The organism is Streptomyces abikoensis (genome assembly GCF_014648775.1).
Lineage (GTDB): Bacteria > Actinomycetota > Actinomycetes > Streptomycetales > Streptomycetaceae > Streptomyces > Streptomyces abikoensis.
Map to the genome: position 1 here is coordinate 1 of NZ_BMRT01000017.1, position 44,816 is coordinate 44,816.

The 44,816-nt window shown below is 69.2% G+C and carries 33 protein-coding genes, 1 tRNA gene and 6 pseudogenes; 17 read left to right on the forward strand and 23 right to left on the reverse strand.

Annotated elements, in window-relative coordinates; genetic code table 11:
* Window positions 1-558: 558 nt before the first annotated feature.
* Window positions 559-3,099 carry a DEAD/DEAH box helicase gene (locus tag IE096_RS30555; RefSeq protein WP_189457265.1) on the forward strand — a complete coding sequence of 847 codons (2,541 nt, stop codon included), beginning with the start codon at window positions 559-561 and terminating at the stop codon, window positions 3,097-3,099.
* Between the two features lie 109 nt (window positions 3,100-3,208).
* The gene (locus IE096_RS30560) at window positions 3,209-4,330 is read left to right on the forward strand and encodes a serine hydrolase domain-containing protein (protein ID WP_189457266.1); all 1,122 of its coding nucleotides are present in this window, start codon (window positions 3,209-3,211) and stop codon (window positions 4,328-4,330) included.
* Window positions 4,331-4,475: 145 nt separating this feature from the next.
* On the opposite strand, the gene IE096_RS30565 is transcribed toward IE096_RS30560, so the two are convergent.
* The 5 genes and pseudogenes from IE096_RS30565 to IE096_RS30585 form a co-directional block, all read right to left on the reverse strand.
* Window positions 4,476-4,549 (reverse strand) — tRNA-Met (locus IE096_RS30565).
* 23 nt (window positions 4,550-4,572) lie between these two features.
* Window positions 4,573-4,805: pseudogene (locus tag IE096_RS30570) on the reverse strand (transposase); the annotation flags it as partial.
* Between the two features lie 745 nt (window positions 4,806-5,550).
* Window positions 5,551-6,072 carry a hypothetical protein gene (locus IE096_RS30575; protein ID WP_308430401.1) on the reverse strand — a complete coding sequence of 174 codons (522 nt, stop codon included), beginning with the start codon at window positions 6,070-6,072 and terminating at the stop codon, window positions 5,551-5,553.
* A 294-nt stretch (window positions 6,073-6,366) separates the two neighbouring features.
* Window positions 6,367-6,804, reverse strand: a complete 438-nt coding sequence (locus IE096_RS30580; protein WP_189457270.1) for a nucleoside deaminase — start codon at window positions 6,802-6,804, stop codon at window positions 6,367-6,369.
* A pseudogene (locus tag IE096_RS30585) lies at window positions 6,801-7,635 on the reverse strand (LLM class flavin-dependent oxidoreductase). The gene IE096_RS30580 and the pseudogene IE096_RS30585 overlap by 4 nt, the downstream one beginning before the upstream one ends.
* Window positions 7,636-7,728: 93 nt before the next feature.
* Between IE096_RS30585 and IE096_RS30590 the strand changes: the two are divergent.
* Complete coding sequence (locus IE096_RS30590; RefSeq protein WP_189457272.1) at window positions 7,729-8,193, forward strand: Lrp/AsnC family transcriptional regulator; 465 nt, start codon at window positions 7,729-7,731, stop codon at window positions 8,191-8,193.
* Window positions 8,194-8,932: 739 nt separating this feature from the next.
* Here IE096_RS30590 and IE096_RS30595 read toward each other — a convergent pair.
* Entirely contained in the window at window positions 8,933-9,646 is a 714-nt protein-coding gene (locus IE096_RS30595; protein WP_189457274.1) for a TetR/AcrR family transcriptional regulator, read from the reverse strand.
* A 160-nt stretch (window positions 9,647-9,806) separates the two neighbouring features.
* Here IE096_RS30595 and IE096_RS30600 point away from each other — a divergent pair, with 160 nt between their 5' ends.
* The 3 genes from IE096_RS30600 to IE096_RS30610 all read left to right on the forward strand — a co-directional run bounded on the left by IE096_RS30600 (window position 9,807) and on the right by IE096_RS30610 (window position 13,874).
* Complete coding sequence (locus tag IE096_RS30600) at window positions 9,807-10,736, forward strand: NAD-dependent epimerase/dehydratase family protein (protein ID WP_189457317.1); 930 nt, start codon at window positions 9,807-9,809, stop codon at window positions 10,734-10,736.
* 1,682 nt (window positions 10,737-12,418) lie between these two features.
* Window positions 12,419-12,982: a papain-like cysteine protease family protein gene (locus IE096_RS30605; protein WP_189457276.1), complete on the forward strand. Its 564-nt coding sequence runs from the start codon at window positions 12,419-12,421 to the stop codon at window positions 12,980-12,982.
* Window positions 12,983-12,992: 10 nt separating this feature from the next.
* Window positions 12,993-13,874 carry a hypothetical protein gene (locus IE096_RS30610; protein WP_189457278.1) on the forward strand — a complete coding sequence of 294 codons (882 nt, stop codon included), beginning with the start codon at window positions 12,993-12,995 and terminating at the stop codon, window positions 13,872-13,874.
* 326 nt (window positions 13,875-14,200) lie between these two features.
* Here IE096_RS30610 and IE096_RS30615 read toward each other — a convergent pair whose 3' ends face one another.
* Window positions 14,201-14,725 carry a hypothetical protein gene (locus IE096_RS30615; protein ID WP_189457280.1) on the reverse strand — a complete coding sequence of 175 codons (525 nt, stop codon included), beginning with the start codon at window positions 14,723-14,725 and terminating at the stop codon, window positions 14,201-14,203.
* A 308-nt stretch (window positions 14,726-15,033) separates the two neighbouring features.
* On the opposite strand from IE096_RS30615, the gene IE096_RS30620 reads away from it, so the two are divergent.
* The gene (locus tag IE096_RS30620; RefSeq protein ID WP_189457282.1) at window positions 15,034-15,363 is read left to right on the forward strand and encodes a hypothetical protein; all 330 of its coding nucleotides are present in this window, start codon (window positions 15,034-15,036) and stop codon (window positions 15,361-15,363) included.
* A gap of 134 nt (window positions 15,364-15,497) precedes the next feature.
* On the forward strand, window positions 15,498-15,740 hold the full coding sequence (locus tag IE096_RS30625; RefSeq protein WP_189457284.1) for a hypothetical protein: 243 nt from the start codon (window positions 15,498-15,500) through the stop codon (window positions 15,738-15,740).
* Window positions 15,741-16,571: 831 nt separating this feature from the next.
* On the opposite strand, the gene IE096_RS30630 is transcribed toward IE096_RS30625, so the two are convergent.
* Together IE096_RS30630 and IE096_RS31710 are read right to left on the reverse strand one after the other, a co-directional pair.
* Window positions 16,572-16,766 carry a hypothetical protein gene (locus IE096_RS30630; protein WP_189457286.1) on the reverse strand — a complete coding sequence of 65 codons (195 nt, stop codon included), beginning with the start codon at window positions 16,764-16,766 and terminating at the stop codon, window positions 16,572-16,574.
* 2 nt (window positions 16,767-16,768) lie between these two features.
* Entirely contained in the window at window positions 16,769-17,347 is a 579-nt protein-coding gene (locus tag IE096_RS31710; protein WP_308430402.1) for a DUF6192 family protein, read from the reverse strand.
* 199 nt (window positions 17,348-17,546) lie between these two features.
* Between IE096_RS31710 and IE096_RS31715 the strand changes: the two genes are divergently transcribed.
* Window positions 17,547-17,711, forward strand: coding sequence for a hypothetical protein (locus IE096_RS31715; RefSeq protein ID WP_229820742.1), 165 nt, complete (start codon window positions 17,547-17,549; stop codon window positions 17,709-17,711).
* Between the two features lie 1,011 nt (window positions 17,712-18,722).
* The gene (locus tag IE096_RS30640) at window positions 18,723-19,709 is read left to right on the forward strand and encodes a hypothetical protein (RefSeq protein ID WP_229820744.1); all 987 of its coding nucleotides are present in this window, start codon (window positions 18,723-18,725) and stop codon (window positions 19,707-19,709) included.
* Between the two features lie 127 nt (window positions 19,710-19,836).
* Here IE096_RS30640 and IE096_RS30645 read toward each other — a convergent pair whose 3' ends face one another.
* Complete coding sequence (locus tag IE096_RS30645) at window positions 19,837-20,007, reverse strand: hypothetical protein (RefSeq protein ID WP_189457287.1); 171 nt, start codon at window positions 20,005-20,007, stop codon at window positions 19,837-19,839.
* 215 nt (window positions 20,008-20,222) lie between these two features.
* Window positions 20,223-20,522, reverse strand: coding sequence for a hypothetical protein (locus IE096_RS30650; RefSeq protein ID WP_189457289.1), 300 nt, complete (start codon window positions 20,520-20,522; stop codon window positions 20,223-20,225).
* A 152-nt stretch (window positions 20,523-20,674) separates the two neighbouring features.
* On the opposite strand from IE096_RS30650, the gene IE096_RS30655 reads away from it, so the two are divergent.
* A complete protein-coding gene (locus tag IE096_RS30655) occupies window positions 20,675-21,220 on the forward strand; it encodes a hypothetical protein (protein WP_189457290.1) in 546 nt (181 codons plus the stop codon).
* Window positions 21,221-21,618: 398 nt separating this feature from the next.
* Here IE096_RS30655 and IE096_RS30660 read toward each other — a convergent pair whose 3' ends face one another.
* The 6 genes from IE096_RS30660 to IE096_RS30685 all read right to left on the reverse strand — a co-directional run bounded on the left by IE096_RS30660 (window position 21,619) and on the right by IE096_RS30685 (window position 28,924).
* Window positions 21,619-22,536 (reverse strand): NADP-dependent oxidoreductase, encoded by a 918-nt coding sequence (locus IE096_RS30660; RefSeq protein ID WP_189457292.1) that lies wholly within the window; start codon window positions 22,534-22,536, stop codon window positions 21,619-21,621.
* Window positions 22,537-22,806: 270 nt separating this feature from the next.
* Window positions 22,807-23,379, reverse strand: coding sequence for a transcriptional regulator (locus IE096_RS30665; RefSeq protein WP_189457294.1), 573 nt, complete (start codon window positions 23,377-23,379; stop codon window positions 22,807-22,809).
* Entirely contained in the window at window positions 23,379-25,238 is a 1,860-nt protein-coding gene (locus IE096_RS30670) for a helix-turn-helix transcriptional regulator (RefSeq protein ID WP_189457296.1), read from the reverse strand. Before IE096_RS30670 ends, IE096_RS30665 begins: the two co-directional genes overlap by 1 nt.
* On the reverse strand, window positions 25,235-25,525 hold the full coding sequence (locus IE096_RS30675) for a helix-turn-helix domain-containing protein (protein WP_189457298.1): 291 nt from the start codon (window positions 25,523-25,525) through the stop codon (window positions 25,235-25,237). The genes IE096_RS30670 and IE096_RS30675 overlap by 4 nt, the downstream gene beginning before the upstream one ends.
* 761 nt (window positions 25,526-26,286) lie before the next feature.
* Window positions 26,287-26,772 (reverse strand): WapI family immunity protein, encoded by a 486-nt coding sequence (locus IE096_RS30680; RefSeq protein WP_189457299.1) that lies wholly within the window; start codon window positions 26,770-26,772, stop codon window positions 26,287-26,289.
* 1,219 nt (window positions 26,773-27,991) lie between these two features.
* The gene (locus tag IE096_RS30685; protein ID WP_189457301.1) at window positions 27,992-28,924 is read right to left on the reverse strand and encodes a DUF6615 family protein; all 933 of its coding nucleotides are present in this window, start codon (window positions 28,922-28,924) and stop codon (window positions 27,992-27,994) included.
* A gap of 1,103 nt (window positions 28,925-30,027) precedes the next feature.
* Here IE096_RS30685 and IE096_RS30690 point away from each other — a divergent pair.
* On the forward strand, window positions 30,028-30,318 hold the full coding sequence (locus IE096_RS30690) for a hypothetical protein (protein ID WP_189457302.1): 291 nt from the start codon (window positions 30,028-30,030) through the stop codon (window positions 30,316-30,318).
* A 37-nt stretch (window positions 30,319-30,355) separates the two neighbouring features.
* On the opposite strand, the gene IE096_RS30695 is transcribed toward IE096_RS30690, so the two are convergent.
* The 3 genes and pseudogenes from IE096_RS30695 to IE096_RS30705 all read right to left on the reverse strand — a co-directional run bounded on the left by IE096_RS30695 (window position 30,356) and on the right by IE096_RS30705 (window position 32,821).
* Complete coding sequence (locus IE096_RS30695; protein ID WP_308430404.1) at window positions 30,356-30,694, reverse strand: ATP-binding protein; 339 nt, start codon at window positions 30,692-30,694, stop codon at window positions 30,356-30,358.
* A 1,364-nt stretch (window positions 30,695-32,058) separates the two neighbouring features.
* Window positions 32,059-32,462 (reverse strand): annotated as a pseudogene (locus IE096_RS30700) (nucleotidyl transferase AbiEii/AbiGii toxin family protein); the annotation flags it as partial.
* 44 nt (window positions 32,463-32,506) lie between these two features.
* Window positions 32,507-32,821 (reverse strand): hypothetical protein, encoded by a 315-nt coding sequence (locus tag IE096_RS30705; RefSeq protein WP_189457307.1) that lies wholly within the window; start codon window positions 32,819-32,821, stop codon window positions 32,507-32,509.
* A 2,298-nt stretch (window positions 32,822-35,119) separates the two neighbouring features.
* On the opposite strand from IE096_RS30705, the gene IE096_RS30710 reads away from it, so the two are divergent.
* Window positions 35,120-36,718: an ISL3 family transposase gene (locus IE096_RS30710; protein ID WP_229820748.1), complete on the forward strand. Its 1,599-nt coding sequence runs from the start codon at window positions 35,120-35,122 to the stop codon at window positions 36,716-36,718.
* Between the two features lie 8 nt (window positions 36,719-36,726).
* Here IE096_RS30710 and IE096_RS30715 read toward each other — a convergent pair whose 3' ends face one another.
* The 3 genes and pseudogenes from IE096_RS30715 to IE096_RS32225 form a co-directional block, all read right to left on the reverse strand.
* Complete coding sequence (locus tag IE096_RS30715) at window positions 36,727-37,224, reverse strand: hypothetical protein (protein ID WP_189457308.1); 498 nt, start codon at window positions 37,222-37,224, stop codon at window positions 36,727-36,729.
* A 213-nt stretch (window positions 37,225-37,437) separates the two neighbouring features.
* Window positions 37,438-38,067 carry an SMI1/KNR4 family protein gene (locus tag IE096_RS30720; RefSeq protein ID WP_189457311.1) on the reverse strand — a complete coding sequence of 210 codons (630 nt, stop codon included), beginning with the start codon at window positions 38,065-38,067 and terminating at the stop codon, window positions 37,438-37,440.
* A 240-nt stretch (window positions 38,068-38,307) separates the two neighbouring features.
* Window positions 38,308-38,484, reverse strand: a pseudogene (locus tag IE096_RS32225) (hypothetical protein); the annotation flags it as partial.
* A 2,199-nt stretch (window positions 38,485-40,683) separates the two neighbouring features.
* On the opposite strand from IE096_RS32225, the pseudogene IE096_RS30730 reads away from it, so the two are divergent.
* From IE096_RS30730 to IE096_RS30745, 4 genes and pseudogenes are all read left to right on the forward strand, one after another.
* Window positions 40,684-41,685: pseudogene (locus IE096_RS30730) on the forward strand (DUF6192 family protein).
* A gap of 2 nt (window positions 41,686-41,687) precedes the next feature.
* Window positions 41,688-42,107, forward strand: coding sequence for a RacP protein (locus tag IE096_RS30735; RefSeq protein ID WP_189457313.1), 420 nt, complete (start codon window positions 41,688-41,690; stop codon window positions 42,105-42,107).
* Between the two features lie 72 nt (window positions 42,108-42,179).
* A pseudogene (locus tag IE096_RS30740) lies at window positions 42,180-42,938 on the forward strand (IS5 family transposase); the annotation flags it as partial.
* 676 nt (window positions 42,939-43,614) lie between these two features.
* On the forward strand, window positions 43,615-44,816 hold a 1,202-nt coding region (locus IE096_RS30745; protein ID WP_189457315.1), incomplete at its 3' end, for an IS110 family RNA-guided transposase.

A 44,816-nucleotide genomic window follows, 5' to 3' on the forward strand; every position in this document is an offset into this window, starting at 1 on the left:
GCGCGCGGTCTGCTCCGCAGACACGACGCGCCGCCGCTACGCGGCGGGAGCAGCACCCCACTCCGTGGGGTGCTCCGGGACTCCGTCCCGGAGATCCGGGCCACTCCGTGGCCCGGGAGGCCAACTCCGTTGGCCTCGGGCTCGGATCGCTCCGCGATCCGGCCTGAGGGAACGCGCTCCGCGCGTTCCTGGGCTAGCAGGACCAGTGCGCGGGCGTGGATGACGATGCGTCAGAAGGTTTGTTTCATCGTCTGGTTAGAACGGGGTCGGGTGGAGTGGTAGGCGACCCCGTCATGGCGGTCCTGGGTGGAGGAGATGGATGGACCGGGAGGCTTCAGAAGGGCGGGTGTGCGTCATTCTAGCTGGCCCGCTACCTTATGGAGAGAGCAGCGGTCCCCGTCACGGATTCGGCGCGACCGGGTGGGGCATCCCGACTCGATCGGAATCCCGTTCTTGAGGAGCTGAAAAATCCGGGTTATTGGCTCTCGTAGTTTTTGTCATAAATGAATTCCAGTGGAACCGAAAAGGCGTCAGACGCGGACGGTAAAGGGAAAAGGCATGTCGAGGAAAGAACTGTTCCCGCATCAGGTGGAGGCGGTCGATGCCGTCCTCCGCGCTCTGCAGACCCCCGTCAGCGGGCACATGCCGGCCGGGGGATTGCGGACCCAGGTCATCGCCGCGACCGGCTCGGGCAAAACCTTGATCGCCGCCGAGGCCGCCCGGAAACTGGGGGCGCAGCGGGTGCTGGTCCTGGTGCCGACCCTGGATCTGCTGGCACAGACCGTGGCCGCTTGGAGAGAGGACGGCCGTACCGGGGCGGTGATCGGGGTCTGCTCGCTACGGGCCGAGGACTCCGATGGCGTACCTTGCACGACGGATCCGGCCGAGCTCGTGGCGTGGGTGCAGGGGCTGGGGCGGGTGACGGTGTTCGCCACCTACGCCTCCGTCGGCCTGGGCATCCTGCAACGCGCCCACGCCCAGGGGCTGGGTGTGTGGGACCTGATGGTCGTGGACGAAGCGCACCGGACCAGCGGGGACGCGGGGAAGCCCTGGGCAGCCGTACACGACCAGACCAGGATCCCGGCGGTCCGTCGGCTCTACACGACCGCCACCGCCCGCGTCTGGGAAGCCGCCGGGGGCGGCCGGGGCGAGGAGCCGCGCCTGATCGCGAGTATGGACCCGGACTCCCCCGTCTTCGGGCCTGTGGCGTTCAAGCTGACGCTGTCCGAGGCCGTCAGCCGCGGGCTGGTCGCGCCGTACCAGGTCGTGTGCGTCGACATCACCGACCCTGAGCTGCACGAGGCGCATCAAGTCGCCGGCCCCGGTTCGGACGTGGTGCGCGGGGCGCGGCTGGCGGCGTTGCAGGCCGGGGTTCTGACGGCGGTGGCGCAGGAGGGGTTGCGGAAGGTTCTGGCCTTTCACAGCAAGGTCACCGAGGCGGAGGCCATGGCCGCCGGCGTCGCTGGCGCCGCGCGCCGGCTGTGGGAGGACGATCCGCGCCGGTTCCCGCGGCCGGAGCGGGTGTGGGCCGCCTGGTTGTGCGGTGAGCACCCCCCGGGGCACCGGCGGGCGGTGCTGGAGGAGTTCGCTTCCGACGTCCTCGTGAGCGGGGGCGAGCTGCGGCCGGCCGCGCTGCGCGTGCTCAACTCCGTGAAAGTGCTGGGCGAAGGGGTCGATACAGCGAATTGTGATTCCGTTGCATTCTGTGATGCGCGAGGGTCGATGGTCGATATCGTGCAGATGGTCGGCCGCGCACTCCGTATGAAGCCCGGTGAAGGAAAGATCGCTTCGCTAATCGTTCCCGTATTCCTCGCGCCGGGTGAAAGTCCGGACGAAATGCTGACCTCCCCGGCCTACCGAACCCTGGCGAAGATCCTCGAAGCGCTCCGCGCACACGACACCGACGCCATCGAAGCCCTCGCCGACCCCCGTGTGCGCAGCGGCCGTTACGAACCCGAGGAGGAGGAAGCCGGGGCCGGTGAAGGCGACCAGGAGCGGCTGGAGGGTGAACGGGGGCCGAGTGTGCCCGCGCGGGAGCTGCTGAAGTTCAGCACGCCCCGGGACCCGGCACTGCTGGCGCGGTTCGTGAAGCTGCGGGTGATCGAGCCGGAGAACGCCTTCTGGCGGCGTGGGATCGAGGCGTGCGTGCGGTATGTGAAGGAGACCGGCGCGGTGCAGTTGCGGGTGCCGTACGGCTTCGTCACCCCGCCGGAGTGGTCGCCCGCGGGGTTTCCGCTGGGGACGTGGCTGGCCGATCAGCGGCGTTTCAACAAGGCCGGACGCCTGGCCCCGGCCCGCGTCGCAGAGCTGGACCGGCTGGGGATGGTCTGGTCGCATCAGGACGTCGCGTTCGAGGAAGGGCTTGCCGCCGCTCGTGCCTGGGCTGCCGTGCACGGGCACTTCCTGCCGCCGGCGACCGCCGTCTGGGACGGGTATCCGGTGGGGATCTGGGCCAAGAACATGCGCACCGCCGCCCGGCTCGCGGACGCCATCGCCGAACGCCGCGAGGCCGGCCTCCCCGTCGCATCCAGCACGAAGGCACTCACCGAGGCGCGGCGGGAGGCGCTGGACGAGATCGACCCGGGCTGGTGCCCGGCGTGGGACACCGGGTGGCAGCGCTGCTTCCGCCTCACCCAGGCCCACGTCGAAGGCGGCGGGGCGGTGCCGGTGGTTGCGGGTGAGGTGATCGTGCAGGGCGAAGACCTCGGCCGCTGGGTGATGGCCTGCCGCCTCGACTGGGACGACTTGCTGCCGGTCCAGCAGTGGTTGATCGAGAACGTCCTCGGACTCACCCCAGCCGAAGAACACGAACGACCCATGAAACGCACGCAGGAAGACAAGTGGGCGCTCAATCTCCGCGCGGCTCGGCAGTTCCACGCCCGCGAAGGACACCTCAACGTCCCCAGGAAGCACATCGAGCACCTCGAGCCGGAAGGCCGGCCGACAGGCCCTCAGAGCGGCGCTGAGGAGCTTGTGGGGGTGAAGCTCGGCATGGTGCTCGACAACATCCGCAAACGCGCCGGCAAGCTCACCGAGCAGCGCCGCGCAGACCTCGACGCCCTCGGCATCCGCTGGACCAGCAAGCGCGACGCAAAGTGATACGGCGAAGGCTGCCATCAGCCGTTGGTCAGTCGCGCAGCGGTGGATAGTCGCCATCTGCCTTGGCTGCCTGGTGACGAAGCGCTGGAGATCGAGTTCCCTGTTCGACATGGAAATTCAAGGCAACTGCAGCGACCAGTTCAGCGCAGTACGGGAAGTGTTCGCCGACTCGCTGCGCAGCGGGGCGGATGTCGGTGCCTCGGTGGCGATCTACGTCGACGGCGAGCCTGTGGTCGATCTGTGGGGAGGTTACGCCGACCAGGAATGTATGCAACCGTGGCAACGCGACACCATCACCAACGTGTGGTCCATCACGAAGACGATGACTGCGGTGTGTGCTCTCGTCCTCGCTGATCGCGGCGAGCTCGACCTGTCCGCACCGGTCGCGAAATACTGGCCGGAGTTCGGCATCGCAGGGAAAGACCGCGTGGAGATCCGGCACTTGCTCGGCCACACCGCTGGTCTCCCCGATTGGGATCAGCCCATGACCCTCGATGATCTGTGCGATTGGGAGAAGGTCACCACCCTGCTGGCCCGCCAGTCGCCCCGGTGGGAACCCGGCACGGAGTCTGGCTACCATCGGTTCACCCATGGCTTTCTGCTCGGCGAGGTCGTCCGCCGCGTCTGCCGGCAGTCGATCGGTGCTTTCTTCGCCGACCAGATCGCCGGCCCGCTGGACGTTGATTTCCATATCGGTCTCGCGGCCGAACACGATCACCGAGTCTCCGACGGCATCCCCGCAACCGGCCCCGCGCCCGCAGCCAGCCCTCGTGTGGCCATCCCGGTCGGCGCCTACGTGACCGTCCAGGACACCTGGAGCACCCGGTGGCGCCGCGCCGAAATCCCTGCGGCAGCTGGCTACGGAAACGCACGATCCGTGGCTGCTCTCCAATCGGTCCTCGCCTCTGGAGGCCAGACACCCACGTCACGCCTTCTCTCCGAAGCGACCTGTCGTGCGGTATTCGACGAGCAGTCCCACGGCACCGACCTCGTGCTCGGCATCCCCCTACGCTTCGGCATGGGCTACGCCCTGAACGCCGACGACGCACCGGTCAGCACGACCAACCCTCAGACCTGTTACTGGGGCGGAAGAGGCGGATCGCTGATCGTCAACGACCTCGACGCGCGCATGACCATCGCCTATGTGATGAACCAGATGTCCAACCTCGGCCTCACCGACCCACGCGGCCAGAGGATCCTCCAGGCCGCATACAAGTCGCTGACACGCTGACGGAGCAGACGCCCCACGTGGCACGTGGTCGGACACGCTCGGCGCTCCCTGGAGCGGCAACCGCCATTGGCCAGTGCCGTCGGTAGGGACGGTCAGCAGAGCGAAAGGGCCCGGATCCGTATGGATCCGGGCCCTGCCGAAGCAGTAGCGGGGACAGGATTTGAACCTGCGACCTCTGGGTTATGAGCCCAGCGAGCTACCGAGCTGCTCCACCCCGCGTCGGTAGCCCCCACCGTACGCCATCACAGCGGGTGCCCATGACCACTTTCCGCCAGGACCGGTCTGATACCGAAGGCGTTCAAGGTGGTTTTCCCGCGCGTGGTCCAGCGTGCCTGGCCCTTGCCGGTGGGGTCCAGGGACATGATCGTCATGTAGACGCGTTTCATGGCGGCGCTCTCGTTCGGGACGTGTCGGCGGGCTTTGGCCGCCCGGCGGGTCCGGGTGTTCACGGCTCGATCGCGTTCGTCGTGCGCACGCCGCCCTGCTGGGCGGGTGTGCAGGGTGGTGCGGCGGGCGCCGAGGGAGTCGGTGGTGATCGGGTCCACGGTCACGCCAGATCGCCAGATCGTCCGGGCGCAGCGGGGTGTCGTGCGGGCAGCGGGGTGTCGTGCGGGCAGCGGGGTGTCGTGCGGCGCGACAGCCGCCTTGCCGGCTGCCGGCCCGTGCAACGTGTCTCCGGGGCGCGTTCCTGGTGCTGGAGTAGCCTTCGCGGTCCACCGATCAGGGTGCGCAGGCCAGCGAAGGCCGGGCAGTGCTGGTTGGGGACGGGAGCGTGGTGCCTCGGCGATGGCGGAGGCCGCGGGCGTGGGCGGTTCTTCGGGTAGGGCGGCGTGCCGTATTTCATGGCTGGTCCGGGGTGGGGCTGTGGTCGTGGGCGAACTTCCTGGCGGAGGGGGCGGGCGCGTGGCAGTGCGTCGCGAGCTGGGTGCGGTGACTGTTCCGGGCGTTCAGGAGCTGATCCCTGCCCCCGCATGTGAGGGGCCAAGCGGCTACGTCCCGCCGGCCTCGACGTGGCCGCCCGCGCGGCCGGCACCAGCCGGACGTGAGGGAAGAGGAAGCCCGCTGCAGGCGTAGGAGGCCTGGTACCCGAACCGCCTCTGTCCCAGTCCCGGGTGGGGGTTCAGCCTGTGCATGGTGCTGTTGTTCGCGCGAACGTGCATGGGGCGCCGCATGCCGGGGTGGCTGCTCGGGCGGCGGCCTGAGTGGCCGTGCCGGACTGGTCAGGCTCCTGCGGCGCGGCGCCGGCGGCGGTAGTCGAGGGTGACGGCGGCCAGGAGTGGTCCCCAGGCGACGAGGGGCAGGTAGAGGAATCCGGCGAGGGTGTTGCCGAGAGGGGTCATGTTCGGGTGGGGGAAGGCCCACCAGAGGGCGAACTGGGTGAGGCCCAGGGTCAGCGCCCCGGCGCCGAGGGCCGCCACCACGGTGACCGTGCGCGGGTTCGGCCGGCGTCCGCCGAGGAGAGGGATCCACCGCGGCAGCAGCTCGCCCCATGGCCGGACCAGTCCGAGCGTGAGCAGCGCCAGCAACTCCCCGGCCATGCTGAGCCCGACCACGTACACCGCACCCCAGCCGGTGAAGCCCATCGCCTCGTACCCGGTCTCGGTGTACCCGGCGGTGAAACCGGCTGCCAGCAGCAGGCGCCAGATCCCGGACGGCAGGGTGACCAGCGCGGCGGCATGGGCGGCGCGGACGGCCCAGCGGGGCGGGGGCGGAAGGCTGGGGAGGAGTCGGGTGGTAGTCATGCGCACCATCGTTCCGGCGTTTCGTCGCCCCAGCGTCGTCCCTGAGGACCGGCCTGGAGCCGGCCTCGGGAGGAGATCCGTACCGCTGCCTTCCCCCGCGCGGGGGAAGGCAGTCCTCCCCCGTCGTTCACGGGTACTTCGGTGAGGGTGTGTGCTCGTTGTGGGCCTGGCGTCGCCCGTGGAGCGTGGGCTCGGGCGGCTTCTGGTCGGCGAGCGCCGGGTCGTCATGGCGCAGGCGTATGCGGGACGGTTCCCGGTGTCCGGTGGGCTTCGGTGCGGGGTGGGGTGGGCGTGTCAGTGCGGCTGGTAGTAGGCGTCGATGGGGGTGCGCGCCTCGTCGAACAGGGCGGGGCCGTCCTGCGTCACGGTCGGCCATTGACCCGACGGCGGGTTGAGTTCGATGAGTTGCTCGGTGGAGAGCGCGTATACGACCCGGCCGAGACCGGAGCGGACGATGCCGCCGGCGCACATGATGCAGGGCTCGCAGCTGGTGTACAGGGTCGTGTGTGCGGCGGTCTCCGGGGCGAGTTCGCGGGCTGCCCAGCGGGCGAGTTTCAGTTCCGGGTGGGCGGTGATGTCGTTGTCGCGTCGCACTGTGTTGTGGGCTTCGGCGAGAATCGTGCCGTCCGGGCCGGCCAGGAGGGAGCCGTAGGGGGCGTCGCCCAAGGTGATGGCGTGGGCGGCGATGCCGATCGCGCGACGCAGGAGCTTGTGGTCGGCGGGGGTGATCACGAGGGTGTCCTCCAGTGTGTGGCCACGGTGGTGAGTGCTTGCCAGGCCGCGTGGGGCCGGCGGGTTTCCCGCGGGTCCCCGTGGTAAGGGTCGAGTACGACGATGTCGGCGCCGAGCAGGCGGAGCTGGTCGAGATCGTCGAGATCGTCGGGGATCTGCTCGATGGTGCCGGCACCGGCCGGTCGTTCGGGCTCGTCGACCGCAATGGTGGTCAGCCGCAGGGCGATGCGGGGCGCGAACGCCGGCAACGCGTGGTTCGTCAGGGCCGAGCGCATCCGGGCCAGGGGAAGCCGCAGCGGGTGCCAGGCGTCGCCGAACCTGATGGGACGCCGGATCCCCGCCCCGCTGTTGCCGCCGACCCGGACGGGTACCAGGGCGGTGACCTCCTCGGGCTGCCCGTGCCGGGCGTTGCGCAGGGTGCCCAGGTATGCGTCGGTCAGGCTGCCGCGTGCGGTGAACGGTATGCCGAGTGCGTCGAATTCCTGGCGCGCCCAGCCGGCACCGGCTCCGAGGACGAACCGGCCGCCGCTGAGCCGGCTGAGGTTGGCGGCCATGCGCGCCACCGGCAGCGGATGCCGGTAGGGAAGGACGAGCACCGTCGTGCCCAGCCGCAGGCCGGTGGTCATGCCGGCCAGCCAGGACAGCGTGGTGAACGGCTCGTAGAACGGCTCGGGGTACCGCTCGGCCACGTCCCGGGGTGATGGCCACGTGGTCCGACACCATGAGGAAGTCGAAGCCGAAGCCGAGCCCCTCCGCGGTCCGCGCCCATTCGCGTAGCAGGCCAGGGTCGGTCCCCGGCCCGAAGTTCGGTACGTGGACGCCAAGTTGCATGGCCCGAGGCTATCGCGGCGATCACGGCACATGGAACCGATGTTTCCCGGCGGTGGCGGCGTTCTTCCGTGGTTCTGCCGGTAGAGTCGCGGTATGGCCGTGAATCTTGACGAAGCCGTGAATCTTGACGACATCGACTGGGCGATCATCGGGCAGCTGCAACAGGAGGCCCGCATCTCCCTCAGCGAGTTGGGGCGGCGCGTCAAACTCAGCTCGTCGGCGACAACCGAACGGGTACGGAATCTGGAATCGCTGGGCGTCATCACCGGCTATCACGCCGTGGTGGACCTGGCCAAGGTCGGCTACCCCGTGCTGGCCATCGTCCGGTTGAAGTACCCGGGCAACCGGCACCAGCCGTTGCGCCGGCTGCTCGCCGAACGGCAGGAGATCCTGGAGTGCCTGCGCACCACCGGCGACGACTGCTACACCCTGAAGGTGGCCGCGAGGTCCATGGAGCATCTGGAGACACTCGTGGACGAGCTGGCCGGCTTCGGCAGCACGACCACCAACGTCGTCTACAGCCAGACGCTGGCCTATCGCGGACCCGGCCACCCCTGACGCCACAGCTGCCCGGCCGCAGCGGCGGCCAACGGCCCGTGTCAATCGCCCCCCTGCCGACGCCCCGTTCCGGCGGAACCCGGCGCGCCGGAGGCCCGGACCGACCCCTTTGCGCATCGCGCCGCGCACCCTGCTGTCCGTGCGCTGGTCACGCCCCGTCATCCGATCCCGCATCGCGTGGGGATGCGGGATGACTGCGTGATGGCGCGGGGCGGCCGGGGGCTTTTTCGCTCACGCAGCGCCGACTTTCGCGAAGCCTCCCAGTGCGACGCGAGTTCTTCGAGCACGTAGCCGAAGCGCGTGCGAGACCCTGGGGAGGGCAGGAGGGGAGCAGGCCACACAGGTCCGCAGGCCCAGGTAAGCGTCGCATCGTGGCCAGCCCGCGCGGCCGAGCACGTGCCCTGCACCGCGGCCATTGCCGACGTCGCCTCCCGTCGGGCAGCGCAGGGCGCGGACCGTGCCTCCCGCACGAAGCGGATCACCGGCCGGGCGAACGTGGTGGTGGCGGGAACGAGCGGCCCGCAGGTCCGGGTGTGGTTCACCCGTCCGGGCCGCATGCGCTCGGCGGTGACGGAGCTCAGGGACCGGCGTGCCGAGGAGCCCTGCGGACGAGGTGCGGGTGAGCACCCTGCCGCCCAGCGGTTTGGGGCACGGGCTGGTGGTCCTGGCCGCGGAACCGGTGAGCCCGCAGTTCTTCGCCGGGTGCCGGAGTGTGCCTGGCGGGGGGGGCGGGGGTGGGTCAGGAGAGGTGAAAGGCGGTGGCCAGCATGGCCATCTGGGCTCTCAGGAGCGTTCGGGCGTGGTGGCCCATGCCCGTGTACTGGCCGGACACTTCCAGGTGGGCGGTGCCGTGCAGGTGGGACCAGGCGAGCACGGGGCCGGCGAGGGCGCAGCCTGCGTTCGGGTCGTCGGGGGTGAGGCCGGTGTACTCGTGCAGCCAGTCGGCGGCCGTTTCGTCCTGGTGCAGCCAGGTGGTCATTTCGTCGACGACTGGCTGGACGGCGTGGGTGGGGCGGCCATTGGCGAAGATTTTCACGAAGGGTCCCATGGCGGCGCGGGCGCGGCGGATCGTGTCGGGTGGGGCGGCGTAGCCGGGGATGGGGTTGCCCTGGATCAGTAGGTAGCGGTGGGGTTCGGTGGTGGCCCAGTCGAGGTAGGCGTCGGTCAGGCGGTGGAGGGCGGCGGTGGGGCTGTCGGGCAGGTCGGTGGCCGTGTGGCGGATCGTGGTGGCGATGTCGTCGTAGGCGTCGCGGACCAGGGCGTGGAGGAGGTCGTCGCGGTTGGCGAAGTACCGGTACAGGGCCGGGCCGGACAGTCCGATCTCTTTGGCGATGCGGGTGAGGGCCACGGCGGAGGGTCCGCCTTCGGCCAGTTGGGCGAGGGCGGTCTCCTTGATCTGGGTGCGGGTCTGTTCGCGGTAGCGGGCCCGGGGGCTGGTTGCCGCGGCGGCCATGGCGTTCCTCCTGTGCTGTGCGGTGTCCCGGGGGGTCTTCGGTGGGTCTTGCCTGGATCACACCCGAGAGAGTTATAGTGTCTAACAGAGGTGATTCATCGTAACTCATGGGCTGGCGCGCGTGGATGACAGCCCGTCCGAAGAGCTGGAGGACATCCTCATGAACGCCGCCGATCTCCACGTCGTCCTGGGTGCGGGCCCCGCGGGCACCGCCGTCGCCGCCGAACTGGCCCGCCGGGGCCACCGGGTCCGTCTCGTCGACCGCTCGGGCACCGGTGCGCCCGTCGACGGAGTCGAGCGCCGCAAGGGCGATGTGAGCACCGTCGAGGGAGCGCTGACGGCGATCGAGGGCGCCGGTGTGGTCCACCACTGCGTGAATGCCGCCTATCACCTGCAGGTCGAGGTCATGCCCGGCATCCAGGACGCGATCCTCGGCGCGGTGGAGACCACCGGGGCACGCCTCGTCGTCCTCGACACCCTCTACCCCTACGGCGAGACACACGGCCGGGTCATGACCGAGGACACCCCGTGGAACGCGACCGGCGCCAAGGGCAGGATGCGGGCCGTCCTCGACGAGAAGTACCTGGCCGCGCACCGTGACGGCCGGGCCCGTGTCGTGCTCGGCCGCTCGGCGGACTTCGTCGGCCCCGGCGTGCTCAACTCCACCCTGGGCGGTGCCGTCTTCCCCGGTGCCCTGACCGGAGGCGAGGTGCTGGGCCTGGGCGACATCGACCTGCCCCACAGCTACACCGACATCCGCGATGTCGCCGCCGGCCTGGCCACCCTGGGCGAACGCCCCGACGGCGACGGCCGCGTCTGGCACCTGCCCACCGGCCCCGCCCGGACCACCCGCGAGATCTTCCAGCAGATCGAACGGAAGACCGGACAGCCCCTGAAGATCACCATCATGAGCGAGCCGCGCCCCTTCGGGCCGTTCGACGAGGTGTTCATAGACTCCTACGCCGAGCTGTTCTACCAGCACACCGAACCACAGGTGATGGACTCCACCGCGATCCAGGAGACCTTCGGCATCAGGCCGACCGCCCTCGAGACCACCCTGGACGACACCCTCGCCCGGGCCCGGCACTGACCACCGACCGCGGACAACGGACAGCGGACGCCGGGCCACGGACGCGGGACCGCGGATGCCGGCGCCCCCCTGAACGCGGCGTCCGTCACGGACGATGAGCCGCGGCGGGCCTCCCCCGCGGCGCCGCAACGCCTCCGCAAGCGGGGAAATCCCCGTCCAGCGGCCGGCCCTCCCGGTGACGCCGCCGGCCCGACGCCACCAGGCAAGGAGCAGGTCACCGCGCCCACCACAGCACCGGGCCCGCCGGGCCACAACCAGCCTCCTGACGGTCACGGCCCCGGAACCGCCTTCCTCACCAGGCCCCTCTCCCCCAATCCGCCGGCGCCATACGGCTCGTGAAGCCGGAGAACGCCCCCTCCGCCACCGGCGCACCCTGCGGGAGCGCACGCCCATGAGCACGCGCCGGCTTCACCAGACGACGATCCCGCCATTCCCGGCCTGGCCCCTTGTGCGGCGGCGACGATGTCCCCGAAGCACCCGGTGACACAGCCGGCGTCGCAGCGCCCCGTTCGGCAAGCCGGCCGAGGCGGCAACGGACCGTCTCGCACCCGGTGAGGACAACACCGATCCCGTCCCGCTCCACGCAGAGCTCGCCGGCCTCGAGCAGGGGGAAGAACCGGGAATCCCGGGCCCGGACCGCCCCGCAGCCCTACAGGCGGGTACGGCTACTCTCCAACCCGGCCAACGTGGCACCGCCCCCAGGACCCCCAGGACGGTCGTGGCCGCCGTCGGCGTCGTGGACAAAGGTATGCACACTCAGGCTCAGGCCCGACTGCGCACACACCGCAACCCTCCCGTCGAACGCAGTCCGGCCGAAGGAGCCGGACGCACCGCCGCTGCCGGACGCACCGCCGCTGGGGGGCGCACCGTTTGGGGGGCTGCGGTTTGTGCACAGTCGGGCCATACCGTGCCGCGTCGTCGTGCCGCGAAACCCGGCTGGGGTGCAGTGCTCGGGGCTCTCTCACCGGGGTGCCGCAGTCCTGGAACGCCTCGGCAGCCCACGTGTTGCCCGGGCTGTGGGCAGCGGGTTCCCGCTCGCACCGGCTCTCCCGGCTCGTCCGTGGGCAGCTCCTGCCCTCCACCGCGCTCCGGCGAAACAAAGGAAAGATCGCCGAATTGCCTTAGGGTCGAAGACGCGGGGGCGCGGCAGCGCCTTCACATCGTCAGAACACCGGCGAGCGTAGCGGCAGTCACGGAGCAGTCGGGGGCGTCAGCGCCGCCGTAGAGCAGTGGGGAACCCTGCGGGGCCGGCCGGTCATCGTTGTGCCGGGCCGAGATCGCTGTGCTCGCCCGTACGGTCACAGGCCCGCAGGGCGGAGCGGCCGGAGCGGCCGGTGCGGCCGATGTGTCCTCGTCCGGGCGCCTGGAGATCATGCGGTCAGGGGCGGCAGCCTGTACCGCTCGGCGATCGTCGCCCGGCTCACCGAGGCCGCCCGCCGCATCGGGGACGGCGTCCCCTCCTCCCTGAGAGGGTGTCGGCAAACCCGGATCAGTTCCACCGCCCAGCTGATCGAACATCTCTCCCCGACGGGGCCACCGCCCGAGCCATGTGATTAACCGACAAATAATCAATAGGGGTTAAATTGCCGCAAGGCCCTGTATGACATCAACATAGTGCGCTGTCATATCCGTGCCAGATCGCCCCGCTCGTCTCGTCGCACCCATCAGGGGAAGGCAGGAACATGGGCAGATTCAGGTACGGAACCGCGGCATCGGCCATCGTGCTGGCCGCCTCGGGATTGCTTGCGGCCGCGGGAGGCACGGCTCACGCGGAAGCGGGTTACGACAACATCGGCATGTACAAGCAGGAGAAGACCCAGTGGTGCTGGGTTGCCTCCGGGCTGACCATCGCCAAGTTCCAGGGCTTCGGCTCCACGCAGACGGACTTCTGCAACCGGGCTCAGCCCTACTACGGCTGCGACAACCAGCCCGCCACGCTCGACGACATGGCCAGGGCCTGGAGCAGCCTCGGCATGACCCGCCCCGGCTCGGGTCTCAACAGCGCGGCCACGTTCAACCAGGTGTACACCGACGTCAAGGCGGCCCGGCCGATCGGTGCCCGCATCGGGTGGACGTCCGGTGGTGGCCACATGAACGTGGTCTACGGCTTCGACACGTCGAACAACACGATCGCCGTGGGCGACCCGTGGCCGGACACGGCCACGTACACGTGGTGGAACTACAACGACTACGTGAGCAACAGCTCGTTCAAGTGGACCCATTCCCGCGTCGGCATCTCCCGCTAAGGCAGGCGACATGCGCGTGACCAGCTGTACCAGAACGTCCGGCAAGCAGGCGGGCTCTCGCTTCTCCCGCTGCTCCATCGTCATCGCACTGAGCGCATCCGCACTGCTGTCCGTCCTCGGCCCGGCCCACGCGGCCCCGGCCAAGGACCCGCTCCCGGCCGACATCCCCGGCTATCAGGCCGCCCTCGACGCGGTGAAGTCCACGGCCGTCCGCAACGCCGTCTGCCGCTTCCTGAACACTCCGGTGCCCACCGGCGGCGCCGGCGGACCGGTGCAGACGATCCCCGAAACCGCCGAGCCGTGCCAGGGCCTCCCGGCCTTCACGATCAAGGACCCGGTGGCACTGAACGAGATCACCCCGGGGTTTGTCGCGGGCACCGCCCAGCCACTGCCCGCCGAGGCAGTCAAGCTGACGTACTTGGTCTCCTCGCTGAGCGCCACCGTCAACGATCGCAACGCCACCGTCGTGCTCGCCCCCACCCAGGGCGGCGGCTGGCATCTGGCGGCCGTGCGCGACGGCGACAGCGACGCCACGTACGCCGGCAAGGCCACCGTGGGAACGCTGGTCTTCACCGAGCCGCAAATCCGCGGCTGGTACCAACTCAGGCTCAACACCGTCGAGCCGCTCAACGACCAGGCCCGGCAAGGACTGGGCGGCCAGGCGTCGGTGTCGCTCAGCGACTACCAGAAGCTGGTCAAGGCCCGCTACGCCGACAAGCTGCCCGGCTCGGAGTACGACACCAAGGGCTACTCCAGCGGCTACAGCCCCCAGCACAAGGCGGACGACTCCTCGTCCCCCACCCCGCTGATCGCCGGCGGTTCCGGCGCGGCACTCGCCCTCGCGGGCGGGGCCCTCGCGCTCCGCCGGCGCCGGCGCGCAAGCACCGCCTGATCCCGACCCCGTACGCCCCCTCGCCCCGCCCGCGGCAGCCAGCCGAGGGCGGGGCGAAGCCCTGTCCTGGACCACGCCCCCACAACAGGCCGACCCTCGCAGAGGGGAGACGGGGAGCCGAGAGCGTATCGGAGAACCCTTGGTCGAGGGGTTCACCGTGCTGGGTTCCCAGGTCCCGTGGCGTGGGGTGGGGCCGGCCGGCCGCCGTACTGTCTGCCGCCCCCGGCTTGGCACATCCGGCTTGGCACATCCGCACATCGTCAGGGCCTGTCCGATGGGTCCCGGACGTTGCGCTCGTTTTCGCGACGCAACGTCCGGGCTTGTGGCTACGGCCTCTGGAACGACACGCTGTAGGGACCGGTCTCGTGGGTCAGTCCTTCGGGCCGGAGGCACTGCTGCATGTTCCGCTGGGTGTCGTCGAGGATGGTCTCGACGGCGTCTCCCAGGAACTCACCGGCCGTCACTCTGCCTCGGAAGACGCTGAGCACGTTGCCGCCGGTCGAGTCCGCGACGTACTTTCCGTCGGCCGTGCTGGTCCGGCCGTTGTTCCAGTGGAACATCAGGGTGACGGGACCGGTGAAGAGCGGCGTCAGGCAGGACATGACGAAGTCACCCTCGAATATCTCTGTCCTGCTGGTCAGTGTGGGGTCGGTGGACGTGCAGCTCATCTGCTGTTCCCCGTGGAAGTGCACGAGCTGGGGCTTCAGTGTCAGGCCGGGGGTGTAGGTCCCGTCTTCTGTGCCCTTGCACAGGACGTCGACGGTGACGGCGTGCGCGGTGGTCGCCGGCCCCGCCAGCGGGAAGGCAACGGCGAGCAACAGCGCCGCCGCTGAGGCACGTGCGGTTCTCATGGTCTTCAGCGTGCGCATGGCAGACCTCTTCCGTCCGGTGCGGGGTGCGATGGCCCCGTCGAATACCGGCCATGGTCGGCCCGCCCGGCCCCCATCGATATGCCCGTACAGGGGCGCACAGGCGCCACCCGGAGCGCACAAAACACACCGAGCACCCCACCGGGCTTGGCAGTCCCCGAGATCTCGGAGCACGCTGCACGACCCGCCGGACACGCCTTAACCCAGACAGGTGAATTACACGGACACCAGTACATGACGTTGACGCTTCCTGCTGTCCTGAGCACACGGTTCGACGCACAGGAGGCGTTATGTCCTGGAAGACCGGAACCGCTGTCCGCAGATCCCCTGTCATCGCTGCGTTGAGCGCGGGCGCGGTTGCGCTGCTCTTCGGCTTCTCCCCCGCGGCCCAGGCAGCGTCGGGCACCTTCGCCTACTACACCACCTCATGGCAGACGATCAGCGATCCCGCCAACAGCGTGTGCTACTCCTTCAACGGCACTGCCACGGCCGTCCGGAACAACACCGACACCACGGCAGTGGTCTACAGCGATTCCCACTGCAGCACCCCAGTCGCGACCGTGGGACCGAGCGTTCAGACCCAACTACAAAGTGCCGGAAGTGCCAGATTCGGGCAGTGATCCCGGCACGCCTGCACCAGAAACAGCGGCACAGGTCACCCGCTCGCATGCTGCATCCTGCCCCAGTGGCCGGTCCGCGGCCTGTCGCCGCGTGCCAGGCGCCGTGCCATGAGGGTGATCAAGGACCAGGCCAGATGAACCTCCGCACATTCGAGCAAACACTCATAGCCCCGGACATTTCGGCGGGCTTTCATCAGCCATCCCAGCATGCGCCCGGCCTTCCAGCAGCGAGGGATGACGACGAAGCCCTTCGCGTTCCCGGGCCGGAAGACGGCACGAAGGCGCAGGTCGAGGAAGTCCTCGGCCCAGCCGACGAGCCGGCCGGCGAAGGCGCGGCCGGCGAAGACCTGGACGAGCCGGGGACGGGCCAGTCGTAAGCGCCAGAGCAGTCCGCGGCCGGCGTCGCGGTCGCGCTCATGTCCGCGGGCGTCACCAGGACCATCACCGGCAGGCCGTGGGTGTCGACCGCGATGTGTCCCCTTCCTCCCGTTGATTTTCTTTCCCGCGCCGTAGCCGCGCATCGCCCTGCCGACCATCTCGGCAGCCTTCCTCGGCGGCCTTCACCGACCGGGAGCCGACGATCAGGATGACGGGGCAGGCGCAGCGTCCGCCGCCGGTACGGATCCGGCGGCGGAGCTGGTCCCGGATGCAGGCCACGACACCCGTGCGGACTGCGAGCCGAAGGGCGGCAGGTCGACCCACCTGCGGAACGCGTAGCAGACCGTGGACCATGGCGGGAAGCCGGAGGGCAAAGCACGCTATTTCGCCCCGTTGCCGACCAGATTCCTGATCGCGTCAACGACGTCGTGACGATGCCACTTCTCCGGCCGGCCGCCGGTCTTGGTCCGGCATGCCCCCACCGGTAGAAGCGGCCCGATCAGCGCCCACTCCGCGACGGTGGTCCCGGAGGGGGAGCGACGACGGCAGGAGGGTGCGGGCATGCCGGGCTGCCCAGGCTTTGGCGAGCTGGTCCAGGGTCGCGCGGACCCCGGCGAGCTGGGCGACGGCGAGGTCGGCCCACTCGTCCCCGGGGTGGCGGGCCAGGCGCGGGCCGAGCGTCCCCGTGATCACCCGGGTCAGCCGGCCGAAGACGATCCGGAACTGCTTCTACTCGTACCCGGTCCAGTCCGCCGGCTCATCCGAGAACATGCAGCCGTCCCGGCGGCACCAGATGACCGGGGTCAGGTGCTCGGCGCCAGATGCTCGGGTCAGGTGCTCGGGGTCAGGTGCTCGGCGGCGCCGATGTCGCGCAGGTGCCCGATGCCGCGGGCGACCTTCGACGGCGTCAGCCTTGTGGCGGCGACGAGCCGGCTGGTGCGCAGGCCGGCGGGACGGGCCTCCAGCAACGCCGCCCGGACCAGGTCGCCGCAGCGCTCGGCGACAGGCCGCGGCTCGCCGGCCATGGTCACCCGCCCCTGAGGAGCTGGACCAGCTGCCCGTCCAGGATGAAGTCCCCCCGGCCCATCGCGGCCTCCAACCAGCCGGCCGCGGTGCGGACCTTGGTGACGCCGCGGCGAACGTGCTCACGCTCGTCGTCGCTGAACTCCTGCCCGCGCAGCCTGGGCACGAGCCGGCCGAGGGTGGCGACGAACTGGTGGCAGGAGCCGACCAGGTCCAGGTACTCGACGGTGTGCTCGATCTTACGGACGGCAGGGATGCGGTCGCGGACGCGTTCGCGGGCGGCTTCAGAGTTGCCGAACCAGGCGCGGTTGACGACCATCCGCGCGGTGTCGTCGCGCATCGCCTCCCGGGCCACCGACGGCCGCCGCAGCAGATCCCGGGTCACCTCCTGGGCGACCGTCTCGTCGCGGGTGAGTTCGGCGACCGCCCGCAGCTTCTGCTCCGGGGCGACCTGCTGGGCCACGGTGGGGCGTCGTAGCAGGTCGGTGGCCACCAGCGCGGCGACCTCCTCGTCCCGGGTCAGGTCGCTGACGGCGGCGACCTTCTCCTCCACCGTCACCGGACGGTCCACCCGCTGCCCCACCAGCCGCTTCGCCGCGCCCGGCGTCGTCCGGGATCGTGGCCAGGACGCGGCGGACGGCGAAGGAGACGTCCTCGCGGCGTTTACCGGCCGGCCACCGGTTGGCGGTGTAACGCCAGTCCTCCACCGTCCCCAAAGCTACCCCGACTTCGTCCGCGAACCAGCCCAGCGACTCCACGATGGTAAACAGGTCATCGATGCCGTGGGGCATCGCCCCGCCCACCGGCCGCACCGGCTCGATCTCCAGCGCGATGTCGCCCAGATCGAACTGGGCCCGGGCGACCTGCCTGACCAGATCCTTCGCCTTCGCGACGAGCTCCTCGAAACGCTCCACCGTCACGTTCCCGACCCGCTCCGCCACGAGTGATCACCACCTCGCCCCGGACACCGGGCCCACCACCGGCCGAGGTGGGTAAATCGGATTACCCGGCACCGGTTCCCGGCCAGAGTGAACCCCGCGCGCCACCGTGAGCCAGAAGTGCAACACCCGCGCTCGAACCACCCCACGGGCGCCCACAAACCACATGCAAAACGGACGAGACGCACGCGGCCGCCGCGGCGTTCGCCTACGGCGTCTCCGCAACGCTCTTCCGCGACGCCGCCCGCGCACGACAGGCCCGCACCCGGCACCGCGGCGAACAGTAGACCGCCGACCGGCCCCGCTCCACCCCCACCGTCCAGCACCGCCCGCACACCGGGCACTCTGCTCACCCAGCTTCAACGCGATCACCCGCCCACCAGCACGCCGCAACCTCCACCACCGCCGCGACCTGCACCTCGACGAACAGAACAACGCCGACTGCGCCATCCCCGACAGCAGCGGATCAGAGCACTCCCGGCAATACCACGCCCCAGCCCCGCCCGACACCACGACCAACAGCATCCACCACCATCAGCCCGCCGACCACGAGTTCTCCAACACATACTGAAAGCCTGAGCGTCCGGCGCGGCCGCCGGTCTGGCGGCGCCGGCCGGCGGGGCAGCCACGACAGCGGCCGGTACACCACCGTCCATGTGTATCGGGCTGGTGCGCAGAAAACCGCACAGGACGGGGAGCGGAATTCCACGGGGGGGGAAGGCGCACCGGGCATCAGGGGCGAGAGCGTCCTGTGGCAGCTCGCGTATGCGCCGGTACGCGCACACTGGTGCGAACCTCCTCTCGGCAGGCCCCTGGGCCAGCCGTCACACATACCCCGCACGCCTCAGCCACCGCCTCACCGCACGGCGACGAAGCCGCTCCCCGGCCTGCCCAGCCGTAAAGCCCGGAAGGTGCCCGCATCCCTTGATGGACGCTCTTATTTTTCACTGAGATCGTTCCCTTAGCGTCTCGTTCATGATGACGCAACGTGGTGCAGCCGGATCTGTTGTCCTCACGGCCATGGCCCTGACGGCCACCGTCGGGGTGGCCGCCGCGGCCCCCGCCCCCGGCAAGACCGCCACCGCCCCCGTGTCCCACGGCAAGGTGACGGACAACCTGTACATGTCGCTCGGCGCGTTCGAGGACGCCACATCCGGCGAGGACCCGAAGGTCAAAGCCATGATCGACCGTACGGACATCGGCGGCGTACAGGTGGTAGTGCCCTGGAAGGCCCTCGAGAAGCAGAAGGGCGAGTACACGTGGTCACGGCTGGACAATGCCCTGAAGTATCTCCAGGAACGCCACAAGAAACTGTTCGTCCAGGTCCAGGACCGGTTCTTCGACGTAGCCATGAAGGACGCCAACCTTCCCCAGTACGTGAAGGACGCGGGCGGCATCGCGCCGACGATCGATGAGAACCCTGACAACCCCACCACCCACGGGGCCATGGCCGCGCAGTGGAACAACGAGGTGCGAGCGGACTTCCAGGCCATGCTCAAGGCGATGGCCAAGAAGTTCGACGGCAAGCTCGCCGGGGTGAACCTCCCCGAGACCGCGGTTGAGGTGGACACCAAGAACGACCGGACCAAGTACACCTCGAAGTCCTACATCGACGCCGAGATCGACAACATGCGCTACGGCAGGAAAGTCTTCACCAAGACACAGTTCATCCAGTACATCAACTTCCTGCCCGATGACGACGACCACCAGCGCATGAAGGAGATGTTCGACCTCGCCCGGGACAAGAAGATCGGCATCGGAGGACCGGACACCCTGCCGGACCGCAAGTACCAGATGGAAAACTCCTACAAGTTCCTCCACGCATACAAGGACACCCTCCCCCTCGTCGCGATGGCCGTCCAGGAACCCGACATCAACGCCAAGGACCCCCAGACCGGCAAGCCCTACACCCGGACACGGTTCACGGACTTCGCCCACGACTACCTCGGAGCGCGCCAGATGTTCTGGACCACCGAAGCAGACTGGCTGCACAAGCCCGCCGCATGACATGACACGTGCACGGGCCCGGCTGCTCGATCCCGTGTGAGTGACCGAGTGCCCCCGGGATGGCACAGCCCCACGATGTGAGCACCACAGGGCCAACGGGAAGTGCGCAGCAGGAGCGATCCGGGACTCACAGCAGCAGGCCCTGGCTGTTCTCCTTCGCGGAGAGCGGCCGGGGCCTGCTGGTGGTACGGGGCCGGCGACGGGCCGGCACCCGGGGTTCCGGCGGGCGGGCGCCTCGCTGTATACGGCGGGGCGTGGCGGCGCAGCGGTGTCCGGTCAGCAGGCTCTCACCGGCCATGTCATCCGCCGACGCCACAACCAGGGCTGATCTGATCCAGAGTTCTCAGACCGCGTCACCGGCGAGGACCTCTCACGCCCCGTGCCAGGCCCCCACCCCGGCACCCAGCCCCAAAGCCGCGACGCGGCGTCGGGCGGGGGCCGTCCTGTGAGCGGAGCAGCGTGCGCCGGGACCATGGCATGCGATTTTCTCTGGTCGGCGTGTGGTCGAGAGCCTTAAGCGAGCTCGCACGCGTGGCGCAGGTTGGTGGGCAGGTGGGTGGCGGCCGCGTCCTGCTGCCACACCACCCGTAGCGCACGGCTGTTGCCCGGTACCGGGGCAAGGGCGACCCCGGTCTCCTCGCCGTCCGCTGCCGCTTCGGAGTTGTACGGCGGCAGGCCCGCCAGGAGCACGGCCTCGAGCACCGCCCGTGCCGGTTCCGTCTGCCGCCCGGTGAGGGCCTCGCCGTCAGCACCGCGAGGGGGAGCGAAGTAGCGCGCCTGCAACCGGTAGTCCCCACCTCTCGGGTCCATCACGGGCACGTGCTCCCTTCTGGCCACGAACGCGTGATCCGGGGCAGCCGCCGCCTGTATGCCCGCGCCCGTACTGATCAATATGGCGGAGTGCGCGGCTCGTCTCGCCGGATTCGCCAGGCGATCGCTCCAGCGTGCGGTCATGGAACGCATCCATGCCTGAATCGCTGCGCCACGCAGTCCAGCATCTCGTGGCCGAAGCGGTCTCGAACTGCCAGGAAGTACTGCGTTACATGGAACCCGACCGCGTCCGCTCCTGGGAGCGGATGACCCTCTACCGGGCTACAGACGCGGCCGACACACTCGACTCCACTTCGCTGCTGGTCGCCGCGTACCTGGAACACACCGGCGCCAGCACCGAGACGCCGCACCGGTACCTGCAGTGCCATCAGCAGCTGAGCCGTGCAGCCGGCCCCCAAGACGACGACCGGCCTACCCGGCCGGGCTGCCCGGCGGACCCGCGCCGCAAAACGGAGACCACCTCAGCAAGCGGCAGTATTTCATCAGGCAATTCCATGCCGAAGCTGTCCAAGATTCCGAGGAGAACCTCCAGCAGCTGCGGGCCCAGGCATGCCTCCCTGGGGCCCCACGCACGCCTGTGCGACGACATGGAGGCTCTGGAACATCTCCCGCCGCATCTGAAGACAGCAGCACGCAAGGACACCGACCCCCTCGAAGTGCCACAGCCAGCCCCCCTGTGAGGCTGCGACCGCGGCAACGCCCGAGCACGCCGCCGCCGGCAGGCCAGCCCCCGGGACACGGTGAGCACACCTCCAGGACTCCGGCTCGCACAGCCGCAGGCCCCGCCGGGACCTGGGCCAAGAACATGCGCACCGCAGCCCTGCTCGCGGATGCCCTCGCCGAACACCGTGAGGCCGGCCTCCCCGGGCCCGGATCCAAATTGGATCCGGGCCCTTCCAGGACTCTGTAAAGTCTCCCCGCGTCCCGCATGTCGATCTCTTTTGCGACCTGGGCTTTCTTGGTTGTCTCACGGCCGTGTCACCATGATCAGTCTCAAGTCCGCGGCATTTTCTCGTCCGACACCGGGCAGGCCAGCGTTCGTCCGGCCCACCACCTCTGTTGGCCCGTTCCAGGGCGCTCAGGGGCGCACGCGAATGACGGTCTTGCCCTTGCGCCGCTCAGCCGGGTTAAGCGCAGGGACGGCGCCTTCGAGGGTCGCGACGGTTCCGATGTGCGTGCGAAGGCGCCCGTCCCGCACCCGGTCGACGATCTCCACCAGCTGACTCGGAACGGACTCGACGACGAAGTCGACCGCCAGGCCGTCGGCAGGGCGAGCCTCAACAGGCCCGACCACCGACACCAGCGTCCCGCCAGGCCGAATGATTCTCGCCGAGCGCCTTTGGATGTCAGCGCCGATGACATCGAAGACCACGTCAACCCCGCCGATGTCGTCGAGATCCTCGGTGGCGAGGTCGAGAAACTCATTCGCGCCGAAGTCGAGCGCCGCCCGGCGGTCCGCTGCCCGCCCGGTACCGATGACGTAGGCCCCGAACTCCCGGGCGAGCTGCGTAACCACAGACCCGACCGCGCCAGCGGCGCCGTGTGCGAGGACGCTCTGCCCCGCCTGAAGACGACCGTGCCGGAACAGGCCTTGCCACGCGGTCAGGCCCGAGATCGGCAGGCTCGCACCCACCGTAAAATCGACGTTCCCCGGCAGCGGCGCCAGATTGCGTGCCTCCACGGCCGCATACTCCGCCAGGGTTCCATCGCGGTGCCAGTCCGTGATCCCGAACACCCGCTGTCCCAGCGAGAGCCCCGTCGTGCCATAACCGAGAGAGGCGACCACGCCGGCGAACTCGTGGCCAATGATCGCCTGGGCCCGATCGCGACCGGCGCGATCGACCCACGTCGAGGGCCACTCCCACTCCGCGGGAACGAAGCCCGACGCATGGACTTCAACGACGACATCGTTGATCGCCGGCGTCGGCTCAGGCCGCTCCGCGAGTGTAATCCCACCTGCTTCCGCGGCCGGATCCATCGCGACAATTGCCTTCACCGGTACCTCCGTATATCTCGTACTCACCGGCTCTGCGCACCGCCCAAGCCATGGAACGGGCTGACTACCAGAGAGGAACGGCAACAAGATCCGTCACCACAGACGGATAGACCACTGAAACACATCGAGCCCCACCAGAACTCGACAAACACCACACACCCAAGGCAGCAACACCCACCACGCACTAGTCTCACGGCGATGTCGTATACGACCTCGGTACGACACGGCTCGTGCGATTACGGCATCAGCCGTAAGACCCAACAGGCTCTTCTACGCGGCGAAGCCGACGTTGGTGACGTACTCGTACTGGCCCCACTGCGAGCCCAGGTCCACGATCGTGTCATCCCAGGCAGCATCGAGACCCTGGTAGTCGCCAACCGCCCAGGAGCCGACGATCCTGTCCCAGCGGCGCACGTTCAGCGTCCGGTACTCCACCACCCGCTGCAACGGCCGCGGCACCTGCGACTGGTCCAGGGGATGGATCTCCACCCGGGTCCCGCGACCCTCACGGTTCAAGCGCTTGAGGAGGTGGCGGGCGACGTTCTGCCTGCGCACCGCCCGGTAGGCGGCCTCGATCCGGGCCAGGTTCACCTTCGACGGGCTCCGTTTGCCCTCCAGCCACGCCTTGAGCGTCCGGTCGGTGACCGTCAGCCCGGCCTCCTGCGCGGCCGCACGCGCATGCCCGGTGCGGGTGAGGTAGTGCAGACGCGCTATCCAGCCACGCTTGACCGTCACCGGGGTAGCGATGCCGCCCGCGAGCTCGTCGAGCTTGCGCGCCACCGCGTCGCTGCCCTTGATGCCCCGGGCACCGAACTTCCCGAAATCGAGGTTCTTCTCCGGCACTACTCCCCCTCCCCTTCCGTCTCCACGTACTCGGTGGCATCCGTTCCGGCGGTGTACGTGTCCTTGACCTTCACCTCGGTAACGCCCCGTCCTTCGGGGAAGACACTGCGCCAGTCACCGATGACATGGAGCTCGTCGGTGCCCATCGCACGGACGACCGTCAGTCCCTCGTCGTGGGCCTTCAGTGCTTTGAGCCACAGGTTCGAGAACGCCTGGGAGCGGATGATGTGCATCCAGTCCGGACGATACAGCTCACGGTTGTAATTCGACTCCCCCATCGTCGACACGAACTTGCTGTACATCGCCTTCACGTACTCCAGGGTGACCTCGTCGCCTTGCTCGATCGCGGTGTCGCGGGCGTCCTTGAGGGCGATGCGGAACTTCTCCAGCAGGTTCTCGGTGGCACCGGAGGTGTAGGACTCGTGGATCACCGGGGGCGCACACAGCCCGTACTTCGGGCCGGACAGGCGCAGCAGGAGGCGCAGCGTCGGCTCAGTCACCCACAGGGGGCCAGGCTCGTCCCGCTGGCCGATCGGGTTCGGCAGCACATCCTCGTGCTCCCATACGGGCGGGGTGATCAGGTGGACACCGGCACGACGGCGGTCGTGAGGGAGGCCGATGGAGTGCTCGAGCTGGCCGAGGGGGAGGTGGGTCTTGAGCGCGGAGAGGTAGGCGCCGTTGATGTCGAGAGCGGTCACCTCATGACGACCGGGAGGGAGCTCGTGCCGGGTCCATTTGGGGCGGGCCTCCCAGATCTGGTCCGCACCGCGGGACGTCTGCTTCCTGAGGATGTCGGGGATCCAGGGGTGGGCGATCACGTCGTAGCGCGCGCCCTTGCGGGTCTCGTCCAGCAGGCGCATCGCGTCCGGGATCGCCCGCTTGAGCAACGCGGCTGTGGCTGTTTCGACGTCACCGTGATGCTCGGCGAGCGCGGCCTTCACCGCCTGGCCGATCAGGTCCCCGGGGCCGGACGGCTCCTGGAACGCACGACGAGCCGGCCCCTGGGAACGCCCGGAAGGACGCGGCGTCGTACGCGACGTGCGCGCCGTCACCGCCGGCTTGCCAGCCGGAACGGTGCCTGGCTGTACGGGCGCCATGGCGGGCTGCGGCGTGGCAGCGGGCGCAGCTACCGCGGGCGGCACAGCGGGCGCGGTGACGGCGGGCGGCGCAGCAGGCGCGGCAGCAGCGGGCGCGGTGACGGCGGGCACAGCTACAGGCGCGGTGACGGCGGGCTGGCAGTCGGCCGGATCGAGATGCTGGGCGAACCCCGCCACCCGGGTCCCGGCCGGACGCCCGCACAGCACACACGGCTCGGGCGCGGAGAGGACCTCCACCTCATCACCCTCACCGCCCTCGTCGGGCGCCGGCGAGGCCGGAGCAACGTCGGTTGTGGCAGGGGCCTGAGCCACGGCCGGCCCGGCAACAGGCACAGGAGCGTCCTCCGCAGCTGGGGCTTGAACCGTGGCCCCTTCGGCAGCGAACGGTGTCACCGCGACAGCGCCGGTGACGAGAACGGCGGCGGGCAGGGGGGGCGGCGGTCCGGGCGACCCGGCCGCGGGTCCCGCCGCCCCCGGCCGAGAAACGGCCGGCGGTGCGATTCCCCCGGCTTCGGCCCCACCGGCGAACTTCGCAGCAAGACCGTCCAGCAGGTAGGCGTATTTAGTGCGGGTCTCGCCGACCGGGTCCCTGTCCTTCTCCCAGGCGGCGACCGTGGACGGGCTCACCCCGAGCGCCCTCGCCACCTGCGCCTTCGACAACCGGGCTTGTTCCCGCAACTCCCGGCGGACCCCGGGGGCGGGAAGCCCGGCTTCCGGGCCGACGGCGGCAAGCAGCGAGTCGATCGCATCGAAGTCACTCACCGGGCCACCCCCTTCCCGGCAGCGGCGTGGGCGGTGCGGTGCCGGGCGGCGGGCAGTGTCTCGCAGGCCCGGGTCGGGCCCGCCAGCAGGTCCAGCGCGGCGATCTCGTAGTGCCCGGCCAGGACGTCGACGTCGCGCAAGGTCCACGAAGTGGCGCCGGTCTGCCGGCGCGAGATCTGCGTCTGCGTCAAACCCAGCACCGCAGCCAGCACCCGCTGCGACTCCCCCGTCGCCTGCATCAACGCCGCCACCGACAACCGGAGTGACTCCTCCAAACCCAAACCCATAGCACCAATCATAGCCCGAACATGATGCAAAAAACGCATCGAGCGTAGGTATTAGTGCTCAAGGATGCGCCTTGCCCCTGACTCCCGGACCAGGGAGACACAAAGCCCTGCCCCCGCCCCCTAACCCGCCCCGGCCCGGCCCGGCCCGACGGCAGCGGTCCGGGAACCGCCCACGCACCAGCCGGCACGCCGCACATCCCGCACCGCCGCTCCGGCTGGCGCGCATCCCACTCCACCCGGTCAGCCACACACCCCGGACACACCAGACCCACCACCTGGCGCCACAGAGCCCGGCGCAGCCGGACCGGCACTGACGGCAGCAGAGCGCCGCGGGCATGACGGGGCACCACACGCGCACAACACCAACCCCACCCCACCCAAAAACCACTAACTCGCTGATCAGCCAGCCCGGTCAAGGCGGAGCTGGACCAGGGCCCAGCCCCGCACACGCAGGGAACAGATCGGCGGCGTCCCGCTCTCCCTGGGCAAAGGACCATCCCCGCATGGACAGGGAACAGGAGCCGCTTCGAAGATCAGTTCAGAACGCGCCGGGACCATCCCCACGCCCACGGGGAACAGCTTGATTGTCTGGCCCATCTGGAACGCCACCTCGGGGTCATCCCCGCGTGCGCGGGGAGCAGGGGCACCCCGCGCCGGGGTGCTCGTGGAGGGGGGGTCCATCCCCGCGTGCGCGGGGAGCAGGAGGCCAGGGACCTGGGCCGGGGACCTGCACGTGGGTCCGTCGCCGCCGTTCGTGGTGATCAGCGGGACGGGAAGGGAGCCAGAGAGAGGTCCCACTGGTCAGCCGCGTGAAGCAGCGCCGCGGCGTCCATCCTGACCTCCACGGCGTACTGGCAGACGTCGGCCCCGTCGTCACCCTGGCGCCACGGGGGAGCCGCCTCCAAGGACAGATGAACGCGAATCACCGCCGTCCCACCCTCGCTCCGGCCGACGAGGCTGAAAGCCACGACCGGCTCGATGAACGACATGCCCGGCGACAGCTCACCATCGGCATCGGGCTCGGTGACGGCCACCGTCCCCGCCGCCACCGCGCGCAGCCACCCGGACACCTGACGGGCCTCATCAGTGAGCAGACACGGCTCGGCGAAAGACCAGCCGCCCTCAGGAGTCATCACCGCGCCATCAACGACCAGCCAGTTGTCGTCGTACGAGTCACCCCGGACACAGGCAAACTGATAACGAACCGGGCGAAGGCCGACACTGCTAGACAGATCGTTCAGGAACACCGGGCCAGGATGCCACGCGCCAGCAGGACGGACCGCGCCTCCCAGCCCGCATCGCGCGGAAAACAGCGGGTAGAGCGGGCTCCGCGACGCGAGAACGGGGACACCCCCGCGCGCGGGGACCAGCGGAGATCCACCTCACCGTCGCGCGGATCCCAGGGCCCATCCCCACGAGCACGGGGAGCAGACGGCGGTGACGATGGCGTACAGGTCGCCTCTGGGACCATCCCCGCATGCGCGGGGAGCAGACAAAGTCCGTGAAGCCCCATACAACGAGGGCGGGTTCATCCTCGCGCGGGCGGGGAGCAGCAGCTCGGGAACTTCAACTCGTACTCGGTGCCGGGTCCATCCCCACCCGCGGGGAGCAGCGCCGGAGGAGGCGGCCGGTGATCTCCTGCCCGGGACCATCCCCGCGTGGCGCGGGGAGCAGCAGGGCAAACTCAAGCCCGCCCTGGACCAGGTGGATCCATCCCCGCACGCGCGGGGAGCAGCGACCGGCCGTACGGCCGTCGATAGCTCGGGGTGGTCCATCCCCGCGTGCGCGGGGAGCAGCGGGCACCGCTCCGCCGGCCGGCCTTCCGTCGGGGTCCATCCCCGCACGAACGGGGAGCAGTGCACATGCTCACGGAAGCTGGCCCGAAGGGCGGGTCCATCCCCGCACGCGCGGGGAGCAGGCGAGTACGGTGCTCCAGCCGACGCGCCACATGGGTCCATCCCCGCACGAACGGGCAGCAGCGCCGTCCAGACCGGCCAGGGTAAGCCGCATGGGGCCCATCCCGCGCGTGCGGGGAGCAGCGGCCTGCTCGCCGCGCTGCTGGTCCTGCGCAAGGGTTCATCCCCGCGTGCGCGGGGAGCAGCTCATGGGCCAGAACGCCGACGTCATAGGAGCGGGGTCCATCCCCGCACGCGCGGGGAGCAGACATGGTGCAACGCCACCGCGCGGAGCTGCGCGGGTCCATCCCCGCACGCGCGGGGAGCAGTAGACCAGCAGCCACGCCTCACCGCGGGCTTCGGGACCATCCCTGCGTATGCAGGGAGCAGGACTGTTCGTCGTCGCGACCGCGCAGACCGACGGGACCCCATCCCCGCGCGCGCGAGCAGTCCGGCACCCTGCACGCGCGGGGAACAGATGAGCGGGTTCGAATCCCGCCGACTCACCACGGGACCATCCCCACGTGTGCGGGGAGCAGCAGGAGAGTTTTTGTCGTAGACGGCAACGCTTTTACTTCCGCTTCCGTGCCCGCTTCGGCTTCCGCTCAACGATCACCGTCTGAGGCGCGGCAGGCGCCTCGTCCTCAGAAGCCGGCTCAAAGCGTCCCGGGGTGCTCCTGCGCATCGCCTCGACGTACGACGGAAGCTCGAAGGTCCGCTGATCCCGATCGATCGGGATCTCTCCGAGGTGCCCTGAGGCGTCCCGGGCCCCGCGGGCGCCACCTCGCCGGGTGAGCACCTCGAGCGTGCCGTGGACGCGGTCGACCCAGTCACCGCGGTCCAGTTTGGGGTGCCAGCGCTCCCCCTCTCGCTTGGGGTCCCAGGGCGGGAAGCCAAAGGCGTACGACCAGGGAACGGCCGCTGACAGGTACTTCTGCACACGAAATCTCCCAGCGGCGGGTGCGGTGATATCGCTGTCGCTGAGCTTCTTGACGTCGGAGGAAGAGATAATGGCGCAGCCGTAGTGGCGAGGCTCGGCGTGCTTGCAGTCCTTGTACGAACTCAGCCCTGGGCAGGCGTTCCACTGAGCCGGGGGCGCCCAGTACGTACCTTCCTCGAAGGTGCCCTCAGGCCAGCCGTTGTAAAAGACGTGAAACGCGTAGCGGGCCTGGTCGGGGTTACAGCCCTTGATCAACGTGTCGTACTGGAAGGCGTCCTCGCCTGCTCCACGGTGCTTCAGCATCCGGTAAGTGTTGTCCTCGTAGACGCGCTTGGCCTGGATGCGAAGGCAGAGCCACCCCGCCTGGTCGTCTCCGATCCACCACTCCCAGTCAGCTCCTGAATCCCGCTCTTGCACCTGGCTGCTCTGGTAAGTCAGCAGTCCAGGCACTTGGTTCTGGAGCGTGAAGAGCAAATTGTCCGTGACAGAGGCCTCGTCGAACCTGCGCCCGGGAAGACGCCCGAATTCGATGCGCCCCCAGGTGTCTATCGCTGCCGTGTCCATGGCCGTACACAGGTCTCGGAGTCTTTCTATCGCCACAGCCTCACTCTTTCATGCCGGAGCGACCAGCACCGGGCGTTGCGTGAGTTGGACAGCGGGGGCCACGGGCAGAACGAGGGAGTGGGACCATACCCACGCACGGAGAACAGCGTTTACCAGGAATGGCCTGTGCGGTCGGAACCGTCCCACGCAGCGGGGAAGCAGCTGCAGCCGGCGAGCACGCCGAGTCGGCGCACAGGTCCATCCCCCGCACGCACGGGGAGCGGGCCTTCCTTCTCGGTGTTGTAGTGGACGACCTTGGGTTCATCCCCGCGCGTGCGGGGAGCAGTGGGCGGAAGCGCCCAACCTCATCGCCGCCCCGGGTCCATCCCCGCGTGCGCGGGGAGCAGCAGCTGGCGGACCTCGACGGCCTGACGCGGGAGGGTCCATCCCCGCGTGCGCGGGGAGCAGTCCGCCGCGTGGCGCCGTCCCTGGCGGGCTGCAGGTCCATCCCCGCGTGCGCGGGGAGCAGGTCTGCGTCTTCTCTCCCCTGGCCAGGATCCCGGGTCCATCCCCGCGTGCACGGGAAGCAGCCTCCGGGAAAGCCCGGCAGGCATGCCTCTGTGGGTTCATCCCCGCGTGCGCGGGGAGCAGCCGATCGGCCCTTGGGGCCGGTCCTCGTGGTCGGAACCACCCCCGCGCGTGCGGGGAGCAGACTCCGCGTCCTGGGGGTTTACGCGAGGCAGAGCCATTCTCAAGCACTTTCACCGACTGGACATACAGAACATATCCACCCACTGCTTACCCTGAAGAGCCGACAGGCAGCAGCACAGCCAACCCGGCATGGCAGGCACCCAAGCTGCTGGCTGACCTCTGGGAGGCAACAGCTGACACCTGCGACACCCACCCTGCCCACCGGTCCGAGGCCATCCCGGCGCGTGCGGGGAGCAGAAGTCCCCGTCACCTACCGGCCCATGATCCGGGGGGCCATCCCCGCGTGCGCGGGGAGCAGAGGATGTGCCCGAGTTCGTGGAGGATGATGTGGGACCATCCCCGCGTGCGCGGGGAGCAGCTCCTCGTTGTCTCCGCGCTTGATGCGGCCGTGCTTGGCAGCTGATTATTCGCGGATGGGACCCGAAGTTCAGTCGTTCGTCGTTGATGGCCCTCTGCCTGACCGGAATGCCGGCGAGGAGGAGATCGAGCGGAGAGTGAAGCAGCTCGAAGCCATCCCCTCACCTGTCACGACGGAGGAGGCGCATGCACTGGCCGGCTGCTTCGGTCCGGACGACTGCTACGGCGTCGCGTGGTCGCTGGTGCACTTGATCGAGACCACTTCGGGCCCGTTGCCCTCAGTAAGCCGTCCCGGTCCCGACACCAACGAGTGGCAGCAAACCCTCTGGAGCCGATGGGGAACCTGAACGCTCCCCGACAACGGCCGCAAGACCGGTGGGATCATCAGGGTTTGCACCGTTCCGCTTCGGTGACGCGGAAACGGCACGACTCGGTGCCCGTCTGGATGAGGGTGCAGCGGAACGTGACCCGGCCGGCCACAGCCACGCAGAGACGGGGGCCACCGAAGGGCTTGTCCCACTCGGCGAACAGGGAATCCGTGGCGACCGCGGTCGCCTTGCATTCCTCACGCTCAGTGAAAATCCGGAACAGCAACCTCGCACCCTTCTTGTCCAGGTTCATAAACCCCAACTCGCCCAGGCAGAGAAGACCGACCTTGCACACGCGGGGAGCAGCACGATGCCGGGCACGTGCCCCTCGGTGAGGTGGGGTCACCCCGCACACGCGGGGAACAGCTCACCCCCCACGACGCCCAGCGGGCCCTGTGGGGACCATACCCGCATGCGCGGAGAGCAGACCTCGAGAATCGAGTCGACAATGTCCGGATGAGGTCCATCCCCACATGCACGGGGAGCAGCTGGAAAGACCCCGGGGCCGCTGAAGCAGGAGGGACCATCCCCGTGTGCGCGGGGAGCAGACTGGTGTGGTGGTCTTGGTCGTGAGGTGCCGGGGGCCATCCCCGCGTGCGCGAGGAGCAGCACGTGCCAGTTGACCGGCGGCGTTCCCCGCGCACGCGGGGAGCAGCGACTCACCGTCAGAGCCCGAGACGTCGGGGTACGTCCATCCCCGCACGTGCGGGGAGCAGAACGAGAGCATGTTCATGCCGCCGAAGTAGACGGGGCCATCCCCGCGCGTGCGGGGAGCAGATTGCCGCAAGTTTCTTCCGCTCAATTTTTTAGGGACCATCCCCGCGCGTGCGGGGAGCAGCCCTCGACCTGCTCACGCGTGTAGAGGCGCCGGGGACCATCCCCGCGCGTGCGGGGGGCAGACTCCGTGACCTGCACCTTTACAGCCGGGCGAAGCCGTTCTTGAGCACTTTCACCGACTCGGACATATGGAACACATACACCCCCTTGCTTGCCACGAAGAGCCGACAGGCAGCAGCACAACAGACTCGGCATCACAGACACAACCACATGCCGGCCGATCCCTGGGAGACAACAGCCGACACCCGGACACCCACCCCACCCACCAGTTCGAGGCCATCCCCGCGCGCACGAGGGGCAGTGCTTCTGGCTCCGGCCGGTCCCTGACTGCATGGGACCATCCCCGCGTGGGCGGGGAGCAGCACGTGCACGATGCAGTGCCCTCCCACCTTGGCGGGACCATCCCCGCGTACGCAGGGAGCAGAGGCCGCTGCCGCGGTCGAGGGGCACTTCGGTGGGTCCATCCCCGCGCGTGCGGGAAGCGGGGCCCCCTGCCCCCGCTACCGCGGGCCGCTGGGTGCCCATCCCCGCATGCACGGGGAGCAGCCTTCTATGCCTTACCAGGGTCGTGAGGGGCGGGTCCATGCCCGCGTGCGCGGAGAGCAGGCATCGGTGCTTCCCACATTTACCGGCTGCGTGGGCCCATCCCCGAGTGCGGGGAGCAGGGGGAGCTCTGCGGCGCGCTGTTCGCGGGCCCGGGTCCATCCCCGCGCGCAAGGGAGCAGTCGAGGCCCGGGGCGGAGCCGAGGGGTCCATCCCCGCACGGTGCAGGGATCAGCAGTCGGTGGTGCTGTTTCGCGGGGCCCAGTTGGGACCATCCCCGCGCGTACGCAGGGAGCAGAAGCCCGGCGATGCGTCCTGCGATACGGCCTCGGGGTCCATCCCGCGGTCGGCCAGGGCGCGGACTTTGGTGCCGATGACATCGTCGAGCGCGAGGACCGGGCCGTACTCGGTGGTGCGGGGCGGAGCCCAGAACGCTTCCTTGAGAATGTCGACCTCGCAGTGGGCACCGGTAGCGGGGTCGGTAGCGATGAGGCGCCCGGACAGGGGGTCGGAGCGCACCTGGGCCACGGCCCAGCCACGCTGGATGAGGCCATCGCTGAGAGTGCGGACAATCTCGTCCATGGGAGCGGGGTTCTCGGTGGCCACATCGAGGTCCTGGCTGACGCGGTCGACCAGCCCGTGGGCCTGGATGGCGTAGCCGCCGGTAATGAGACCAGAGGGTAGGGCGTGCCGATGGCAAGGACGTCGGCCAGCAGACGGCGATGCAGATCATCCAGCTTCATGCGGCAGCCGCGGCCCGGCCGGTGAGTTCGGGGAAACGGGCTTCTCACACTTCACGGATCGGCCGGCTGACCAGGGTCCGCAGCACCGGCCACTGGTCAAGCAGCAGGTCACGGTTGAGGTAAGTGACCACGTCCTCGCGCAGTCCCTCGGCGAGGACCGTGCGGTACAGGCTCATCCGCAGCCGGGGCCTGTCCAGATCGAAAGAACGCACCCCCGACCACACCACATGCAATGGCAGATCAACCCTGCCCCGCACAGGACCGGCCAGATCATCCAGACTCGCCGGCAGCTGACCGGCATACCGGGCACGCAGCACCTCAAGCGCGGACACCGCATCAAACGCAGACGAGGGAGCCATACCCGATTATCACGCACCACACAGGGAACAGCGAAGAACCGAGCACGGCAAACCCATCCGCCCCGCACCCCTCCCCACGCGCACGCGGAGCAGGGCGGCTGGACAGTCTTCAAGAGCGCGGGACTGGGTCCATCCCCGCGAGCACGGGGAACAGGCCGGAGTTGCCGGTAGCCCAGTGGTGCGTCTCGGGTCCATCCATCCCCGCACGCACGGGGAACAGGTCGACGCGAGCGAGGGTTCGAGGCCAGCCAGATCCTAGCCACGCGTACGGAGGGAGCAGGCTACGTCGATGCAGCCCTTACGCAGGATGCCGGAACCATCCCCGCGCGTGCGGGGCAGTGGGCACCAGCCATGTGGGGGTTCGCCCCGTAGGAACCATTCCCGCCACGCACGGGAAGCAGCGGTTTGCCGCCAAGCTTTTCCCGGCCTCGCCGGGAGTATCCCCGCATGCACGGGCAACAGCGACGACGTCACGGGCTTCACGGGCGCGAGCGCGGGTTCATCCCCGCGTGCGCGGGGAGCAGAGCCACACCACCACAGCGGTGGTCACGGTCGACGGGCCCCCGCGCGGGGAACAGACAACACTGAGCACGCCAGCGCCCATCTCGCCGGAGCCATCCCCGCACGCACGAGGAGCAGTCATCGGCGGCACAGGACGCAGGCCCCCTCACGGACAAGGAGTCCATCCCCGCGTGCGCGGGGCGCAGACCGCCACGACCTGGATGCCGGCGTCGCGGACGGGTTCATCCCCGCGTGCGCGGGGAACAGGTCGACCTCTCCCACGTCGACCTCGCGCACGTGGGGCCATCCCCGCGTGCACGGGGAACAGCCAGCCTGGACGGCCGTCCTTGGTGAAGCCCTCGGGCCAATCCCCGCGTGCGCGAGGAGCGGTCGCCCCGTTTGACGGCGCCAGCCATCTCGAAGGGACCATCCCCGCATGCGCGGGAGCAGGAGACCGCGCTCGGTAACCGCTTCACCATCGCCGGTCCATCCCCGCCTGCGCGGGGAGCAGGCGGCCGGCCACGACTGGGCCGGGATGCCTCTGGGACCATCCCCGCGTGCGCGGGGAGCAGATCCACTGCCGCCCCGATTTCGGCGAGACGTCGGGTCCAGCCCCGCGTCCGCGGAGAGCAGCAGGACAGCTCGGCGAACTCCTCTTCGCGCGCGGGTCCATCCCCGCATGCGCGGGGAACAGGTCTGTACGCCCTCTTGCTTGCAGAACCCCGGGGGGCCATCCCCGCACGCGCCGGGAGCAGTGATCCTCTTTCGTTGGTGTGAGAGGTGATCCGGGTCCATCCCCGCGCGTGCGGGGAGCAGCCCCTGCTGGAGGGTCACGAGCAGGACGGGCAGGGACCATCCCCGCACATGCGGGGAGCAGTGGATCACCGTCTCGGCCTGGCCACTGGACTCGGGACCATCAGCATGCTTTTCGTCGGGTCCACCCCCACGCGTGCGGGGAGCAGGCGCGGGCGTGCCGGTGCAGGTCCATGCCGCCGGGTCCATCCCCGCGCGTGCGGGGAGCAGCCCCGAACACGTCGGAAGCCCCGGTCATCACGGGTCCATCCCCGCCTGCGCGGGGAACAGAGCGGGCCGAGCAGCCGGTCGAGCGCGGCACGGGGACCATCCCCGCGTACGCGGGGATGGTCGCATACGCCTTGGTGACCGACGAGGACGGGGGGTTCATCCCCGCGTGCGCGGGGAGCAGACCTTGCGACCTGCACCTTTACAACCGAGCGGAGCTGTTTTTGAGCACTTTCACCGACTCAGGCAAACAGAACATACCCACCCCCGCTCGCTACGGACAGCCGACGGACGACAGCACAGCCAACTCAGCATCGCAGGCACCGCCACTTGCTGGCTGATCCCTGCAGGACAACAGCCGACACCTGCGACGCCCCGCCCACCAGATCGAGACCACCCCCGCGTGCGGGGAGCAGCGACCGAACGCCTCCTCGCTCAGGCGGCGCGGGGGGTCATCCCCGCGGGCGCGGGGAGCAGCCGCACCCGTCGGCGACCGTCTTGGTGATGGCGGGGTCATCCCCCGCGTCCGCAGGGAGCAGCTCAAGCTGCCCCGGGTACACGGGAGGGGTCATCCCTGCGTACGCGGGGAGCAGGCACGCTGCGAAGCCGCCCACAGACCGGCCCCGGGGTCATCCCTGCGTGCACGGGGAGCAGGACCTCACGCTGCTGGCTTCGTAGGTGAGTTGTGGTTCTGATCCACTTCTGTGGTGTGACTGCCTCCCGAGACCGTCTGGAAACGGCCGGTGGCGGCGGCGTTCGGGCTGATGGTTCTGGGCTGTGCGCGAGGTACTGCTCCGGCTGGAAGAGCTGCTCTTCCTGTCGGCTCCGGAGATCAGGGTGGTGTCGGTGCAGGACGACGGCGAAGTGGTCCGGGTCGGTGTCAGATCCCGTCCAACCAAGGCGTGCTGCCCGGGCTGCGGGAGCTGGTCGGAGCGGGTGCACGGCTCCTACCTGCGGTTTCCCGCCGATCTTCCCGTGGCAGGACGGCGGGTGGTACTGCGGCTGCGGGTCCGGCGCTTCACGTGCGACGACGCCTCATGCGAGCGGCAGACGTTCGTCGAGCAGGTCACGGGCCTGACCCGCCGACACACCCAGCGGACCGAACGAATGCGGTCAGCGCTGGCCGAGGTCGGCCTCGCCCTGGCCGGCCGAGCCGGTGCCCGGCTGGCCGACGCCTTCGGGGCGAGAGCCAGCCGTAACACGGTCCTACGGCTGGTCGATGCGCTCCCGGAGCCTCAGCAGCCGCCCCCGCGGGTAGTCGGCGTCGACGAGTACGCGATGCGCAAGGGACGTGTCTACGGGACCGTCCTGGTCGACGTCGAGACCCGCCGACCGATTGACCTGCTGCCGGATCGCGAGGCGGCCACGGTCGCGGCCTGGCTGGCCGAACGCCCGGGGATCGAGGTCGTCTGCCGTGACCGCGCTCCGTTCTTCGCAGAAGGCGCCAGTACCGGGGCACCCACCGCCGTCCAGGTTGCCGACCGTTTCCACCTCTGGCGCAACCTCGGCGAAGCCGCCGAACGGTGCATCTCCCGTCATCGTTCCTGCCTGCGCGCGACCACCGCCAAGGCGGCCCCGCAGAAGTCAGAGGCCCAGACACCGGCGGACGGCGGCTCGCCATGGCCCACCGGACACCGCTTCGCCGACCGCACCCGCGCTAAGCACGCCACCGTCCACGCGCTGCTGGCCGCCGGCCACAGCCGACGCTCGATCCAACGTCAGCTCGGCATGACCTACCGCACCGTCCAACGGCTGGCGGACGCCGCGAGGCCGGAAGACCTGTTCCAGGGACAGTGGCAGAACCGCAAGACCAAGCTCGACGACTTCAAGCCGTACCTGAACGACCGGTGGGCCGAAGGCTGCACGAACGCCTGGACCCTCTGGGAAGAGATCAAGACGCACGGCTACCACGGCGGCTACGGAGCCGTCCGCGCCTACCTCCAGCCGTTCCGCACCACCCCGACCTCACCGGCCGCCCGACCACCATCGCCGCGGACCGTCGCCGGGTGGATCCTGACCCACCCCGACACCCTGCCGGAGAGCGAGCGACTCAAGCTGAAGTCAGTGCTCGCGCACTGCCCTGAACTGGACGCGCTCACCGGTCACGTCCGCACGTTCGGGAGGGTGATCACCGAACTCCAGGGCGACCGGCTCCCGCAGTGGATCAAGGCGGTCCGCGCCGACGACTTGCCCAGCCTCCACACCTTCGCCAACGGCCTGGAACGCGATCTCGCCGCCGTCACCGCGGGCCTGACACTGCCGTGGAGCTCCGGCGTCGTCGAAGGTCACGTCAACCGGATCAAAATGATCAAGCGCCAGATGTACGGCCGGGCTGGCTTCGGCCTCCTGCGGAAACGAGTCCTGCTGGCATCCTGACCAGACAGTCACGAGCTCTGCTGGAGTCGCTCCGCAGCCTGAGCAGGGGTGTCGTAGTAGCCAGGCCGTGCCAGCAGGACCGAGCCGAAGTAGTAGCCCTGCTCTTCCTCTGGCTCGTCGTCGGCTGCGAACGGGCGCCAGAAGCTCAGGAGCAGGCCAGAGGCGACGAAAGACGCTGGATCGTCGGGGTCTGCCTCGATCGAGGTGTGCTCGCCCATGCGTTGCACCAGCTCGCGGGCCGGTATCGCGAACACGTCCAGGCCCCGGAAGACGACTCGGTCTGTCTGAGTCGACGGCCTCCCGAGCTCGATGGCTTCGAGCATGTCTCGCGTGCAGTGGATGCTGATCATCAGTCCACTGGGACGGAAGATGTGCTGCCCCGGCCGGTCGGACGTCGAGACCGCGGAGAGATCGCGGAGCGAGTCCAGTGCCACGTTGGCCGATTGCCGATTCATACCGATCCGCAACGGGCCAACGCCGTTTGGTGGGGCGAGGTCGAAGTCCATGCGGGCATGATCCCAAACAGGTCTGTCAACGAGCCGCGAAGGGCCCTCCAACCCCGAGAAGTTACAGAGCGTGACTGCTCCACAGAAGTTGGACCAGAACCTGAGTTGTGAAAGCGGTTGTTGGTGACTTTGGAGAGCGCGAGGCCCTGAGTTCGTCGCTCGGTGTGGGTGAGAAGTAAGAGCGGTTGGCTGGGTTCGAGTCCGTGCTGGCCGTCAGGACAGTCCAACCGGGGCCGGCCTCAGCCGCTGACCGTTCAGCTCGTGGGAGTCCTCCTCGTCCCACCACAGATCGTCCTGCTCGGTGAGGTAGGAGTGCAGACCGCGGACGCCTCCACCGTCACGAAGCGCTTGCGCAACGGCGTGAAGGAAATGTGCCAGGCCGGGCCAGGATTCGATGAAGTCGCCGCCGCTGTGGCCGGCCCAACCGAGACGCCCCACGTCTGGGCCGGGACGCTGGTCGATCACCTGTGCCATGCCGTCGGCGCTCTCGGCCCAGGGCACCCAGAGCGGGTGCCACCAGGGCTCGTCGTCCCAGGGGCCGGTGGTCAGGCCCTCGCTCTCGGTCGCGACGTCCATGCAGGTCTGCCATCGGTCCACGAGTCCGCTCACCGACAGGGGGGCCTGCTCGGGCAGGAGGGTCGCCCAGGTGCTCAGCCCGTTGTGGCATCGTAGGGACTCGGCGAGATCACCGGGCAACGGGATGCCGAGGAACCATTCCGCGCTCCCAATCTCCTCCGGTGTCGCCGGCGGGTTGAGCACTGCAAGGCCGGAAGCTGAGTGCACCGCCAGCCAGGCATCGATCCGGCGCCATGACTCCGACCGGGACAAGGTCTGCTGAGTCATGACGCCATCCTGCCGCACGTGTCCGACACGGCGAACCGAGGACCAGGCAGGGCACCGGGCGGGGCCAGCCGGCCATCTGCTGCTGTTCGGCTCGGGCGCGGGTAGTGGCGAAGCGGCAGGAGCCGGTACCGGTCCCCGATGATGTCGCCGCCGAAGGCGAGTCGGCCGACGATGGCAGCGCAGAGAGGGGTCAGTGAAGGTCCTGGCCCAGCCGCCCAAGCTCTCGTTGGCAGCGATGACAACGCTGTTCTTCTCCTCGCGCCCGGCCAGGACCCGGAAGAGGAGTTCAGCGCCCCTGCAGTCGAACTCCATGTATTGGGCCGGGGACAGGACGCCACGCACCCCCTCGGGTGCCGGTCTTCCCATTCCCCGCCCGCCGAACCGGAAGGGCGCGGGGAGCAGATGCTCACGTCCCATGAGGCACCCCAGACACCCAGCGCATCCCCGCCCACGCGAGGAACAGCCGACCAGGCCCCCTCTGGGGGCCTGATCGCGGGACCATCCCCACAAGCGCGGGGAACAGTTACCCCCACCTTCCCGGCCTCATGGATGGAGGGGACCATCCCCACGAGCGCTGGGAACAGGGGGTCGCCGGCCTTGGCGTGGGAGTCCCAGAGGGGTCCATCCCCGCCTGCGCGGGGAGCAGTTTCCCGATTCGTGGTTGGAGATCGTCTGGAAGGGACCATCCCCGCGTGCGCGGGGAGCAGCCGTTCCTGTCCTACCAGGGGCGGCCGTCATCTGGTCCATCCCCGCGTGCGCGGGGAGCAGGTCAAGAGCGACTTACCGACCCCGCCCTTGCGAGGTCCATCCCCGCGTGCGCGGGGAGCAGACTCCGCGACCTGCACCTTTACAACCAGGCGAAGCTGTTTTTGAGCACTTTCACCGACTCAGGCATACCAGACATACGGAGCATGTCCATCCTCGCTTGTTGTTGGAGAGCCGACGCATGGCAGCACGACAGACTCAGCATCGCAGACCCCGCCGCTTGCCGGCTGACACCCGTGAGGCAACCGACGGAGCAGCACAAGTCACTCCAGCCATGCCCTCTTTCACAGCCCCCCCACGCAGGCGGGAAGCAGTCCACCTTCGCCGACGAGCCCGGAACCCCACCGGGACCGTCCCCGCGAGCACAGGGGCCATCCCCGCGAGCGCGGGAAGCAGTGACGCAGCCATTCGGGCTCTGCGTCACCCTTGGGTTCATCCCCGCATGCGCGGGAAGCAGTGCTGGCCGACTACGTCCGCCGTGAGCTGATCCGGACCACCCCCGAGCGCGCGGGGAGCAGGCGATGCATGCAGCCGGCATGTCCGGCCCCCGAGGAGCATCCCCGCGTGCACGGGAAGCAGGTGCGGTCGATCAGCCGGCCGAGCTGACGGGCGGGACCATCCCCGCCCGCGCGGGGAGCAGGAGACGATCACTGCCTTCGAGCAAGCCCTGCCGGGTCCATCCCCGCGTGCGCGGGGAGCAGGGGCTGACGGCGGTGCGGGCCAGCATGACCAGGGGTCCATCCCCGCACGCGCGGGGAACAGAGCGGCACCTGCTAGGCCAGGCGCAGGGCCTCGGGTTCATCCCCGCGCGTGCGGGGAGCAGAGTGCGTTGTCTACTCCGGCTTGAGGTACAGAGGGGCCATCCCCGCCTGCGCGGGGAGCAGCACCACACCCCGGCGCTGTTCAGACAGTCCGGTGGACCATCCCCGCCTGCGCGGGGAGCAGCAGAACGCTATCCCAGTCATGGTCCGGGACCAGGGACCATCCCCGCCTGCGCGGGGAGCAGACTCCGTGACCTGCACCTTTACAGTCAGGCGGAGCTGTTTTTCAGCACTTCCACCGACTCAGACATACAGGACACATCCACCCCTGCTTGTGATGAACAGCCGCCAGACAGCAGCACAACAGACTCAGCATCGCAGACAGGGCCGCCTGCCGACTGATCTCCAAGGGACAACAACCGGCACCTGCGACACCCACCCGCCAGTTCGGAATGATCTCCACACACGCGGGAAGCAGCTCGCCCCGATCGTCTCAGCAGCGCAGGCCACGGCACCATCCCCGCACGCGCGGGGAACAGGATGCCCGACCTCTCGCCATGAGTGCGTGTTTCTGATCCCCGGATCTGAGTAGCCTTGGGTTCTACGCTGGCGCGGTGTCCAGGGGTACCGGGCAGGGCGGAGAGAGGATCTGTCGGGCTTGTGGTGACCGGCTGAAGCTAGGCGCGCGGCCTGACGCCTTGTTCTGTTCTGCGGCGTGTCGTGCCAGGCAGTGGCGTACGGACCGGCGGTTGCGCAAGCGTACGGCTGCCGCGCTGAGCGGTGCGGGCGAGGTGGAGTGTCCCGAGTGCGGGGCTCGGTGGGTGGCTGGCGTTGACCGGCGGTCGAACACCGTCTTCTGCTCGCGCCGGTGTGTGGTGAGAGCTTGGAGGCGCCGGAAGGAAACGTTCGGCGAACGGGCACAGTGACCGCATCCCGAACGCATGCTGCGTCCAACTTCGTTCAGAGCACGGTCACTTGCGGTCGTTCGTTGTGATCTGCGTATTTACGGTCTGACTCTCGGTGCTGAGCGGGCCGTGTCCACGTCACGGACATCAGCTCCGTGCTGCGGCCCGCATGGGTGGTGAGACCCATGACGGAGGAGATCGACAAGGTCGGAAACGTCAGCCAGTCCCGTTACGAGCAGATCGTGGCCGAGTTGCGGGACGTGGTGGAACAGCAGACGCGCGGGCAGTTCACGATCGGGGACCGCGCCCTGGAGATCGAGCCGATGAGGGAGCCAGGCGGCCACCACGCGGTGGACCCCGAGTGGTCGGTGACCATGACGCTCACACGGCTGGCCGAGGACATCGGCCTGAAGTTCAGCACGGTGAAGTCGGCGAGGTGGACATCCTCACGCTGGCCGGCCGATCGCCGGTAGAAGGGCGTCTCCTACACCGTTCACCGGATCCTGGCCTACATCGAGGACGACCAGGAACGATTCGACGCGATCCTCACACCGCCTGGGGGCAAAGCCCGGTGGACGCCGGACGACGCCAGCCGGCGGGTCGGCAACCGGGTCGAGACCCCGGTGACGCCGAAGGAGAAGATCACCGCGATCCACACGCTGGCTCAGGACGACCAGGTCGCCGCGGTGGTGACCAGCGACTTCCTGAAGCGGCCTGAAGTGACGGCCAAGGTGACCACGGTGGACAAGGCCCGGGTGGTGGAGGAGTTCACCCGTGACGAGCACGTGGCCACCACGGCGGCAAGGAACCTGCTCCGCAGGCCGGACGTCGCGTTCAAGGCGATGAGCGACGACACCGCCCGCTTCCAGGTCAACCATGCCCAGGTGGAGCGGTCCCGGCAAGCCCGCGACCACTTCGAGGACACCAGCCCCGTCGCCCCGGCGGTGAAGAAGATCGACCGGACGGTGGAGTTCCTGGACCTGGTCACCGCCTGCCACTCGTTCGTCGCCGCGGCCGGCCGGACCGTCCCGGGCCTGCGAGCCCGCAACCTGAGCGAGGACGAGGCCACGATCGTGCACCAGAACGTCGCCAAGGTACGGGCGACGCTGGACTGGATCGAGACCGCCATCGACACCGGCAAGGTCGACATGGACGACGCGCTCGCCCGCATGCTGCGGGGCGAATAGCCATGCCCCGCGCCTCACGGCGCCGGGGCGAAGCCGCCCAGCGGCATGCGGACACCCTGCGGTTCGTGCTGTTCGAGGCCAGACCCGCAGGGCTGCTGTTCCCCCAGCTGACCCGCGCGAGTGGGCTGTCCCCCAGCCAGGTCAGGTCAGGGCTGGCCGCCCTGCGCGACATCATCGCTGAAAACGGCTGGCCACCGCTGATCTGGACCAGGGCCGACGGCTACCAGCTCGGCGCCGAACGCGCCGCGCTGGAGGCATACGAACGGGCCGTACTCACCGAGAAGCTGACCGAGTTCCGCCGCTTCATCACCGGCACGGTCGCCCCGCACGCCGCCGCCCGCCCGGGCGACAAGTGGGTCAAGCACATCATCGCCCAGCTCAACTCCATAGAATCCACCCTCGACCTCGTCGTCTCAGCCTGACCACCACAGAGGGGACGCCAGGTCTCCGGCCGGGCGTCCCCTCGGCACCCGACTCGGAGGGAGCCCGCCGCCATGCGTCAGCGTCGCTATCCCTCCGACACCACGAACGCGGAATGGGCCCTGCTCGAACCGCTGCTGCCTGAGCCCGCCTGCGAGACCAGCCGCGGCGGCTGACCGGAGAAACACTCCCGGCGGGAGATCGTCGACGCGATCCGCTACGTCGTGGACACCGGCTGCAAATGGCGGGCCCTGCCTGCAGATTTCCCACCCTGGCGCACGGTCTGGGGGTTCATGGCCCGCTGGGCAGCGGCCGGGATCGTCGGCCAGATCCGTGACCATCTCGCCGGCCGGATCCGCCGCGACATGGGCAAAGGCCCCCGAGCCGTGGCCACCGTGATCGACTCCCAGAGCGTGAAAGCGGCCGAGACCGTCTCCAAGGCCACCCGCGGCTACGACGCGGGCAAGAAAATCAACGGCCGCAAGCGCCACCTGGTCGTGGACACCCGCGGCCTGCCCCTCATGGTCATGGTCACCCCCGCCGACCTCCACGACGCCGCAGCCGCCAAGGAAGTGCTCTTCCGCCTCCGCCTGATGCACCCCGAGATCACCATCGTCTGGGCCGACTCCGCCTACGCCGGCAAACTCGTCGACTGGGCAAAACAGCACCTCAACCTCACCATCAAACCGGTCAGCCGCCCCAAGGACACCTCCGGCTTCGTCGTACTTCCCCGCCGCTGGGTCGTCGAGAGGTCACTCGCGTGGATGATGCACGCCCGCCGGCATGCTCGCGACTACGAACGGCTCATCCAGCACTCCGAGACCCTGATCACCTAATCCGGAGGTAGCAACGGTCCGGACCGCGTACGTGATCTGCACCGTTCGAACACCCGGACCGTCACGCCTAGTCCAATCCGGGCGGGTCGATGCCTAATCCGGAGGTAGCAACGGTCCGGACCGCGTACGTGATCTGCACCGTTCGAACACCCGGACCGTCACGCCTAGTCCAATCCGGGCGGGTCGATGCCTTCCCATGGAGCGGCGGGCGGTCCTGGTGCCTGTGGCAGTCGGTGGGTGCCGAGGCGACGTCTTCCGTAAGCAGGGCACGCGATGCCTCCACGGAGATCGCGCGGGTCTCGGTGCCTCTCCGGCCGCCACCACTTTGATCGTGGCGGCTTCGTGGGCGCCGGGCGGACGCCTTCTTATCACCCGGTTCTGACGCCTTGGCCCAGAGCGGCGGTGCCCGACGCCCTCGTAGCTGCCACCGTCAAGCACTGCGCTCTTGATCACTCGTTGGTGTTGGTGGTGCGAGCCCGCCGCACGGTGACCTCTTGCTTCGCCCGAGCCCGTCCGAGCTCCCGCATAGACCGAGGCCCGTGAGGTGAGCTGGTGCCACGAACAGCTGCTGAGGTGGCGGACCGGCCTCAATGCCGAGTCCTGGGATTAGGTCGCTGCGTGGTTCCGTACGAGCTCGTGACCAGCACAAACGCATAGCATTACGGGAGGGACCTTGATCTACTGCGGCATCGACTGGGCGGAGAAGACGCACGACGTCGCCCTGGTCAACGACACCGGCCAGCTCCTGGCCAAGCGGCACATCACCGACGACGCCACTGGCTACAAGATCTTGCTCGATCTGCTCGCCGAGTACGGCGACACCGAGGAAGCCCCGATCCCGGTCGCGATCGAGACCTCCCGCGGCCTGCTGGTCGCCGTGCTGCGGACCGGCAATCGGCAGGTGTTCGCGATCAACCCGATGGCGGCCGCCCGCTACCGCGATCGCCACTCCGTCTCGCGCAAGAAGTCCGACCCCGGCGACGCCCTGGTCCTGGCGAACATCCTGCGCACGGACATGCATGCGCACCGCCCGCTCCCGAACGACTCCGACCTGGCGCGGGCGATCGCCGTCCTCGCCCGCGCCCAGCAGGACGCCACCTGGAACCGACAGCAGGTCTCCAACCAGCTCCGATCCCTGCTGCGCGAGTACTATCCCTCCGCACTGGCCGCCTTCGAGTCCTGGCGCAACGGCCTGTGCCGGCGCGAGGCACAGGAGCTCCTCAAGACCGCCCCCACCCCGACGCGAGCAGCCCGACTCACCCGCACCCAGCTCCAAGCCGCGCTGAGGCGGGCCGGCCGCCAGCGCGGGATCGAGGCCGAAGTCGAGCGGCTCCGTGAGATCTTCCGGGCGGACTGGGCCCACCAACCTGCACTTGTCGAGGAAGCCCTCGGCAAGCAGATGCTCGCCCTCCTCAACCAGCTGGAGGCAGCTTGCACGGCCGCCGACCAGCTCGCCGAGGCGGTGGAGGACGCGTTCCCTCAGCACCCGGACGCTGAGATCATCCTCAGCTTCCCCGGCCTCGGCACCCAGCTCGGCGCCCGGGTGCTCGCCGAGGTCGGAGACGACCGCACTCGGTTCGCTGACGCCCGTGGTCTCAAGGCATACGCCGGGTCCTCACCCATCACCCGAGCCTCCGGCAAGAAGTCGTCCATCACCAGACGGTGGGTGAAGAACGACCGACTCAACGCCGTTGGCTACCTCTGGGCCTTCTCCTCGATCACCGCTTCACCCGGCGCCAAGGCCCACTACCGGCGTCGCCGTGATCACGGAGACTGGCATGCCTCAGCCCAGCGCAACCTCTTCAACCGCTTGATCGGCCAGCTCTACCACTGTCTCCAGGACCGCGAACTGTTCGACGAACACACCGCCTTCCC

Excerpts from the sequence above, each read along its gene's own strand:
- IE096_RS30575 (WP_308430401.1), bottom strand. The coding sequence starts at position 6,072 with ATGACTACCACCCGACTCCTCCCCAGCCTTCCGCCCCCGCCCCGCTGG.
- IE096_RS30560 (WP_189457266.1), top strand. The coding sequence starts at position 3,209 with ATGGAAATTCAAGGCAACTGCAGCGACCAGTTCAGCGCAGTACGGGAA.
- IE096_RS30655 (WP_189457290.1), top strand. The coding sequence starts at position 20,675 with ATGCCTGAATCGCTGCGCCACGCAGTCCAGCATCTCGTGGCCGAAGCG.
- IE096_RS30610 (WP_189457278.1), top strand. The coding sequence starts at position 12,993 with ATGCGCGTGACCAGCTGTACCAGAACGTCCGGCAAGCAGGCGGGCTCT.
- IE096_RS30625 (WP_189457284.1), top strand. The coding sequence starts at position 15,498 with ATGAACCTCCGCACATTCGAGCAAACACTCATAGCCCCGGACATTTCG.
- IE096_RS30685 (WP_189457301.1), bottom strand. The coding sequence starts at position 28,924 with ATGGACACGGCAGCGATAGACACCTGGGGGCGCATCGAATTCGGGCGT.
- IE096_RS30600 (WP_189457317.1), top strand. The coding sequence starts at position 9,807 with ATGAACGCCGCCGATCTCCACGTCGTCCTGGGTGCGGGCCCCGCGGGC.
- IE096_RS30590 (WP_189457272.1), top strand. The coding sequence starts at position 7,729 with ATGGCCGTGAATCTTGACGAAGCCGTGAATCTTGACGACATCGACTGG.
- IE096_RS30640 (WP_229820744.1), top strand. The coding sequence starts at position 18,723 with ATGGCCCTGACGGCCACCGTCGGGGTGGCCGCCGCGGCCCCCGCCCCC.
- IE096_RS30630 (WP_189457286.1), bottom strand. The coding sequence starts at position 16,766 with ATGGCCGGCGAGCCGCGGCCTGTCGCCGAGCGCTGCGGCGACCTGGTC.
- IE096_RS30720 (WP_189457311.1), bottom strand. The coding sequence starts at position 38,067 with ATGACTCAGCAGACCTTGTCCCGGTCGGAGTCATGGCGCCGGATCGAT.
- IE096_RS30715 (WP_189457308.1), bottom strand. The coding sequence starts at position 37,224 with ATGGACTTCGACCTCGCCCCACCAAACGGCGTTGGCCCGTTGCGGATC.
- IE096_RS30615 (WP_189457280.1), bottom strand. The coding sequence starts at position 14,725 with ATGAGAACCGCACGTGCCTCAGCGGCGGCGCTGTTGCTCGCCGTTGCC.
- IE096_RS30645 (WP_189457287.1), bottom strand. The coding sequence starts at position 20,007 with ATGGCCGGTGAGAGCCTGCTGACCGGACACCGCTGCGCCGCCACGCCC.
- IE096_RS30555 (WP_189457265.1), top strand. The coding sequence starts at position 559 with ATGTCGAGGAAAGAACTGTTCCCGCATCAGGTGGAGGCGGTCGATGCC.
- IE096_RS30620 (WP_189457282.1), top strand. The coding sequence starts at position 15,034 with ATGTCCTGGAAGACCGGAACCGCTGTCCGCAGATCCCCTGTCATCGCT.
- IE096_RS30705 (WP_189457307.1), bottom strand. The coding sequence starts at position 32,821 with ATGGCTCCCTCGTCTGCGTTTGATGCGGTGTCCGCGCTTGAGGTGCTG.
- IE096_RS30675 (WP_189457298.1), bottom strand. The coding sequence starts at position 25,525 with ATGGGTTTGGGTTTGGAGGAGTCACTCCGGTTGTCGGTGGCGGCGTTG.
- IE096_RS30605 (WP_189457276.1), top strand. The coding sequence starts at position 12,419 with ATGGGCAGATTCAGGTACGGAACCGCGGCATCGGCCATCGTGCTGGCC.
- IE096_RS30735 (WP_189457313.1), top strand. The coding sequence starts at position 41,688 with ATGCCCCGCGCCTCACGGCGCCGGGGCGAAGCCGCCCAGCGGCATGCG.
- IE096_RS30690 (WP_189457302.1), top strand. The coding sequence starts at position 30,028 with ATGGGACCCGAAGTTCAGTCGTTCGTCGTTGATGGCCCTCTGCCTGAC.
- IE096_RS30595 (WP_189457274.1), bottom strand. The coding sequence starts at position 9,646 with ATGGCCGCCGCGGCAACCAGCCCCCGGGCCCGCTACCGCGAACAGACC.